Below are 57,671 nucleotides of genomic sequence, written 5' to 3'. Positions count from 1 at the left end.
GACGACATCCTCGAAGAGGCGCGCCGGCTCATTCCCCAGTACTGCCCGGAATGGACCGACCACAACGCCAGCGACCCCGGCATCGCCATCATCGAGATCTTCGCCTGGATGACCGACCTGCTGCTGTACCGGGTCAACCAGGTGCCGGACAAACTGCTGATCGCCTTCCTGGAGATGATCGGCGTGCAGCTCGCCCCGCCCCGCGCCGCCGTGGCGCCCGTCACGCTGTACCTGAGCGCCCCGCAGGACACGCCGCTGGTCATCGCGGCCGGCACCGAGGTCGCCACGCTGCGCACCGAGGTGAACGAGGCGACCGTGTTCTCCACCGAACGCGCCGGCGTGATCCGGCCCCCCACCCTGACGGGCCTGTTCACCGCGAACACCCTGGCGCAGGTCCGCCTGGAATCCGAGGGAACCGCCAGCGCCGAGACGGCCGGAGCGGTCCGTCACGACCTGGCGCAACTGGGCCTGCCGGGCCACCGCTTCCCGATCTTCCAGCCGGAACCGCGCCCCGGTGACGCCCTGTTCCTGCAACTCGCCGACGACCACAGCGAGCACGTGCTGGCCCTGAGCCTCGGCGTGGAACTCGCCGGGGGGGCGGGCGTGAACCCCAACCACCCGCCGTACGTCTGGGAGGCGTGGCAGGGCGGGGTCGGCCGCTGGGTGCCGTGCGAGGTCGAGTACGACGGCACGCACGCCTTCAACGTGTCCGGCGAACTGATCCTGCGCCTGCCCGCCATGCGCGAGGGCGCGTTCTTCGACCGGCGCGGCTACTGGCTGCGCTGCCGCCTGACGAACGAACAGATGCACGCCGGGTACAAGGTCAGCCCCGACCTGGAAACCCTGCAGGTGGACGCGCGCGGCATCACGGTCCCCGCCCGGCACGCCACGGTCGTCATGAACGAACTGCTCGGGCAGAGTACCGGCGTGCCCGGCCAGCGGTTCCGGCTGCTGCACGGCCCGGTCCTGAACCTCGACCCGGACCGGGACGTGGTGGAGGCCACGACCGCCGAGGGCGACACGCTGGTGTTCACGCCCGTGATCGACTTCTCGGAATCCGGCCCGGAAGACCGGCACTTCACGCTCGACACGACGAGCGGCGAGGTGGCGTTCGGCCCCAGCATCCTGCAACCCGACGGCAGCGTCTACCGCTTCGGCGCGGCCCCCCCGCCCGACGCGGCCGTCCGCCTGCGCCGCTACCAGTACGGGGGCGGCGCGTCCGGGAACGTCCCGGCCCGCACCCTGACCGTCCTGAAAAGCAGCGTGCCGTACGTGGCGCGCGTCACGAACCACGCCCCGGCCGCCGGGGGCCGCAACGGCCAGCAGCTCGAGGACGCCCTGCACCGCGTGCCGTCGCTGCTGCGCACCCGCACGCGCGCCGTGACCGCCGACGACTACGAGTTCCTGGCGGCGCAGGTGCCGGGCGTGGCCCGCGCGCGCTGCGTGACGCCGAACATGGCCGTGCCGGGGCAGACGTACCCCGGCTCGCTGCGCGCCCTGAACGTCCCGGCCGGGCAGGTCACGCTGGCGCTGCTGCCGGGCGTGTCGCTCGACGACCTGATCGGCCCGGACAGCGACGTGACCGACCCGCTCTCGCCGCTGACCGGCCGGATCGCGCCGGAACGCCTGACGCTCAGCGCCGAACTGCGCGCCGCCGCGCAGGAGGAACTCGACCTGCGCCGCCCGGTCGGCACGACCCTGGACCTGCGCGCCCCGCAGTACGTGTGGGTCAGCGTGACCGCCACCATCCGCTCGTACCCCGGCGCGAGCCGCCCGGCCCGCGAGGACGTGCGCCGCCGCGCCATGCAGGCCCTGTACGGCTACCTGAATCCCTTCACGGGCGGCCCCGACGGGCGCGGCTGGCCGTTCGGCCGGACCCTCAGCATCAGCGAACTGTACGGCCTGCTGCGCGGCGTGAGCGGCGTGGAGGTCGCCGAGGACGTGCAGGTCGTCCTGACCGAACCCGGCCAGCCGCAGCAGCGCGAGACCGTCACCGGCAGCCTCCCGCTGCCCCCGCAGGCGCTGATCGTGTCGGACGTTCACCACGTGCGGGTGGATCACTGATGCCGCAACTGCAGGTCCGGCAGCGCGGCGAGGTGCTGCGCTCCCTGACCCTGGGCCGCCAGCTGTCCATCGGCCGCACGCCCGACAACGGCCTGCCGCTGCGCGACCCGAGCGTCGCCGTGCGCCACGCCGAGATCAGCGTGGAGGGCGGCGCGCTGCTGCTGACCGACCTGGCCGGCAGCGAGACCGGCACCTTCGTGAACGGCCACCGCCTCACGCCGCACCAGCCGCGCCGCCTGGAACACGGCGACGAGATCCAGATCGGGCCGTTCACCGTCGCGTTCCTGAACGACACCACGCCCGCGCCCGCCCCGCCCGCCGCGGGCCGCCGGGACGTGCATGGCGAACTCGCGGCCCGCCCGGCCCGGCCCCCGCTGCCCACCTCCCCCGCCCCGCTGCCGCCGGCGGCCGGGCCGGCCATGTACACGTCGTTCCTGCCGCCCTTCTACCAGGAATCCGAGTTCCTGGCCCGCTTCCTGAAGGTCCTGGAGGGCATCTGGGAGCCGCTGCAACGCCGGCAGGACAGCGTGGACCTGCACTTCGACCCGCGGGTCGCGCCGCCGCCCGTGCTGGGCTGGACGGCGCAGTGGCTGGGCATTCCCCTGGACCCGCACTGGCCCGAGGCGCGGCAGCGGGCGTGGCTGCGCGAGGCGGTCACGCTGTACCGCTGGCGCGGCACCCGCTACGGCCTGACCCGCGCGCTGGAAACCGTGTACGGCCTGACGCCGGTGCTGCGCGAGGATTCGGCCGAGCCGCACACGCTGCGCGTCACGCTGCTCGACTCCCTGGACGGCGAGGACACCGCCGGGCGCGGGGCCGTCACGGCCTTCGTGTACGCGCACGCGCCGGCGCACGCCCGCGTGATCGTGGAGTGGGCCGACCCGCCCCCCACCGCGCCGCCCGGCCCTGCCCGGCCTGATCCCACGCCCGATCCCGCCCGGCCTGATCCTGCCCCCGACCCCGCCCGGCCTGACCTTCCCCCCGACCCCGCCGCGCCGCCCCCTCCACGGACCTCACGCCCCACCCAGGACGTCTCTGAATGACCGACAGCACTGCCTTCCACCACTACCAGCTGGGCCGGCCGCTCGGCAGCGGCTGGCTCGGCCCGGTCCACGTGGCCGCCGACCTCGACGAGAACCGCGAGGTCGCCCTGCGCGTCCTGGACGACACCAGCAGCGGCCAGTCGTTCCTGATCATGCAGCTCGAGCGGCTGCTGCTGAAGGTCAACTCGCTGCGGCACGCGAACGTCCTGCCGACCGAACCGCTGCAGCACCGCGACCGCCGGGCCTTCTACGCCATGGAGCTGGGCCGGCAGGGCAGCGCCCGCCAGCTGCTGCAGGGGCAGGCGCGCAGCGCCCAGCCGCTCCCGATCGTGACGGCCACCGACCTGATCCGGCAGGCGGCCGCCGGACTGGCCCACGCGCACGACCAGGGCCTGATGCACGGCAACCTGAAACCCGAGAACCTGATCCTGCAACCCGGCCGCGCCCTGCTGGGGCAGACCGGGTACGTCACGCAACTCTCGGATTTCGGGCTGGCTGAGCTGCGCGCCGGCAGTTACGGCACCCACGACCGCGCCGTCGTGAACGCCCTGGCGTACATGAGCCCCGAACAGTGCCGGGGCGTGCGTAACGAACTGCGCACCGACCTGTACGCGCTGGGCCTGATTCTGTACGAACTCGTGACCGGCCTGGTGCCCTTCGAGATCCGCGACGCCGCCGAGGCGCTCGAGAAGCACCAGCACGTCGCTCCGCGCGTGCCCAGCCTGCTGCGCCCGGACCTGCCCCCCGCGCTGGAGGAGGTCATCCTGACCTGCCTCGCCAAGGACCCGCAGGACCGGTACGCCAGCGCCCGCGCGCTCGAGGCGGCCCTGCAGGAGGTCCTGAACGCCCTGATGCCCGGCGGGCCGGAACCCACCCTGCGCCTGAGCGCCCTGCCGGTCCTGCCGCCCGCCCCCAGCCTCGACGGGCAGGAGAGCGGGCCGGACACGCGGCTGCTGGTGTTCAGCGAACGTCACGAACTGCTGCGTACCCAGGTCGTCACGTCGCCCAGCCTGACGGTGGGGCGCGCGCCGGACAACGCGGTCGTGCTGGAACACATCGGCGTGAGCCGCCACCACCTGAACGTGGAATTCACGGGCGGGCAGGCGCACGTCACGGAACTGACCGCCACGAACGGCACCGTCATGGACGGCCTGCCCCTGACGCCCATGACCCGCCTGCGCTGGCCGGCCCGCACGCCGCTGTACCTGCGGCCCTACTGGCTGGTGCTGCTCGACCCGGTGCAGGCCCCCGCGCCGCCCCGCATCGTGGTGAAACCCGAACAGGACCGCGTGACCCTGGTGCCGGGCACGCCTTTCACGCTGCACCTGTTGCTCGCGAACACCGGCCCGACCGTGGACCACTTCCGCGTCAGCCTCGACGGCCTGCCGCCCGAGTGGGTGCAGGACGCGCACGGCGAGGTGCAGCTGAACCCCGGCATGCAGGGCCACACCACCCTGACGCTGCTCGCCCCGCGCGACAGCGCCAGCCGCGCCGGCGAGTACCCGGTCACGGTCCTGGCCCGCTCCCGCGAGGACCCCACCCAGAGCGGCCGCGCGCCGCTGGCCGTGACGGTCGCGCCCTTCGAGGAGACGGTCGCCACGCTGCTGCCCGCCGTGCGGCGCACCTGGCGGCACGCCCGCTACGTGCTGCGCGTCGAGAACCGCGGCAACACCGACGGCGTCCTGCTGCCGCGCCTGCGTGACAACGAGGGCGCGCTGCGGATCCTGCCGCGCCTGCAGGACCTCGTGACCGTTCCGCAGACGACCACGACGGGCATGCCGGTCGACCCGACCCAGCTGGCCCGCGAGACGGCGCGGCAGGCGACCGCCGAGGCCCGCCACGCCGCCATGATGGCCGCCCGTCAGGCCGTGCAGGGCCAGGGCCGCATCCGCGTGAACGACCTGCCGGCCCGCCTGCCGCTGGGCGCCGGGCAGTCGCGCGAGGAGGAACTGCGCGTGCGGGTGCCGCTGCGCTGGCTCGGCGCGCCCAGCCAGCACGACCTGCAGGTGGACGTGTTCCCGGAACGCCCGGACGGCGAGCCCGGCGAACACCCGGCCGCGCAGGCCCGCGCGGAACTGCACCACCTGCCGCTCGTGCCGCTGTGGATGCTGCCGCTGATCCTGATCCTGCTGGGCGTGCTGATCTGGCTGCTGACCCGCCCGCCCACCATCAACACCTTCAACCTGGCGGGCAGCGACACGGTCGTCCGGCCGGGGCAGCCGTTCACGCTGCGCTGGGACACGCAGAACGCCACGCGCGTCAGCATCCCGGAACTGGGCGCGGCGGGCCGGAACCTGCCGCGGGACGGCAGCCTGACGGTGCCCGGCATCAGCCGCGACCAGAAGTACACCCTGAACGCCCGCTCGCTGATCGGCCGCGCGGCGGCGAACACCCAGACCGTGCAGGCCCGTTTCGACCGGCCCGTCATCGAGGTGTTCGACGTGACGCCCGTCCGGGTGGCCGGGAACCGGCCGGTCACGGTCACGTGGCGGGTCCGGAACGCCGAGCAGGTCACGATCAGCGAGCTGGGCAAGGTGCCGGCCAGCGGCACGCGCCGCTTCCAGCCCAGCCGGGACACGACCTTCACGCTGACCGCGCAGAACGGCACGGAACGCGAGACCGACGCCCGCGCCGTCAGTGTGCTGGGACCGCAGGTGAAGACCTTCAGGATCGAACCCGCCGAGATCAGCCGGGGCGAATCCGCCGTCCTGACCTGGGAGGTCCTGAACGCCGACTCGGTCATGATCGAGGGTCTGGGCACCGTCGCGGCGCGCGGCAAGAAGACCGTCACGCCGAAGGTCGCCACGAGCTACACCATCACCGCCAGCGGCGGCAACGGCCTGACCAACTCCGCGAACGCCCGCCTGGACATCGCGACGCCCGCCCCGGAATTCACGCAGTTCGAGGTGACGCCCGGCACCGTCAAGTCCGACGGACAGTTCAAGATCACCTGGAAGACCAAGAACGCCGTCGGCGTGAACGTCCAGTACGGGGCCGGCACCGAGGACAGCGGCCCGCAGGGCGAGACCATCAAGCCCGCGCCGCCCACCGACACGGTCATCACCCTCACGGCCCGTAACGAGGCCGGCGAGCAGGTCTCCGTGAACAAGCCCCTGAAGGTCCAGCCGGTCGACCAGCAGGCCGAGGCGGAGAAACTCGCCGCCGACGCCGAGAAGGCCAACCTGGAGAAGGTCACCTTCACCGCCGAACCCGCCCGGCTGGTCGGGGAGGGCGACGTGACCCTCACCTGGAACGCGCCGGGCTTCCAGCAGGTGGACGTGCTGCCCCTCAAGGGACCGGTGAACGGCAAGTTCGACGCCAGCGGCAGCGAGATCGTCGAGAAGCTCGACCGGACCCGCACCTTCACGCTGGTGCTGTACCTGCGCGACGGCCGGAAGAAGACCATCGAGCAGCGCGTGACCGTCACGCCCCGACCCGTGGAGATCGTGGACTTCCGCGCCAGCAGCGCCGCCCTGAGCGCGCCCGGCCCCGTCACGCTCAGCTGGGACGTGCGCAACGCGCCGGCCGTGCGGATCGCCGGGCTGAGCGGCCCGCTGACCGGCGGCAAGTGGCCGGCGCGCGGTAGCACCACCCTGACTGTCCCCCGGACCCGCACCTTCGTCCTGAGCGTCGGGGAGGTGCAGCGCAGCCTGACCGTGAAGGTCACGCCGCCCACGCCGGTCGTCACGTCCTTCACGGCGCTGCCCGCCCAGCTGACCGGGCGCGGCACGGCCGTGCTGTCCTGGAACGTCACGAACGCCAGCAGCGTCCGCATCGACGGCGTGCCCGGCCCGAACGCCGACGGGTCCTGGCCCGCGTCGGGCCGCGCGACCGTGCCGGTGCAGGCCACCCGCACCTTCACGCTGCGCGCCGGCACCGTGACCCGCTCGCAGGTCGTGACGGTCCGCAGCGCCCCCACGCCGCGCATCAACGCGTTCACGGTCACGCCCGCCGCCCTGACCGGCAGCGGCCCGGTCACGCTGAGCTGGGACGTGAGCAACGCCAGCGCCGTGCGCATCAGCGGCGTGCCCGGCCCGCAGAACGGCAACTGGCCCCCGCGCGGCCGGACCACGCTGACGCTGTCGCGCACGACCAGCTTCGTCCTGACGAGCGGGCAGCAGCAGAGCAGCCGGACCGTGACCGTCACGCCCCGCCCGGCCGCCCAGACCGGCACGGCCACGCCGCCGGTCACGCCGCCCGCGCAGCCCGCCGCCACGCCGTCGGTCGTGGCGTTCAGCGCCTCGCCCCGCACGGTCCGCAGCGGCGCGTCCAGCACCCTCAGCTGGAACGTCAAGAACGCCGAACGCATCCAGATCGAGGGTCTGGACGGCAGCTTCCCGGCGCGCGGCAGCGTGAAGGTCAGCCCTGCCCAGACCACGACCTACACCCTGCTGGCCGGCGCGGTCCGCAGCGCCGCGCAGACGGTGACGGTCACGCCGGCCGCCGCGCCGGACTCGCCGTACAGCGACCTGCTCGGCTCCTGGACGCACCCGTTCGGGTACCTGACGATCCTGAACATCGACGGCCGGCGCGCCTCGGGCAGCTTCGCCAGCAACCGCGACGACATCCCGGACCTGCCCATCGACATCGTGTTCAGCGGCGGCACTCTCACCATCAGTTCCCGTTCGCTGGAATCGTTCAAGATCGTGGCGTCCATCGACCCTGGCCGCAAGATCCTGCGCGGACCGTACAGCCTGCGCGGCCAGAGCGAACGCTGGTGCGCGTACCGCCCGACCATTCCCCGGCCCGACGGCTGCGAATAACGCCCCCGCGTGACGCCCCCGCACCCACCGGGGGCACAGGAGGAACCACATGGCAGGAGGTCAGTTCACCAAGGCCCAGATCGTGCCCATCGACGGCAACGGCCGCAAGACTCCCATCGAGTGCATGTTCAACCCGCGCGAGTACACCATCTCGCGGTCCGTCGACTGGAAATCCCAGAACAGCGACACCAGCGACACCGGCAACAAGGTGTTCGTGGGTGGCTCGGCCGCCACCCTGACCCTCGAACTGTTCTTCGACACGTACGCCCGCCGCCAGTCGGCCGGGGCGGTCGAGGACGTCCGCAAGTACACCGCGCCGCTGTGGGCGCTGACCCAGATCGGCGACAAGGAAACCGACCGGGCGTCGGCCCTCCAGAAGAACCGGCCGGGCAAGGTGCTGTTCCAGTGGGGGTCCACCTGGCATTTCGAGGCGGTCATCACCAGCATGGAGCAGCAGTTCACGCTGTTCATGCCCGACGGCACGCCCGTCCGCTCGGTCATCAAGGTGTCGCTGGAACAGGCGGACCGGTCCACCGCCTTCCACGGCGCCAGCGGCGGCACGTCCACGTACCACGTCAGCCAGGGCATCCGCGAACGGGCGGCGCAGCGCGGCTTCGTGGGCGACCTGCGCGCCACGTCCTTCGGGAAGGGTTCGTGACCCGCGCCGCCCCCCGCAACCCGGTCGAGGGCGCCGTCAGCAGCCTGTTCCTGAACATCGACGGGCAGGACATGCCCCGCGCGCTGTTCGAGCAGATCGACGAGGTCACGGTCGACAGCAGCCTGCAGCTGCCGGACGTGGCTACCGTCACGCTGCGCGACCCGCAGGGCCTGCTCGTCGACGACGAGAAGTTCCGGCTGGGCGCCCGCATCAAGGTGATCGCGCAGGTCAAGAGCCACCGCGAGACGGTCTTCGACGGGGAACTCGTGGAGGTCGAGCCGCGCTTCACCCGCTCCACGCAGTTCCTGCGGCTGCGCGCCTTCGACCGCCTGCACCGCCTGGCGCGCGGCACGCACACCCGCTCGTTCCTGAACGTCAGCGACATGGATCTCGTGAAGAAACTCGCGGGTGAGGCCGGCATGACCGCCCGCACCGAGGCCAGCAGCGTCGTCCACCCGTACGTGCTGCAACACAACCAGACCAACCTCGCGTTCCTGCGCGAACGCGCCTCGCGCCTGGGGTACATCCTGTACGCCGACGGCACCGAACTGCGCTGCGAGAGCGTGCGCGGCCAGGACCCCATCGAACTCGTGTGGGGCGACACCCTGACCGAGTTCCTGCCGCGCCTGACCAGCCTGGGACAGACCAGCCAGAGCACCGTGCGCTCCTGGGACCCCAGGCAGAAACGCAGCGTGGTCGGGCAGGCCGCCGCCGGGCAGGGCAAGGCGCAGGTGCCGGAATCGTCCCGCAGCGAGGGCGTCGCGCAGCAGGCCTTCGACATGGACGCCCCCACCACCAGCAGCACCCTGATCGTGCGGGAGCAGGCGTACGCGACCGCCATCGCGCAGGCGCAGCGCAACCGCGTCAGCGAACACCTGATCGAGGCGCGCGGCACCGCCGCCGGCTACCCGCGCCTGACCGCCGGCACCACCCTGGACGTGAAGAACGTCGGGCGGCGCTTCAGCGGGCAGTACGTGGCCAGCAGCGTCCGGCACCTGTACCGCAACGGCGAGGGCTACAGCACCGAGTTCAGCGTGACCGGCAGCCGCCCGGACTCGCTGGCCGCCCTGATCCGCCAGAGCGCCGCCGGCACGCACGACGCGCCGTACACGCCGGTGCCGGGCCTGATGATCGGCATCGTCACGAACAACGAGGACCCGCAGGACCAGGGCCGCGTGAAACTGAAACTCCCGGCCCTGACCGAGGACGACGAGAGCGACTGGGCGCGCGTGGTCGGCGTGGGCAACGGCGGCGGGCGCGGCTCGCAGTTCACGCCGGAAGTGAACGACGAGGTCCTCGTGGGCTTCGAACACGGCGACATCCACCACCCGTACGTGATCGGGGGCCTGTGGAACGGCAGCGACGCCCCGCCCCGCCCGACCGGCAAGACCATCAAGAACGGCAAGGTCATCCAGCGCGTCTACCGCACCCGCCTGGGCCACGAACTGATCTACGACGACCCCATCGACCCCGACCCGCCGAAAGTGACCGTCCAGAGCAGCAGGAAACATGCCCTGGAACTGAACGACGACAAGAAGAAACCCTTCACGGAACTGCGCACCGCCGCCGGACACCGCCTGACCCTGATGGACGACCCGAAAGCCCCGTTCGTGGTCCTGCGCGACCGCAACGGCAACGAGGTCCACCTGGACAGCAAGAGCAACACCCTGACCATCACCAGCACCGGCCGCCTGGAACTCAAGGCCCGCAGCGGCGTCCGCATCGACGGGGGCGGCGGGAACGTGGACGTCCGGGGCGTCATGATCAACCTCAATTGACCCCGGACCGCCCGACGGGTCGCGTCCGCCCGGACCCGGCGGCCCTGCCAGCCGTTCAACCGGAGTCCGTATCACAGGAGACCGTATGCCCCACTCCCCATCCCAGCCGACCCCGTCCCGCGCCGCGCCGGACCCGCTGAGCCCGGCCGGGCTGCTCCCCGCGCAGGCCCTCCAGACGCTGTGCGACGGACTGAGCGCGCAGGTGCTGGACGTGGCGCTGAACGAGCAGGCCGAACCGGACGTGCGGTACGTGGTGACGCTGCCGGACCTGCGCGGTACGCGGCTGGCGCACGCGCAGGCGCGGCTGGACCTGACGGACTTCGAGACGGGCGTGCTGGCCCTGGCCCTGGCGACCGAACTGTACCCGGAACGGATGCTGGCCGCCTGCGCCGCCGCGCTCCAGATGGAGAGCCTGTACGCGGCGTTCCTGACGCCCGCCCTGACCCGCCGCTGGCTGCTGAGCGACGAGTGGACCGAGGGGGACGCCTTCAGCTCCACGCGCCCGCTGCTGGCGTGCGGCCTGATCGAGTTCGGCAGCAGCGCGAACGCCAGCGTGCTGGAGGCCCTGACGCCCCTGCGGCTCAGCGCGGGCCTGCTCGCCGACCTGCGCGGCGGGGCGGACGTTCCGCCGGACCTGCGCGGCGTGCTGCGCCCCCTGCCGGGCGGCGGCCTGCTGAGCGACTCGCAGCAGGCGCAGCTGGACGGCCTGAACGGACACCTGCACGCTGGCCCGGACCGCGCCGCGCTGCTGTTCGGCACGAACACCGGCGGCATGCTGTCCCTCGCCGCGCACCTGCTGGGCCGCGAGGCGCACCTGCTGGACCTGCCGAACCTGGCCGCCCGGCCCGCCGACGAGCAGGAGACGCTGCTGCGCGCCCTGCGGCGCGACACCCGCCTGCGCGGCGCGCGGCTGGTGCTGGACGCCGCCACGCCCCTGCCCGACGCGCAGCCGCCGGAGGGGCTGGTGGACCGGGTGCTCGACGCGGCCGCCGGGCCGGTCGTGATCGTCGCGGCCGACCCCCTGCCGCTCGACTCGCCGCGCGCCCTCGTGAGCGCCGGGGTCGGTGCCCCCACGCCCGCCGAGCAGCGGGAGCGCTGGGCGCAGGCGCTGGGCGTCAGCGCGGAGCAGCCGCTGCTGCGGCAGCTGGGCGACCAGTTTCACCTGAACCTGGACCGCATCGACGCCCTGGCACGCGAGGCCCGCGCCGCCCTGTCCGGCAGCGCCGACCCGTCGGCGCGGATCGAACGGGCCTGGGAGGCCGCGCGCGGCGCGAACCGCCGCCTGATGGGCAGCCTCGCGCAGCGCATCGAGACCCGCGCCCGCTGGGCGGACCTGATCCTGCCGGACGCCGAACGGCTGGCGCTCGAGCAGATCGCCGCGCACGTCCGGCACCGCTCGGTGGTGTACGAGGACCTCGGCATGGCCCGGCCCGGCCGGGGCCGCTCGATCACGGCGCTGTTCAGCGGTCCCAGCGGCACCGGCAAGACCCTCAGCGCCGAGGTGCTGGCGCACGACCTGAACCTCGACCTGTACCGCGTGGACCTGAGCAGCACGGTCAGCAAGTACATCGGCGAGACCGAGAAGAACCTCAGGAAAATCTTCGATGCGGCTGACCAGGGCGGCTGCGTCCTGCTGTTCGACGAGGCCGACAGCGTCTTCGGGAAGCGCGGCGAGGTCCGCGACAGCAACGACCGTTACGCGAACACCCAGGTGAACTACCTGCTGCAACGCCTGGAGACGTTCAACGGTCTGGCCCTGCTGACCACCAACCTGGAAAGCAGCATGGACGTGGCCTTCATGCGCCGGCTGGCGTTCGTGGTGAACTTCCGCGCGCCGCAGGCCCCGGAACGCGAGCGGCTGTGGCGGGGCGCGTTCCCGGCGGCGCTGGACACCAGCGGCGTGGAGTTCGCGCGGCTGGCGGCGGCCGACGTGTCCGGCGGCAACATCCGCAGCGTCGCCATGAACGCCGTGTTCATGTCCGTGGCGCGCCGCGTTCCGCTGGACCACGCGCTGGTCGAGGAAGCCCTGCACCTGGAGTTCCGCAAGCTGGGCCGGCTGGTGCTGTGACGGCCCGGTGGTGGACGGCGGCGGCCCCGGCCTGAGCACAGTCGGCATGGACTTCGGCTGCCCGCCCCGGCCAATCGCTCGAATCTGCATTCTGTCGCCAGATTGGATGACGGAATGCAGATTTCATACCGGGTTGTGGCAGAAATCAGCCTTCTGTGTGCATATCGTTACGGCGTGAACGAGAAATATGCAGAACGTGAATGGTCGGCCGGGAGGGTGGCGAACGTCGTGATTGTCGGACGCGATCAGCGTACTCCTGTCGGGACCCGCAGCTCAATAGATGAATAAATATGCAATCTGTGGCGATTGGAGTCCGAGGGTGGCATGCCCGGATTTAGCTGGACACTCTGTCAAAAATGCGTCTGAATGCGGCTCAATTTGTCGGCGGGACGCATGGGTAAGTTGAAGACCCTGAGAATAATCATCCAGACAACGATTGACGTTATGCACTCGCGGGGCCTACAATCATGATCATTCGGTTAAATCTGCTCCCGTGAGGGCCGAACCGACCCCGCCCATCCCCCCCGAGTTGCGAGGTCAGTCATGGAACCCACCCGTCCCGCCCCGCCCGCCGCCCCCTCCCCACAGCCCTTTCAGGAACTCCTGCCGCCCATGACCGCGCACGAGGCGAGCGTCGAGGCCAACCGCTGCCTGTACTGCTACGACGCGCCGTGCCTGCAGGCCTGCCCCACCCACATCGACATCCCGACCTTCATCCGCAAGATCGCCACCGGGAACCTGCGCGGCTCGGCCCGGACCATCCTGGAGAGCAACTTCCTGGGCGGCACCTGCGCCCGCGTCTGCCCCGTGCAGGAACTCTGCGAGGGTGCCTGCGTGCTCGGCCCGGACCACACGCCCATCCAGATCGGCCGCCTGCAACGCCACGCCGTCGACCACGTGCAGGAACGCGGCATCCAGCTGTTCACGCCCGCCCCCGCCACCGGGCACCGCGTCGCCGTGGTGGGCAGCGGTCCCGCCGGGATCAGCGCCAGCGCCGAACTCGCAAAAGCCGGGCATGAGGTCACCCTGTACGAGAAACGCGAGCTGGGCGGCGGCCTGAGCACCTACGGCATCATCGTGCTGCGCGAACCGGTCGAGGTCGCGCTGCGCGAGGTGCAGGCTGTCCGCGACCTCGGCGTGAACGTCGTCACCGGACACGAACTGACCACCCGCGCGGGCCTGGACGACCTGCTGAGCGCCCACGACGCCGTGATCCTCGCGCTGGGCCTGGGCGCCGTGCCTGCCCTCGGCATTCCCGGCGAGCAACACATCCTCGACGGATTGCAGGTCATCGAGGCCAGCAAGATGGAGCGGCCCACCGGGGTCGGCACGCGCGCCGTGATCATCGGTGCGGGGAACACCGCCGTGGACGCCGCCACCATCGCCCGGCGCTCCGGCGCGGACACCCTGATGGTGTACCGCCGCACCGAACGCGAGATGACCGCCTACCACCACGAGTACCTCTTCGCCCTGAGCGAGGGCATCACCTTCAGCTTCCTGACCCAGCCCGTGGAAGTCCTGCACGAAGGCGGGCAGGTCACGGGCCTGCGCTGCGTCCGCATGGGCCTTGGCGCACCCGACGCTTCGGGCCGCGCCCGCCCGGAACCCATCCCCGGCAGCGATTTCGTGATCCCCTGCGACACCGTCATCAGCGCCATCGGGCAGGAGAAACCCGCGCTGGCCGCCACGCTGGGCCTGGAACTGGACGGCGGGTACATCCGCGTGGACGATGCCCTGCAGACCAGCCTCCCGCGCGTGTACGCCGCCGGGGACTGCGTGCGTGCACGCGGGAACGCCAGCACCGTCATGGCCGTGCAGGACGGCAAGATCGCCGCCGCCAGCATCGAACGCGCCCTGGGCCGCACGCCGAACGTCACCCTGAAGCCCACGCCGCCCGCCGAGGTCCGCGAGCACCCGCTGTACCTCGCCGCGCACGGCCCCGTTCCCACCGGCCCGAACCAGACCGCCGCCCCGGCCTACACGCCCGTCACGGAGGCCCACCATGGCTGACCTCAGCATCGACTTCGCGGGCATCCGCTCGCCCAACCCCTTCTGGCTGGCCTCCGCGCCCCCCACCAACAGCGGCGCGCAGATCCACCGCGCCTTCGAGTACGGCTGGGGCGGCGCCGTCTGGAAGACCATCGGCGCGCCCGTCCTGAACATCAGCAACCGCTACGGCAGCCTCAGCCTGGGTGGGCGGCGCATGCTCGCCATCAACAACGTCGAACTCATCAGCGACCGCCCCCTGGACGTGAACCTGCGCGAGATCGCCGAGATCAAACGCCTCTGGCCCGACCGGGCCGTCATCGTGTCCGCCATGGTCGACGCCGACCCGCAGGCCTGGAAGGACATCGTCATGATGATCGAGGACACCGGCGCCGACGGCATCGAACTCAACTACGGCTGCCCGCAGGGCATGAGCGAACGCGGCATGGGCGCCGCCGTCGGCCAGGTGCCCGAGATGTGCCAGCTGAACACCCACTGGGTCACCAGCGTTACCCGCCTGCCCGTCATCGTGAAACTCACGCCGAACATCACCCACATCGTGGACCCCGCCCACGCCGCTCTCGCCGGAGGTGCCCACGCCCTCTCGCTCATCAACACCATCAACTCCGTCACCCGCGTCGACCTCGACACCCTGCTCGTCACGCCCAGCATCGGCGGCCGCGGCACGCACGGCGGGTACGCCGGCCCGGCCGTCAAACCCATCGCGCTGAACATGCTGACCGAACTCATGACCGATGAAGGCGTGCTGCGCAGCGGCGTGCCCATCAGCGGCATGGGCGGCATCGCCACCTGGCGCGACGCCGCCGAATTCCTCCTCCTCGGCGCCACCTCCCTGCAGGTCTGCACGGCCGCCATGCAGCACGGCTACCGCATCATCGAGGACCTCACCGACGGCCTGAGCAACTGGATGGACGACCACGGCTTCAAGACCATCGCCGACGTGACCGGCAAATCGCTGCCGCAGATGAGCACCTTCGGCGGCCTGGACCTCTCCCACCAGTCCGTCGCGCGCATCGACCAGAACAAATGCATCGGCTGCGACCTCTGCTACGCCGCCTGCAACGACACCGCCCACCAGTGCATCGACCTCGTCAGCCCCGGCGGCGTCACCGTCGACCCCGGCTACGACATGAGAACCAACGGCCGGCAGGTCGCCGACACCCGCCCCCGCCCCGTCGTGCGCGAAAGCGACTGCGTCGGCTGCGCCCTGTGCGCCAACGTCTGCCCCGTCGACGGCTGCATCACCATGGTCACCGTCCCCAGCGGCAGAGAAAGCATCACCTGGGACGAACTGACCGCCCAGCGCCCCGACATCGCCCAGAGCTGGGCCGCCATGCAGGCCTACCGCGAAGAAGTCGGCATCGAGATCCACTGAGTATGGAAGTGCCGTCATTTGAATTTCTGATTCAGGACGTCGAGAACGGCTGGTTTGAATGGAGTCCAGCCCGCTACCCGGAGCTGTTGAGGTTGCCGCAGACCCCCTCCACCGATGGTCCCGGACCGGGACACAGCCTTCAGGTAGATGACGCCTCTCTGCAGTTTTACGACGAGATGGTCGGGATTCAGGTCATCGTGTCCGGGAACGTCACCTATGAGCGGGCACATGCCCTGGTCACCGAAGTGGCCGACCATCTGGCCCGGCTCACTCAGCAGAGCGTCACCGTGTTTGAAGTCGAGGTTGAGTCGAAGGGACGGCCTGTCCGGTTCGTCATCGAAGAGGAGTGAACTGCATGACCCTACTGATTCAGAACGGCGAGATTGTCACGGACGGCAAACGGTTCAGGGCGGACGTGCTGGTGGACGGGGAGACCATCGCCCAGATCGGCGAGCACCTCGCGGTGCCCGAGGGGGCCACCGTGATCGACGCGAGCGGGAAGTTCGTGTTCCCCGGTTTCATCGACCCGCACGTGCATATCCACCTGCCGTTCATGGGGACGTTCGCGAAAGACACGCACGCGACCGGCTCGCAGGCGGCGCTGATCGGCGGGACCACGACGTTCATCGAGATGCTCGCCCCGGCGGGCAGTGAGGACCTGATGGACGGCTGGCGCACCTGGACAGGCATGGCGGCAGGGAACAGCGCCTGCGACTACACCTTCCATATCGGCGTGACCCGCTGGGATGACCGGACCGAGGCGACGCTGCGCGATCTGGTGGGACAGGGGATGCGGTCCTTCAAGGTGTTCCTGGCGTACAAGGGTGCGTTCGGGATCGATGACGCGGCGCTGTACCGGGTGTGCCGTCTGGCAGCGGAAATGGGCGTGGTGGTCACCGCGCACTGCGAGAACGCGGATCTGGTCGCAGAGTTGCAGCAGGAACTGCTTGCGGAGGGGAAGACCGGCCCCGAGTGGCACGAACCCAGTCGCCCGGAGAGCGTGGAGGCGGAGGGCACGGCGCACTTCGCGACGTTCGTGGAGATGACGGGCGCACACGGGTACGTGGTGCACCTGAGCAACGCCCGCGCGCTGGAGGCGGCGCTGGACGCCCGGTCGCGCGGCGTGAAGCTGGACGTGGAGGTCGTGATTCCGCACCTGACGCTTGACAAGACCTATGCGGAGCGGCCCGGCGTGGAGGGCGCGAAGTACGTCATGTCGCCCCCCCTGCGTGAGAAGGGGAACCAGCCCCGATTGTGGGCGGCGCTGGAACGCGGCGAGATCGCCACGGTCGCCACCGACCACTGCCCCTTCGACGTGGCGCAGAAGCACATGGGCGACGGGAACTTCACCCTCATCCCGAACGGCATTCCCGCCATCGAGGACCGCGTGAACGTCCTGTACACGCAGGGCGTCAGCCGCGGCAACCTGAGCGTCGAACGCTTCGTGGACGCCGCCAGCACCCGCGCCGCGCAGATCTTCGGGCTGTACCCCCGCAAGGGCACCGTCAGCGTGGGCAGTGACGCCGATCTGGTGATCTACGACCCCGCGTACCGGGGCACCATCAGCGCCGGGACCAGCCACATGAACAACGATTACAGCGGTTTCGAGGGCTGGGAGATCGACGGCCGGCCCGAGGTGGTCACCGTGCGAGGTCAGGTGGCCGTGCAGGGTGGCGCGTTCGTGGGCGACCCGGCGCGCGGGCAGCTGCTGCGGCGGTAGGAGCGGGCAGAGGGTTCCAGGCACGCTGAACCGGACAGGGTCCGGAGGTCCAAGGAGGAGACGTGACGTACACCAACCCCAGCCCGCAGGTCAGCCCGACCCTGGGTGAGCCGCCCATCGTGTCCATCCGCGACCTGCAGAAGGTCTTTCCGGTGCCCGGCGGGGAGACGGTCGCGCTGAAAGACGCCAACCTCAGCATCCAGCGGGGCGAGTTCATCAGCCTGATCGGCCCGAGCGGCTGCGGGAAGACCACCCTGCTGCGCCTGATGGCCGACCTGGAACAACCCACCGGCGGGGAACTGCTCATCGCGGGCCGCCCCGCCGACGAGGCCCGGCGCGAACGGCAGTACGGGTACGTGTTCCAGGCGCCCGCCCTGATGGAGTGGCGCACGGTGCTGAAAAACGTGCTGCTGCCGCTGGAGGTCATGAACGTGCCCGGCGACCGGGTAGCGCGGGCGCGCGAGATGCTGAAGCTGGTGGGTCTGGAGAAGTTCGAGCGGAACTACCCCTGGCAGCTGTCCGGTGGGATGCAGCAGCGCGTGAGCATCGCCCGCGCGCTGGCGTTCGACCCGCCGCTGCTGTTCATGGACGAACCCTTCGGCGCGCTCGACGAGATCACCCGCGAGCATCTGAACCTGGAACTGCTGCGCCTGTGGCGCGAGACGGGCAAGACCGTGATCTTCGTGACGCACTCCATCCCGGAAGCGGTGTTCCTGAGTACCCGCGTGGTCGTCATGACCGCCCGCCCCGGCCGCATCGAGGGCGTCGTGGACATCGACCTGCCCCACCCGCGCAGCGACGACACCCGCGAGGACCCACGTTTCTTCACGCTCGCCACCGAGATCCGCGAACTGCTCAAGAAGGGACACGCGTGAGCGGGGGGAGGCCGTGACCGCCCTGCGGCCCTCACGCGTGGCGGGTCTGGGCCCGATGCTGATCGTGGCGTTGATCGCGGCGGCGCTGTACTGGCCGCTGATGCTCGCCGCGAACGTCGGCCCGGCGGGGCGGACCCTGGCGAGCGGCGCGGAACTGGACTGCCGGACGGCGCTGGCCTGCGCCTCGCAGTTGCGCAACCCGGTGGTGCCCGCCCCGGCGCAGCTCGCGCAGGGCTTCGTGCGCCTGAGTACGCCGGTCACGTCGCCACTGGCGCTGCCGTACAACGTGGGCGTCACCGCCGGGGAGACGCTGCTGGGCCTGCTGCTGGCGACCGTGACCGGGATCGGGCTGGCGCTGCTGCTCGTCGCCAGCCAGGCCTTCGAGCGGGCCACGCTGCCGTGGCTGGTCGCGTCGCAGACGGTGCCCGTCGTGGCGATCGCGCCCATGCTGGCGGTGCTGCTCGGGCAGTACGGCGTGCAGGGCTTCCTGCCGAAGGCGATCATCGCGGCGTACATCGCGTTCTTCCCAGTCGCGGTCGGCATGAGCCGCGGCCTGCGCAGCGCCGATCCGTTGCACCTGGACCTGATGCGCACCTACCATGCTTCTTCCGCGCAGACGTACCGGCTGCTGCGCTTCCCGGCCAGCCTCCCGCACCTGTTCACGGCGCTGAAGGTGGCGGTGACGTCCGCGCTGGTGGGCAGCATCGTCGCGGAGATCAGCACCATCTCGTTCTCCGGGCTGGGCAAGATGCTCGCCGAGAACTCGCGGGCCAGTGACACGGTGGCCCTGTGGGTGATCATGGGCTACGGCGCGGTGCTGGGCGTGACGCTGGTCGCCCTGGTGAACGCGCTGGAGAGGTGGGTGACGCCATGGAGCAGACGATGACGCCCGCGCGCACCCTCGCCGCCCGGCCCGGCGGGACGCTGCTGACCGCTGCCGCGCTGCTGATCGGCGTGGGGGGCCTGCTGCTCGCCGCGCTGACCCTCCCCACGCCCGGCGAGGGCACGCCCCCGGACGCGCGGGCGTGGCTGGCGGGCATCCTCGCCCTGCTGGCCGTGGGCGCCTTCGGTGTGCGCGGCGCGGCGCAGGGCGAGTCCCGCGCGGCCCGCACGCTGCCCGCCGCGTTCACGCTGCTCCTGGCGGTGCTGGGCACCGAGGCGCTGCTGCGCGCCTACGCCGTCCCCGCCGGACTGATTCCTACGCCGGGCCGCGTGCTGAGCGCCCTGTGGACCGCCCGCAGCGTGCTGCTACAGGACACGTACACCACCTTCGTGCTGGAGGCGCTGCTGGGCTTCCTGGCGGGCACGGTGCTGGGGCTGGCGCTGGCGCTGCTCGTCGTGCGCTTCCGCTTTCTGGAACGCGGGCTGCTGCCGTACGCCGCGCTGTTCTCCTCGATTCCCATCGTGGCGCTCGCACCCGTCATCGTGAAAGCCGTCGGGCTGGACTGGCCCAGCAAGACGGTCGTCGTGGCCGTTACCGTCCTGTTTCCCGTCGTGGTGGGCGCCGTGCGCGGCCTGCAGAGCGCCTCGCGGCTGCACCTGGACCTGATGCACACCTACGCCGCCACGCCCACGCAGACCTTCCGGGACGTCCGCGTGCCCGGCGCGCTGCCGTTCGTGTTCGGCGCCCTGAAAGTCGCCAGCACCCTGGCCCTGATCTCCGCCATCGTCGCCGAGTTCTTCGGCACGAACGGGCACGGCCTGGGCTTCCGCATCCAGATCGAGGTGGGCCGCTTCGGACTGGACGTCGTCTGGGCCGCCATCGTGCTCGCCAGCATTGCCGGGATTGCCTTCTTCGCGCTTGTCAGCGCCGCCGAGGCGCGGCTGCTGCCCCGCCGCTCCTGACCGACCCCGTTTCACCCGAACGCGCTCCCCACTCCCCGGAGGTTCCCATGAAACGCAGCACCCTGATCCTGGCCGCCCTGCTCCTGACCGCCGCCTCCAGCGCCTCCGCGCAGAAACTCGTGCCCGTCAAGGTGCAGCTCAAGTGGTTCCCGCAGGCGCAGTTCGCCGGGTTCTTCGTCGCGCAGGCCAAGGGCTACTACAAAGCCGAAGGGCTGGACGTGCAGTTCCTCCCGACCGGCGACCAGAGCCCCATTCAGACCGTCGCCACCGGCACCGCCGACTTCGGTACCACCTGGATCACCGACCTGCTGACCGCCCGGCAGCAGGGCATCCCGGTCGTGCACATCGCGCAGCTGTTCCAGAAGAGCGGCTACACCCTCGTGTCCCTGAAAAGCAGCGGCATCAAGACCCCCGCCGACTTCAAGGGCAAGCGCGTGGGCGTGTGGCCCAGCGGGAACGAGTACCCCGCCGTGGCCCTCCTGAAGAAGTACGGCCTGACCACCAGCCTCGACTCCTCGGTCAGCAACCCCAGCGTGCAGGCCGTCACGTACCCCTTCGATCCCAGCATCGTCTTCCCCGACAAGGTCGATCTGGTGTCCGCCATGACCTACAACGAGGTCAACCAGATCGTCGGGCTGGGCTACCCGCTCGACAAACTCCAGATCTTCAACGCCAGCGACTACGGCATCAACCTCCTTGAGGACCTGATCTTCACCACCGAACGCACCCTGGCGAACAAGAACTTCAAGGGCAGCGGCCAGAGCGGCGAGGACATCGCGGCCAAACTCGTGCGCGCCACCCTGAAAGGCTGGAACTACGCCGTGAAGAACCAGAAGGAAGCCGTGCAGACCGTTCTCGTGAACTGCGGCAACACCTGCAAGGGGTCAGGCACGCGCTCCAGCGCCGCGAGCCACCAGACCTGGCAGATGGCCGAAGTCGCCAAGCTGTACAACGCCGGCCCCACCCTGAAAGGCCGCGCCGGGTACCTCGACCCCGCCACGTACAAGGCCAACGTCACGCTGCTCAAGAGCCTCGGCATCCTGAAAGCCGACCCGGCCCCCGCCGCCGTCACGTACAAGGTGTGGGAAAAAGCCACCGGGAAGAAGTAGATGGTTGATGGTTGAAAGTTGATGGACTGGGATTTTCCTTTCACCATCGACTTTCAACCATCGACTGTCTCCGAAGGAGACTCATGCTTGATCCTCAACGAACCATCGACGAACTGAAAGCCCTGCGTGAATTGACCGGGGACGAGCACGGCGCGCAGCGGGTGGCGTTCACGGACACCTGGGTCGCCGCCCGCGCGTTCCTGAAGGAGCGGCTGGACGCGCTGCCCGTCACGCAGCACATGGACGCCGCCGGGAACTGGTGGGCGACCCTGCCCGGCGAGAGCGACCGCGCCCTGCTGATCGGCGGGCACCTCGACTCTGTCCCGAACGGCGGGTGGCTGGACGGCTGCCTGAACGTCCTGGCGGGCCTGGAGGTCCTGCGGCGCGTGAACGAGCAGTACGCCGGGCGGCCGCCCGTCACGCTGAAACTGGTGGACTGGGCCGACGAGGAAGGTGCCCGCTTCGGCCGCAGCCTGTACGGGTCCAGCGCCGCCGGGGGTAACCTCGACGTGACCGAGATGCGCAAACTGAAAGACCGCGACGGCGTGAGCCTCGAAGACGCCCTGAGCCGCGTCGGCATCACCCTCGCGGACGCCCCGGACGCCCGCGCGGAACTGAGGGACGCCGCCGCGTACCTCGAACTGCACATCGAACAGGGCCCCGTCCTCGAAGGACTCGACCTACCCCTCGGGGCGGTGCTCGGCACGGTCGGCGTCGAACGGCACACCATCACGTTCCACGGGCAGGCCGCGCACAGCGGCAGCACGCCCATGAACGTCCGCCGCGACGCCTTCCTCGCTGCCGGACGCTTCGGGCAGGCCATCTACGACATCGCCGCGCGGCACGGGGGCGTGTGCACGGTTGGCAGCGTCAAGACCCTGCCCGGCATCGTCACCAGCGTCGTCGAGACCTGCGAACTCACCCTCGACCAGCGCCACCTCGACGCCGACAAGCTCGCCGCCATGTGGCAGGACGCGCAGGACGCCGCCACGCAGTTCGCGCAGGACTCGGGCTGCACCGTCACCTTCGGGTATCTCTGGAACATCGAACCCATCCCCTTCCACCCGATGCTGATCGACGCCGCCGAGGCCAGCATCCTGACCGTCACGCCTGCCGCGCACCGCCTCCCCAGCGGGCCCCTGCACGACGCCGCCGAGGTCGCCCGCGCGGGCATCCCCACCGTCATGCTGTTCGTGCAGAGCCTGCGCGGCATCAGCCACAACAGGATCGAGGACACCCGCGAGGACCACCTCGCCCTGAGCGTGCAGGCCCTGGACGAACTGACGAGCCGCACGATGGACTGGATCGCGAAAGGGATCTGATATGAGACTCGGGCGAGGCCAGATCAGACAGAGTCGAGCGGGCGCCCCCTCACCCTTCCGGCGCTCCGCGCCTCCCTCCCTCTCCCACAAGGGGAGAGGGCAAGATGGCGCACACTGAAGTCACCATGACCCCTGTTCGACTGGAGGATCCGATGTTGCCGACGCTGGCGGAACTGTTGACGCTTCCGGCGTTCGCGGGCGCGGAGGTCGTGAGCGGGCACGCGCACCTGACGCAGCCCGTCACGTGGGTGCATGTGTCGGAGGTGGCGGACGCCGCACGGTTCCTCACGGGTGGGGAACTGCTCCTCTCGACCGGGTCGCTGCTGGCCCGCATGAACGACGGCGAACTGGAGGGCTTCGTGGCGTCGCTGGCGCAGCGGGGCGCGCACGGGCTGGCGCTGGAACTCGTGCAGGTGTTCCGCGACGTGCCGCCCGCGCTGCTGGGCGCGTCGCGCCTGCACGGGCTGCCGCTGATCGTGTTCCGCTCCGAGGTGAGTTTCGCGGCGCTGACCCGCGCGGCGCATGCCCGCATCCTGAATCACGGCGGCCCGGCGCTCGATCCGAGCCTCGCGCCGCTGCTGGACGCGCTGGCCGAGACGGGGCGCAGCGTGGCGTTCCTGCGCGCGCAACTGGGCCCGCTGCTGAACCTGCCTGCCCGGCCCCGCTCGACGCTGCTGGGCACGCTGGACGCCCTGCTGACCACGAACTTCAACATGGCCGAGACGGCCCGGCGGCTGGGCGTGCGCCGCCAGACGGTGTACTACCGCCTGGAGCAGCTGCGCGCCATGCTGCCCGACCTGGACGAACCCCGCCGGCAGCTGGGCCTGCATCTGGCGCTGGAGCTGACGCGCAGCGAGGCGGGCGAGGCGCTCAACGCCGCCGAACGGACGTAGGCGGTGCGACTGGACAGACTGTCTCTTGCCGCGCTGGCACGCAAAAAACTACACTTCGGGTAACGTTCGGTTTCCGCTTTTCTTTCTGAAGTCTGCGCCCTGCACACTGCCGGGTTCACCCTGTCATTTTTGGAGGTTTCGCCCATGCCCGACCCGCATCCCGACACGCACGACATCATCCAGGCGAACCGTGACCACACCCTGTTCTCGTGGAGCGTGCAGACGCAGACGAACCCCATCCACATGACCGGTGGGAAGGGCAGCCACTTCTTCGACGGCGACGGCAACGCGTGGCTGGACTTCTCCAGTCAGCTGATCAACATCAACGTCGGGCATCAGCATCCGGCGGTGCTGGACGCCATCAAGGCGCAGGTGGACACCATGTGTTTCGCCGGGCCGAGCTTCGCCACGGACGTCCGCGCGCAGCTGGGGCAGAAACTGCGTGAGGTGACGGGCCTGGGCAAGAGCTTCTTCACGCTGGGCGGCAGCGAGGCGAACGAGAACGCCATGAAGATCGCCCGCCTGTACACCGGGCGCGACAAGATCATCACCCGCTACCGCTCCTACCACGGGGCGACGATGGGCAGCATGACCGCCAGCGGCGACCCCCGGCGCTGGCCGGTCGAGCCCGGCGTGCCCGGCATCGTGCGCGCCTTCGACCCGTACTGCTACCGCTGCCCGTTCGGGAAGACGCCGGACAGTTGCGGGCGCGAGTGCGTGTCGCACATCGAGGAGATCATCCAGATGGAAGGGCCGCACACCATCGCCGCGATCATGGTCGAGGGCATCACCGGCAGCAACGGTCTGCTCGTCCCGCCCGACGACTACTACCCGAAACTGCGCGCCCTGTGCGATAAGTACGGCATCCTCCTGATCGACGACGAGGTCATGAGCGGCTTCGGCCGGACCGGCACCTGGCTCGCCACGCAGCATTACGGCATCAAGCCCGACATCGTCACCTGCGCCAAGGGCCTGACCAGCGGGTACATGCCGCTGGGCGCGGTTGTCGTCAGCGACGCCATCGCGGAGTACTTCGAGACGCACTTCCTGGCGGGCGGCCTGACGTACAGCGGGCACCCGGTCTCGCTGGCCGCCGCCGTCGCCAACCTGAAGGTCTACGAGGACGAGGGGCTGTTCGAGCACACCCGCGAACTCGGCGACTACCTCGGGCAGCGCCTGGAGGCCATGAAGGCGCGGTACGCCTGCGTGGGCGACGTGCGCTACAAGGGCCTGTTCAGCGTCCTGGAACTCGTGCGGGACAAGGCCACGAAGGAGCCGCTGGCCCCGTTCAACGGCACCTCGCCGGAGATGGGCCGCCTCGCCGCGCACCTCAAGAGCCGCCACGTATACGCGTACAGCCGCTTCAACTTCCTGTGGGTCTGCCCGCCCCTGGTGGTCACCCGCGAGGAACTCGACGAGGGCCTCGCCGCCTACGAGGAAGCCCTCGCCCTGGTCGATCAGATGATCGGCTCGCCCGTCGCCGCCGACTGACGCTCTCCCTCCCCGCCTTCCCCTCCACAGGAGTTCCCAATGACTGACACGATGACCAAGCCCGCGCCCATCAACCACTGGCTGGGGGGCAAGTTGACGCCCGGCACGTCGGGCCGCAGCGCGAAGGTGTTCAACCCGGCGACCGGGGAGGTGCAGGGCCTCGTGGACCTCGCCAGCCGCGCCGAGGTGGACACGGCGGTGGCGGCGGCCGTGCAGACGGCGCGGTCGTGGCGCACGGTGCCGCTGAGCCGCCGGGCGGAGATCATGTTCCGCTTCCGGGCGCTGCTGGACGCCCGCCGCGATGATCTGGCGCGCATCCTGACCAGCGAGCACGGGAAGGTGCACGCGGACGCGCTGGGGGAGATCGCGCGCGGCATCGAGAACGTGGATTTCGCGTGCGGGATTCCCAACCTGCTCAAGGGCGGGTATTCCGAGGGCGCGAGTACCGGCGTGGACGTGTACTCCATCCAGCAGCCGCTGGGCGTGGTGGCGGGCATCACGCCGTTCAACTTCCCGGCGATGGTGCCGCTGTGGATGATCGCGAACGCGCTGGCGTGCGGGAACGTGTTCATCCTGAAACCCAGCGAGAAGGACCCGTCGGCCAGTCTGTTCATCGCGGACCTGCTGCAACAGGCGGGCCTGCCGGACGGCGTGTTCACGGTCATTCACGGGGACAAGGAGGCGGTGGACGCGCTGCTGGAGCACCCGGACATCGCGGCGGTCAGTTTCGTGGGCAGCACGCCGATCGCGCGCTCCATCTACCAGAAGGGCACCGAGCACGGCAAACGCGTGCAGGCGCTGGGCGGCGCGAAGAACCACATGCTGGTCCTGCCCGACGCGGACGTGAACATGGCCGCCGACGCCGCCGTCAGCGCCGCGTACGGGTCCGCCGGGGAGCGCTGCATGGCGATCAGCGTGGTCCTGGCCGTCGGGGACGTGGCGGACGGACTGGTGGACGCCATCGCCTCGCGCCTGCCCTCGCTGAAGGTCGGCCCCGGCAGTGACGCCGCGAACGAGATGGGGCCGCTGATCTCCCGCGAGCACCGCGACCGGGTCGCCGGGTACATCGGCAGCGCCGCCGACCAGGGCGCGACCGTCGTGGTCGACGGCCGGGCGCAGACCTTCGACGGGAACGGCTTCTTCCTGGGCGTGTCGCTGCTCGATCACGTCACGCCCGACATGGACGCCTACCGCGACGAGATCTTCGGTCCGGTCCTGTGCGTCGTGCGCGTCCCCAGCTACGAGGCGGGTCTGAAGCTCATCAACGACAACGAGTTCGGGAACGGCACCGCGATCTTCACGCGTGACGGCGGCGCTGCCCGGCAGTTCCAGTTCGACTGTCAGGTGGGCATGGTGGGCATCAACGTGCCGATTCCCGTGCCGGTCGCGTACTACTCGTTCGGCGGGTGGAAGGCCAGCCTGTTCGGCGACACGCACATGTACGGCCCGGACGGCGTGAAGTTCTACACCCGCACGAAGGTCGTCACGTCCCGCTGGCCCGACCCGGCCGGCAGCCGCGTGGACCTCGGCTTCCCGCAGAACCGCTGACGCAGAACCGCTGACGCAGAACCGCTGAAGCCAGGCACCCGGCCGGGCGGGCAGGGAGGAGGGCAGGGCCGCGTGGTAAGAATGGGCGGTGATGGACGCCTCTCCCCCTGCCGGCCGTCCGGCCCCGGCCCCGGTGGACCTGCCGCTCTCGCTGGACCGCGCGTCCGGCGTGGGGCTGGCCCGGCAGCTGGCCGCGCAACTGCGGGCGGCGGCGTCCGGCGGGACGCTGGAACCGGGGCAGCGGCTGCCGTCCACGCGGGCGCTGGCGCTGGCGCTGGGCGTCGGCCGGAACGTGGTGTTCGAGGCGTACGAGGATCTGCTGGCCGAGGGGTTCCTGATCGGCCGGGACCGGTCCGGCACGTTCGTCGCGCCGGACCTCGCCGTGGACCGCGCGCCCGCCCCGGCCCGCCCGGCGCCCAGCCGCAGCGCCCGCTGGTTGCGTCGGGACGTGCCGGAACCGCAGGTGGAGCATCCGGGACCGCCGGACCTGCTGGCGTTCCGGGTGGGGCAGACCGACACGGACGCCCTGACGCGCGGCGAGTGGCGGCGCGTGTGGCGCGCGGTGGCGGACGCGCCGCTGCCCGGCGATTACGCGGACCCGGCGGGCGACCCGGACCTGCGCGGCGCGGTCGCCGCGTACCTGAAACGCGCGCGGGGGTTCATGTGCGACCCGGACGACGTGATCATCACGTCCGGGGCGCTGCAGGGCGTAGACCTGATCGCGCAGGCGGTCCTGGCGCCCGGCGATCACGTGGCGTTCGAGGACCCGGGGTACCGGCTGGCGCGGCAGATCTTTCAGGAGCGGGGCGCGCGGATCACGCCGCTCCCGGTGGACAACGACGGCCTGCGCCTGGACGCCCTGCCGGGCGGACCGGACGCGCCGCTGCTGGTGTACACCACGCCCAGCCACCAGTTCCCGCTGGGCGTGCGGCTGTCCATTCCGAGGCGGCTCGCGCTGCTGGAATGGGCGCAGACGCACGACGCCCTGATCATCGAGGACGATTACGACAGCGAGTTCCGGTACGGGGCGGCGCCGCTGCCGTCCCTGGCGTCGCTGGACACCGGCGGGCACGTCGTGTACCTGGGAACCTTCTCGAAGGTGCTGTCCCCGGCGGTGCGGGTGGGGTATCTGGTCGCGCCCCGCCCGCTGCGCGAGCGGCTGCTACGGGTCCGCAGCCGGCTGGACGCGCACACCAGCTGGCCGGTGCAGCGCGCCCTGGCCCTGATGATCACCGGGGGGCACCTGGAGAGGCACATCCGCCGGATGCGCAAGACCTACGCGGCCCGCCGCGCGGCCCTGAGCGGCGCGCTGGGCGGCAGCCGCGCCCACGCCCGCCTGATGGGCCTGGAAGCCGGGCTGCACGCCCACCTGGAACTCGACCCGGCGCTGGACGCCGCCGACGTGAGTGCGCGCGCGCGGGCGCTGGGTGTGCTCGTGCCGACCCTGACCCCGTACTACCTGGGCGGCGCGGACCGCAACGGCCTGCTGCTCGGGTACGGCGGGCTGGACCTGCCGCAGCTGCGCCGCGCGGCCGGGCTGCTGGCGCGGGCGCTGGCCGACGCGGCGGGGCACCGGTGACGGCCGCCGCGCATGGTCTGGACCGCGCGGCCCTGCCGGCAGCCGGGACCGCTATGATCCCGTGCGTGCCCGGCGACGGGACGCGCTTCGCCGGTCCGTCCGGCCCACTGGCCTCCCCGGAATCCGCACATCTGGCCTTGCGTCCCGGCCAGACCACCGCTATAACCTCCGCCAACCACATTCCTGCCGGGACGCGCCGCGTTCCCACCCGCGGTTCCCGCCCGGTTTCACCTGCGCCGGCCCGCCTTCACCCGCCGGTTTTCACCCGGAACCCAGCTTCCGCCGCCACACTGGAGACTTCATGACCCACACCACGACCCGACAGCCCCTGACCCGCCTGCACCTGACCCGCCTGACCCTGAGCCTGGGGGCGCTGCTCGGCGCGGCCACCCTGACCTCCGCGCAGGCGCGCACGCTGGCCGAGATCAAGGCGTCCGGCACCCTCAAGATCGGCACGAACGCCGAATTCAAACCGTTCACGTACTTCGAGGGCAACACCATGAAAGGCTTCGAGTACGACCTCGGCAACGCCATCGCAAAGCAGATGGGCGTGAAGGCCGAATGGATCAACCAGCCCTTCGACAACCTGCTGATCGGTTTGAACCAGAACCGCTTCGACCTCGTGATCTCCTCGCACGGCATCACGCCGGAACGCGCGCGGGCCGTGGACTTCAGCCTGCCGCACTACTGCAGCGGCGGCGTGATCCTCAGCCGGCCCGGCGGCCCGAAAACCGCCGCCGATCTGAAAGGCAAGACCGTCTCCACGCAGGTCGGCACCACCTACGTCGACCAGATCAAGAAGGTCACGGGCGACCGCAACCTGCGCCTGTTCCCCAACAACTCCGGCGCCCTGCAGGCCCTGATGAGCGGCCGCGTGGACGCCATGGTGAACGAGAAGTTCTACAGCCTCGAGGCGCTGAAACTGAACGGCAAGAAACTCCAGCAGGGTGAGATGCTGTTCCAGGAGAAACTCGGCATGGCGGTCGCCAAGGGCAACAAGACCCTGCTGGGCGCCGTGAACGCCAGCCTGAAGACCGTGCAGGCCAACGGCACGTACGCGAAGATCTCCAGGAGCCACTTCGGGCAGGACGTCCGGTGTCGCTGAAATCCGCCGCGCCCCGGCACCCGCTGCTGACCACCGCCGCGTGGGTCGTGGGGGCCGTCGCCGCCTTCTACGCGCTGTTCTGGCTGATCAGTTTCGTGCTGGGACAGATGCCCGACCCGATTGGACCGCGCGCCGACCTGTTCGTGGAGGGCGCCCGGACCACGCTGCTGCTCACGCTGATCTCCGGCGCGTTCGGGCTGGGCGTCGGCGCGCTCGTCGGACTGGCCCGCACCTCGCACCTGTGGCTGCTGCGCGTTCCCGCCTCGCTGTTCATCTGGGTGATCCGCGGCACGCCGCTGCTGGTGCAGCTGCTGTTCGTGTACAACGCCCTGCCCGCCATCCTGGAATCCGTGGGCCTGAACGTCCAGCTGAACGAGTTCTCGTCGGCGGTGCTGGCGCTGGCCCTGAACGTCGGCGCGTACAACGCCGAGGTGATCCGCGCCGGACTGCAGGCCGTGCCGCGCGGGCAGAACGAGGCGGCGCGCTCGCTGGGCCTGAGCGGCACGCAGACCATGGTCACGGTCGTCATGCCGCAGGCGCTGCGGATCGTCACGCCGCCCCTGGTGAACAACATGGTCGCGCTGCTCAAGGACTCCTCGCTGGCGAGTTCCATCTCGCTGCTGGAACTCACGCTGGCCGGTTCGCGCGTCAGCAGTGAGACGTTCCTGCCCATCCCGGTTCTCACGACCGTCGCCGCCGTGTACCTGACCCTGACGACCGTGATGACCCTGTTCACCGACCAGCTCGAGCGCCGCCTCAAGGTGGTGTCGCGCTGATGACCAAAGGAGCCCCCATGACGGCGATTATCGAGGCCCACGACGTTCACAAGCACTTCGGTTCCTTCCACGCCCTGCGCGGCGTGAACCTGACCGTGCAGCCCGGCGAGGTCGTCGTGATCATCGGCCCGAGCGGCAGCGGCAAGAGCACCTTCATCCGTACCCTGAACGCCCTGGACCCCCACGACGCCGGGTCCATCACCGTGGACGGCATTCCGCTGAACGGCAAGGGGAACCTGGACGCCATCCGCCGCGAGGTGGGAATGGTCTTCCAGTCCTTCAACCTGTTCCCGCACCTGACCGTCCTGGAGAACATCACCCTGGCGCCCATCCGGGTGCGCAAGGCCAGCCGCGCCGACGCCGAGAAACGCGGCCTGGAACTGCTGCGCCGCGTCGGCATCGAGGAGCAGGCCAGCAAGTACCCGGCGCAGCTGTCCGGCGGGCAGCAGCAGCGCGTGGCGATCGCGCGGGCCCTGGCGATGGAACCCAAGGTCATGCTGTTCGACGAACCCACCAGCGCCCTGGACCCCGAGATGATCAAGGAAGTGCTGGACGTCATGAAGGAACTCGCGCGCAGCGGCATGACCATGCTGGTCGTCACGCACGAGATGGGCTTCGCCCGCGAGGTCGCCGACCGCATCCTGTTCTTCGACGGCGGGAACATCGTGGAGGACACCACGCCCGAGAACTTCTACCAGAACCCGCAGCACGAACGGGCGCGGACCTTCCTGAGCAAGATCCTGGACCACTGAACGCAGCGGCGACCCAGCGCACACGAAGCGGCCGGTTTCCCAGTGGAGCCGGCCGCCTCAAGTGCGCGGGCGGTCGGGACCATCTGGCTGGTCGGTTCGGGCTAATTCTGGCACTTCCGGGCAACCAGCCGGGCGGGTAGTCTGGGAACACTCTGTTCTGCCCCCCCCCGCACTGCTTTCAAGGAGCGCCGCGCCTGCCGCCCGCGCCCCGACCCAGGAGAACCCCATGACCAGCACCCTCGAACCCACCCGCCTGACCCCCGGCGCCGCCGACCTGCTCCGCCGCGAGGACGCCCTCGGCGCCCACAACTACAAGCCGCTCGACGTGGTCATCCACCGCGCGCAGGGCGCCTGGGTGTGGGACACCGACGGCCGCCGCTACCTCGACTGCCTCTCGGCGTACAGCGCCGTGAACCAGGGCCACTGCCACCCGCGCATCATCGGCGCGCTGACCGAGCAGGCGCAGCAGGTCACGCTGACCTCCCGCGCGTTCCGCAACGACCGCCTCGCCGCGTTCTACGAGACCGTCACCCGGCTCCTGAACTTCGAGGCCGTGATTCCCATGAACACCGGCGCCGAGGCGGTCGAGACGGCCATCAAACTCGCGCGCAAGTGGGCGTACGAGGTCCGGGGCGTCCCGCACGACCAGGCCGAGATCATCGTCATGGACGGCAACTTCCACGGCCGCACCACCACCCTGGTCAGCTTCAGCAGCGAGGGCCAGTACAAGAACGCCTTCGGCCCCCTGACGCCTGGCTTCGTGCGCGTCCCGTACGGCGACGCCGCCGCCATCGAGGCCGCCATCACGCCGAACACGGCGGGCGTGCTGTTCGAACCCATTCAGGGCGAGGCGGGCGTGATCGTGCCGCCCGACGGTTTCCTGACCGCCCTGCGTGACGTGTGCGACCGCCACGGCGTCCTGATGATCGCCGACGAGATTCAGACCGGCCTGGGCCGCACCGGCCGCTGGCTGGCCGTGGACCACGAGAACGCCCGCCCGGACATGGTCATCCTGGGCAAGGCGCTCGGCGGCGGCGTGTACCCGGTCAGCGCCGTGCTGTCCAGCCGCGCCCTGATGGACCTGTTCCGGCCCGGCGACCACGGCAGCACCTTCGGCGGCAACCCGCTGGCCGCCGCCGTCGCGCAGGCCAGCCTGGAAGTCCTGGAAGACGAGGGCCTGCCCGCCCGCGCCGAGGAACTCGGCGAGTACCTGCGCGGCCGCCTGCGCGCCATGAACAGCCCCCTGGTGCGGGAAGTGCGCGGCCGGGGCCTGCTGATCGGCGTGGAACTGCACGTCCCGGCCCGCCCGTACTGCGAGGCGCTGCGCGACCTGGGCGTGCTGTGCAAGGAAACCCACGAGACCACCATGCGCCTCGCCCCGCCCCTGGTCACCACCCGCGAGGACCTCGACTGGGCACTGGAGCGCATCGAACAGGTCCTGACCGCCTGACCTCCGAATCACCGATGGGCGGCCCCACTCGCGTGGGGCCGCCCATCAGCCATCAGCCATCAGCTGTCCGTGCGGAACGGCAGGTACGTGGGTTGCCAGAATTTGCGTTTCACGAGGGTGAGCAGTTCGGTGTCGTTCAGGTCGCGGAGGTTGAATTCGGTGGCGACGCCGTCGGTGATGGCCTGCCGGATGACGGCCACGGCGACGTGGATGCTGGCGTGGCTCAGTTCGGCGACGGGCGGGTAGGTGCGGTGGGGCCAGTGCGTCTGGGTGTAGTCGGCGAGGGCGTACGCGGCGGCGGTGACCATGGGGTCGGTGATCTCGCGGACGCGGGCGAGGACGGCGCCGAAGCCCAGGCCGGGGAAGATGAAGGCGTTGTTGCCCTGCCCGATCTCGTGCGTGACGCCCGCGTGCGTGACCGGGTCGAAGGGGCTGCCGGTGGCGACGATGGCCTGGCCGTCCGTCCAGGCGAGAATGTCGGCCGGCAACGCCTCGGCGAAGGCGGTGGGATTGCTGAGCGGGAACACCAGCGGGCGGGGCGTGTTGGTGTGCGCGGCGCGCACGACGGCCTCGCTGAAGATGCCGGCCTGTCCGCTGAGGCCCAGCAGCACGGTGGCTTTCCCCTCACGGATGACGTTTTCGAGGTCCAGTCCGGCCCAGCCGTCTGTGAGGGCGCGTGGCGTGGCGAGGGACTTCTTGTAGTCCTCCATGGGGCGGTCGTCGGTGAGCAGTCCGCGTGAGTCGAGCACGAACACCCGCGCGGCGATCTGTTCATCGCTCAGGCCCTCGCGGCGCATGCCCTCGCGGATGGCGGCGGCCACGCCCGCGCCGCCCGCGCCGGCGCCGTGGACGACCACGACCTGATCCTTCAGCGCCTCGCCCTTGAGTCGGCAGGCGTTCAGGACGCCCGCCAGGACGACCGCGCCGGTGCCCTGGATGTCGTCGTTGAAGCTCGGCACGACCCGCCGGTAGCGGTGCAGGACCGTGAAGGCGGCGTCCTTGCTGAAGTCCTCCCACTGGATGATCGCCTTCGGGTAGCGTTCCAGCGTGGCTTCCACGAAGCGGTCGATGAATCCCAGGTACTCGTGGCCGCTCAGGCGGTCGTGTTTCACGCCCAGGTACGCGGGGTCCTCTCGCAGGTCGGCCCGGCCGGTGCCGACGTCCAGTTCGACCGGCAGGGTCTTGTCCGGCCCGACGCCGCCCGCGACGGTGTACAGCGAGAGTTTCCCGATGCTGATCGCCATGCCCCCGAACCCCTGATCTCCGATGCCCAGAATCGCGCTGGAGTCGGTCGCCACGATGATCCGCACGTCGTTCAGCGGCACGTTCGCCAGCGCCTGCGCGGCCCGGTCGATGTTGCGGGTGCTGAGCGTCAGGCCGCGCGGGTAGCGGTAGATCTGACTGAACTTCTGCACGGCCAGCCCCACGGTGGGCGTGTACACGACGGGCAGCATCTCCTCGACGTGCGCGGACAGCAGCGCGTAGAACAGCACCTCGTTGCGGTCCTGCAGGTTCCGCAGGAATACGTGCCGGTCCAGCGGGTCCGCGATCAGGCGGTACTCGGCGTACTGCCGCTCCACCAGCGCCTCCAGGGTGTCCACCTGCGGCGCGAGCAGCCCGTCCAGGCCCAGCGCCACGCGCTCCTCCTCGGTGAAGGCCGTGCCCTTGTTCAGCAGCGGGTAACGCAGCAGCGGAAAGCCGCGCACCAGCGGGTGCAGGCGGCGGTGGCCGTCCTCGCCGCGTTTCACGTCGTAATGGTCGGTCAGGGGCAGGGTGCGTCGGCTCATCGGGTTCCTCCGGGCAGGACGGTCAGCGGGTGGCGGTTCATGTCCTTGAACAGCAGGTACTTGCTCCACACTTTCCCCAGCGCGCCGTACCACTGCGGGCAGTGGGCGCCCATCCAGATCACGTCGCCGCTCTGGACGGGGTAGTACGCCTCCTGGAGTTTGTACAGGCCCTCGCCTTCCAGCATCAACAGGCCGTGCTCCATGTAATGAATCTCCGGGTACGGCAGGGTCGCGCCTGGCGCGAAACTCATGGTGCTCATCATGAAATCGAAGCGCGGGTCGTCCGGCAGCAACTTGCGGGCGATCAGCCCTTCATCGCCCTCGAACGGCGCGCCTGGATTCTCCCGCTCGTTCCCCCAGCAGACCGGGGGGGCGTCCACGCCCGGCGCCGCCTCGTACGGCTTCTCGAACACCGCCAGTCGCGCGGCCTCCCGCGCCGTCAGGGTGTGCACTGCGCCCGCCGGGAAGAACACGTGATCCGATTCGCGCAGCGTGCGGGCCTCGCCGCCCTCTACCTGCACGTCCACCTCGCCGCTCAGCACGAACACGAAACGCTGATACCCGTGCGCCGACTCGCGCGCCTGCGCCCCGGCGGGCATCTCGGCCGTGAACTGCACGAACCGCGCGCCCAGACCCATCACGGGCGCGATGTGCAGAACGACCGCGCTGCCCGGCCACTCGGCCAGTCCCGTGCGGACGAAGGTTTCGGGCGTGATGACCGCGTGCGCCTCACGCAACACGGAACGGGTGGAACCAAGGTGTTTCATGCCTCTCCTGTGGGATGAATGCCGGGCGTCAGCAGCTGCCCGCGCACGGTGTCGCTGAACTGCGCGCCGGTGGGCGTCTGCGCGAACACGCGCTGGCCGCGCAGGTACGTGGCCTGCACGCGGCCCTGGAAGGTCTGGCCGCGGTAGGGGTTGCCCTGGTGGCGGTCGAACAGTTCGGTGAGCTGGAAGGTCTCGTTCAGGTCGACCAGTGCGAAGTCGGCGTCCAGGCCGACCTCCAGCTGCCCCTTGCCGCCCAGGCGGAAGCGCCGCGCGGGATTCAGGGCACTGACGGCCGCGATCAGTTCCAGCGGCAGGCCCCGCGCCCGGTACCCGCCGTCCAGCAGGACGTTCAGGGTGGACTGCGCGCCGCTGATGCCGCCCCAGATGGCGAAGAAGTCGTCCCCGGTCTTCAGCTCGTGCGGGGCGGGCGAGTGGTCACTGCCGACTGTGTCGATCCGCCCGGCTTTCAGCGCCGCCCAGAGGGCCTCGCGGGTGCCGGCGTCCCGGATGGGCGGCGCGCACTTGAGGAGTGCCCCGACCCGTTCGACGTCCTCCGCGGTCCAGTGGAGGTAGTGGGGGCAGGTCTCGGCGGTGACGTCCACGCCGCGCGCGCGGGCCTCGGCAGCCAGGGCGACGCTGCGCGCGGTGCTGAGGTGCACGAGGTGCAGGGCCGCGCCGGTTTCCTCGGCGAACAGGATCGCGCGGCCCACCGCCTCGGCCTCCGTGACGGGCGGGCGGGAGTCCAGGTAGTCGCGCACGCCCAGCCGCCCGTGCGCGCGGGCTACCTGCGACAGCGTGCGCGTGAAGCCGTCGCTCTCGGCGTGCGTGGCGACGACCAGTCCCAGGCGCCGCGCGGCGCGCAGACCGTCGAACAGCGTGGCGTCGTCGGCGGCCGGAAATTCATCCAGGCCGCTGTGGCTCATGAAGGCCTTGAACCCGATCACGCCGCAGGCGGCGAGGTCGTCCAGTTCGCTCAGGTTCAAAGGCGTCAGGCCGCCCCACAGCCCGAAGTCCAGCCGGGAGTGGGTCTCGCCCGCCGCGCGTTTCGCGTCGAAGGCCGCGCGGTTCAGCAGCGGCGGGCTGGAGTTCAGCGGCATGTCCAGCAGGCTGGTCGCGCCGCCCGCCGCGAGAGCCTGCGTGCCGGTGTCGAAGCCTTCCCAGTGGGTGCGGCCCGGTTCGTTCAGGTGCACGTGGGCGTCCACCACGCCGGGAAAGACGTGCAGGCCCGTCGCGTCGATCTCGGTGCGTGCGGGCGCGAACACGTCCAGCGCGAGGCTGACGATCTGCCCGTCCTCCACGCCCAGGTCCGCCTGGAGGGGGCCGTGCGGCGTGACCAGCGTGCCGCCCCGGATCAGCAGGTCCAGCGCCATCAGCGCGTTCCCTGCGCGGCGAGGTCCTGCACGAACGCCACGCCCAAGCGCAGGGCCGCCTCCACGTCAGCGGGTTCGGCCATCTCGTCCGGGTGGTGGCTCAGGGCGTTCGGGGAGCGCAGGAACAGCATCGCGGCGGGCATCACGTCCGCCAGGATCATGGCGTCGTGCCCGGCCCCGCTCACGAGGTCGGGGGCGAGCTGGCCGACCCGCGCGGCGGCGCGGCGCAGGCCGCCCCGGAAGGCCGGGTCCATCGGGACGGCGGGCTGCGCCATCTTGTGCGTGACGGTCAGGGTCACGCCGCGTTCCCCGGCAAAGCGCCGGGCATCCGCCAGCAGCGTGTCCAGAGCCCCGGCGCGCACCAGGTCATGCTCGTGGCGGATATCCAGCGTGCAGTGCGCCTCGCCGGGAATCACGTTGATCGCGCCGGGCCGGGCGGTCATCACGCCGACCGTGGCGACCAGACCCGGCGTGGCGCGCGCGAGGTCCTCGGCGGCCACCGCGAAGCGCGCCGCGGCGGCCAGCGCGTCCCGGCGGTGGGCCATGGGTGTGGTCCCGGCGTGCGACGCCTGCCCCGCGAAGTCCAGCAGTAGCCGGTCCTGCCCGGCGATGGCGCTCACGACGCCCACGCTGGCCCCCGCCGCCTGCAGCACCGGTCCCTGCTCGATGTGGAATTCCAGGAAGCCCACGCTCTGACCGTTCACCCGCGCGCCGGGCAGCTCGGCCGGGTCCAGCCCGTACGCTTCCAGGGCGCCGCGCACGCTCACGCCGCGCGCGTCCTCCAGGGTCAGCAGCGGGTCCAGCGTGCCGGTCAGGGCGCGGCTCCCGATGAACGGCACGCCGAAGCGCACGCCTTCCTCCTCGCTGAACGCCAGCAGTTCCAGCGCGAACGGCAGCGGCGTGTCCCGCAGCGCCGCCGCGACCGCGAAGGCCAGCGTGACGCCCAGCACACCGTCGAACGCCCCGGCGTTCGGGACGGTGTCCACGTGCGAGCCCAGGTACAGGGTCGGCGCGTCCGGTGAGGGTCCCTCGCGGCGCGCGCGGAGGTTCCCGGCGGCGTCCACGCGCACGCTCAGGCCCAGTTCGTGGGCCCAGGCGCTCAGGTACGCGGTCACGTCCCGCGTGGGGGGGCTCAGGAACGTGCGGGTGATCTCGCCCGGCACCTCGGTCAGGCGCGCGAGGTCCAGGCAGGCGGCGCGGGCGTGGGCGGCCAGCCCGGCGATGGGGTCGATTTCAGTCATGCGGCATCCTTTCAGGTGGGTCGGTGAGGTTCAACCGCGCCGCCTCGGCCGGTAAGTACGCGGGCGGCGCGGCGCTCAGGACGAGGTGGTCGAGCAACTGCGCCTCGGGCGCGTCATCCGGAGCGAGGCGGCGGCGCAGCGCCCGGTAGGTGTCGGGCGTGAGGGTACCGCCCCCGCCGAGGGGCGCGCGGACCGTCACCCACTGCCACAGCAGCGCGCGCGCGAGTTCCGCCGTGGCGGTGTCCTCGATGCGCCCCCCGCGCGTCACGACGCCCTGTCCGGCCAGCCACGCGCGGAACACGTCCAGCGCGAGACCTGCCGTGTCCAGCACCTCGGCCCCGTCGAGCGGGCCAGGGTGGGGGAGGTCCAGCAGGCGCGCGCTCGTGACGGGAGCCACATCTGAAGCGGCCGCCGGGGCGCGCAGACCCTCCCGCACGGCGTCCAGCAGTTCCGGCAGGCCCGCCCAGGCACCCTGGAAGCCCTGCGCGGCCTCACGGGCCTTGTCGGCCCGCACGGCAGCCAGCGCGGGCTGCGGGTCGCTGGAGTCCGGGGCGACGGCCGCCGTGCCGCCCACCGCCTGCGCCCCGCGCGCCCGGCACACGTCCACCAGCGCCTGCGCGTAGGCTTGCATGGCGTCCAGATCCATGCCCAGGCCTGCGCGTGGCGGAACCGGGCGGCCCAGATCCGCGCCCACCGTCTTCACGAGGCTGAACACGTAGTCCCAGCGCCCGGCGTTCAGCCCGAACGCCCAGTCACGCAGCGTGAACAGCAGCGCGTCGGCGGCCAGCAGGCCAGGGAACGTCTCGATCTGCAGGCAGACGCGCAGCGTGCCGCGCCCCAGGCCCAGGTGCCCTTCGGCCAGCGCCAGCGCGTCGGCCCAGACCTGCGCCTGCGCCACGGACTCCAGTTTCGGCAGGTACAGGTGAGGTGCGCGGCCCGCCCCGGCCGTCAGCCCTGCTCCTGCGGTGAGAAGCGCGGCGAGGTCGCACAGCGCCGCCCGGCCCGGCTGCCCACCGAAAGGTTCGTGCGCCTCCAGCGCGTACAGCGCCCGTGGCCGGGCCAGCAGTGGCACTGGGGCCGCCAGCCACTCCGGCAGCGCCCCGTACGCCGCCGCCACGTTCGCGCGGGTGGGCGAGAAAGTGTCGTCGAAGTCGATCACGACCGCGTTCGCCCCGCTGGTCAGGGCGGCGCGCAGGGCGTGCAGGTCGCTGGCCTCCACGATCAGTTCCGCCCGGCCCGGCCGCAGGTCGGCGGGCACGGGCGCGGCGCGGTACTCCGGCAGGAATTCGGGGACAGCCGGCGCGGTGTGGGCCAGGCCGGGGCCGTCCAGCTGGGCGCAGCGGTCGGCCAGGGCCACGTGCAGCCGTTCGGCCAGGGCGCGGGCGGCGGGAGAGAGGAGAGGCGCGGCGCTCATGCGCGCCCGCCGGTGGAAGGAATCGCCATGCGCCGCAGCATAGGCCGCGCGCCGTGGATCGGGCGCCACCCGTCCAGCCCACTCAACCTGTCCAGCCCAGCCGCGCCCCGATCCGCGCGGCCGCCCCCTGCGCCGCCGCCAGGAAGCGCGGCACGTCGGCGGGCGTCAGGCGGGACGTGGGCGCCGAGACGCTCAGGGCCGCCGCGACCCCGCCGTCCGCGCCGCGGACCGGGACGGCCACGCAGCGCACGCCGAGTTCGCGTTCCTGATCGTCCAGCGCGTAGCCCTGCTCGCGCACGCGGGCCAGGGCGTCCAGCACGGCGGCCGGTGTGGTCAGGGTATGCGGCGTGAACGGTACCAGGGGCGCGGTCTCCAGCGCGGCGCGCACCTCGGCCGGGTCGCGCGGGGCCAGCAGCACCTTGCCCACGCCCGAGGCGTGCAGCGGCGCGCCCGCCCCGACCCGCGTGAACATCCGCACCAGTTGCGGACCCTCCACCTGATACACGTACGCGGCTTCCAGGCCCGTCTCGCCGTGCGGGCGCAGCACCGCGAGGTTCACGCTCTCGCCCAGTTGGGCGACCAGGGCGCGCATCTCGGCCGCCGCCGCGCCGGTCAGCGCCTGCGCGGCGTCGAAGGCCATGCCCACCTGATAGGCGCGCAGGCCCACCCGGTACAGTCCGGACACCTCGTCCCAGTCCGCGAAGCCCTGCTGCCGCAGCGTCTCCAGCAGCCGCGAGGCGGTGCTGGGGGACAGGCCGGCGGCGCGCGCCACCTGCGACAGTGTCGCCTCGCGCAGCCCGGCGAGCGCCCACAGCACGCCCAGCCCGCGTTCCAGGGTGCGGACGCTGCCGGGCGCTTCCGCGCCGCGCGCCCGGCCCGCGCGGGCGCGCGGTTCCTCGCTGCTCATACGGACTCCGGTTGAAGGGACTGCAACGCCCGCCGGGTCCGGGCGGATGCGACTCGTAGGGCTGCTCCGCAGAGTGGAATCCGTCTCAGGCCAGCGCCTCGTAGCCGGGCAGGGTCAGGAAGTCCATCAGCGGGGACTGCGTGGCGGTCTGGCGGAACAGGCGCGCGGCGTCTGCGAAGTCCGCTCCCAGCTTGCTGCTTTCCTCGTCGTACAGCGCGTCGAACAGGTCCGGGGTCAGGGTGCGTCCGTCGTCCAGGGTGACGCCCTGCGCGCGCCACTGCCACAGCTGCGCGCGGCTGATCTCGGCGGTCGCGGCGTCCTCCATCAGGTTGTGGATGGGCACGGCGCCCGACCCGCGCAGCCACGCCGCGAGGTACTGGATGCCCACGTTCATGTTCACGCGCACGCCGGCCTCGGTCACCGTGCCGTCCGGGGGGGTCAGCAGGTCGTCGGCGGTGACGGTCAGGTCCATCTGCTTGTCGCTGCCGATCTGGTTGGGTTCGGGCATCAGGCGGTCGAACACCTCGGTCGCCAGGGCCACCATGCCCGGGTGCGCGACCCAGGTGCCGTCGTGCCCGTTCGTCGCCTCGCGTTCCTTGTCGAGGCGGACCTGCTCGAAGGCGGCGGCGTTCTTTGCCTCGTCGCCCTTGACCGGGATGAAGGCGCTCATGCCGCCGATGGCGGGCGCGCCGCGCCGGTGGCAGGTCCGGATGGCGAGGCGGCTGTACGCCTGCATCATGGGTACGGCCATCGTGACCTTCGCGCGGTCCGGCAGCACGTGCCCCGGCTGGTTACGCAGCTTCTTGATGTAACTGAAGATGTAGTCCCAGCGGCCGCAGTTCAGTCCGGCCGAGTGGTCACGCAACTCGTACAGGATCTCGTCCATCTCGAAGGCCGCGAGGATCGTCTCGATCAGCACCGTGCCCTTCATGACACCGTGATCCAGGCCGAGTGTGGCCTCGGCGTGCGTGAACACGTCGTTCCACAGCCGCGCCTCGAGGTGCGATTCCATCTTGGGCAGGTAGAAGTACGGCCCGGAGCCGCGCGCGAGCAGTTCCGCCGCGTTGTGGAAGGCGTACAGCCCGAAGTCGAACAACGCCCCGAACACGGTCTGACCGTCCACCTGGACGTGCTTTTCCGGCAGGTGCCAGCCGCGCGGGCGGACGAGCAGCACCGCCGTCTTCTCGTTCAGCTGGTACGTCTTGCCGTTCGTTTCGAGGCGGATGGTGCGGCGCACGGCGTCGCGCAGGTTGATCTGGCCGTCCACGCAGTTCTCCCAGGTGGGCGAGGAGGCGTCCTCGAAGTCGGCCATGAACACCCGCGCGCCGCTGTTCAGCGCGTTGATGATCATCTTGCGGTCCACCGGGCCGGTGATCTCCACCCGGCGGTCGCGCAGGTCGGCGGGCAGCGGCGCGATCCGCCAGTCGCCTTCACGGACGTGCGCGGTCTCCGGCAGGAAGTCCGGGCGTTCCCCGGCGTCCAGGCGTTCCTGGCGGGCCTCGCGCGCGGCCATCAGTTCCTGGCGGCGGCCCTCGAAGCGGCGGTGCAGGTCGGCCACGAACGCCAGCGCCTCGGGGGTCAGGATCTCGCGCTGCGCGCCAGTGACGGGCGCGGTGATGGTCATGCCGGCGGGCAGGTCGGTCAGGGGGGTCGGCTGTGTCGTGGACTGGGTCATGGGAGTCTCCTCGGGCGCGGCAGGTTTTTCAGTTGATGAACTTGAATTTCACTGTACGGGAATTGCCTCTGGTCTGTGAAGGCCTGCAGGGTGTGTCCGGCGCAGGAACAGGCCCGCGCCGGCCGGTCTTAAGCAAGGCGGTTGTCAGAACCCCGAGACATACTGTGTTTATGCGCCCCGCCCGCCTCGCCCTGCTGACCGCTGCCCTCTGCGGAGTGTTGCTGCCGTCCCTGGCCGCCGCGCAGAGCGCCGCCTGCGCCCTGCCGGGCCGCGACGGACCCACCTACGTGCGCAACACCTACTACCCCGGCAGCGGCACCGCCAGCGCGGCGGGCCGCACCCTGAACCTGGGCACGCTGCGCAGCGGCGCCGACGCCGCGACCGCGCCCCTCACGCCGGGTGACCTGGTCTTCGTCATCCAGATGCAGGACGGCGTGCTGAACAACTCCAACTCGGTCGCGTACGGCAACGGCAGCACGGGCCGGGGCGTGACTGACCTGCGCGGCGCTGGCCGCTACGAGTTCGGGGTCGTGACGGCCGTCAGCGGCGCGGTCGTGACGCTGCGCGACCCGCTGCGTTACACCTACGAGTCCGGTCCCGCCACCGCCAGCGCCGCGCGCCGCTCCTTTCAGGTGTTGCGGGTGCCGCAGCACTCCGCGCTGACCCTGAGCGGCACGGTCCGCCCGCCCGTCTGGAACGGCGAGACGGGCGGCGTCGTCGTGTTCGACGTGGCCGGCACCCTCAACATGGGCGGGGCGACCGTGGACGCCAGCGCCGCCGGATTCCGGGGCGGCGGCTCGTTCGTGGGGGGCGTCATCAGTGGTGCCAACGCTCAGGATTATGCGGGTGCCTACACCACGATCACCTCGCGCGGCGCCATGAAGGGCGAAGGGCACGCCGGGACGCCCACCCTGGTGCGCGGCGCGACCGTGACCGGCGGGTACACCGGCACGCCGTCCGGACTGGCGGCCGGTGACCTGGGCTATCCCGGCGGCCTGACCGTCGCGCGCGGCGCGCCCGGCAACGCGGGCGGCGGCGGCACCCAGCACAACGCGGGCGGCGGTGGCGGCGGGAACGTCGGGACGGGCGGCACCGGCGGCTGGAGTTACGGCGTGTACCGCACGCAGGCGCAGTACGACGCGCTGGCCGCGAACGTGAAGGCTGCCTGCCGCACCCTGACGTCCGGCGCGACCACCTATTACGCCTGCCAGGGTGACGGGTCGCGCGAGGTGGGCGGACTGGGCGGGCAGGGCCTCGCGCCGGACGCCACGCGTCTGTTCGCGGGCGGTGGAGGCGGCGCGGGCGACAGCAACAACGCCGCCGACGCACCGAGTACCGCGCAAAGCAGCGGCGGGACAGGGGGCGGCGTGATCTTCATCCGCGCGGGGCGAGTGACGGGCAACGGCGTGCTGCGCTCCAACGGTCAGAACGGCGAACCGGCCGGTCGGGACGCGGCCGGCGGGGGCGGGGCCGGCGGCACGGTCGCGGTGGTCACGACCGCCGGTGTGCTGGCGGGCGTCACGGCGGAGGTCAGGGGCGGCGCAGGTGGCAAGTCGGGATTGCCGCTGCGCGGCAGTGAAACGCAGGGTTCTGGCGCTGGGGGCGGTGGCGGCGCGGTCCTGCTGGCCCAGGGGGTCAGGGTGGGCAGTGCCGACGTGGCAGGGGGCAATCCGGGGTTGAACGAACCCGTAGCGGGCATCACCAATCCGTATGGCGCGCAGGCAGGTGCCGGCGGCACAGGGGAGATCGTCTACGACAACGCTGCGGCCCCGCTGCCGGGCCTGTGTACGCCCGCGCTGACCGTCACCAAGACCACCGCGACCCCCACCCGGTTCACGACCAGCACGGCCGCCACGTACACCATCACGGTCAGCAACGCCGCCGGGCGCAGCGAGGCGACCGACGTGACCGTGCAGGACCCGGCCCTCCCGGCCCGCTTCACGTTCGCGCGGACGCAGGCGATCACGCTGGGCGGCGGCGCGACCCGCACGGCCGTCACGGACCCGGCGCCCGGCAGCGCCGCCCCGGCCTGGGGGACGTTCACCCTGCCGGCCGGGGCGGCCGTCAGCGTCACCTTCGACGTGACGCTCGCCGCGCCGGATCCCGCCACGTACCAGAACGCCGCGCAGGCCAGTTACCTCGACCCGGCGCGCACGTCGGCGGCCGGGACGGCCACGGCGACCTTCGACCCGCAGGGCAGCGCGGCTGAGGACGTGACGGTGTTCACGCCGCCGCGCGTGCCGCTCCAGAAATGGGTGCGGAACGTCACGCGCGGCACGCCGTTCGGCACGCAGGGCGGCGGGCAGCCGGGCGATACGCTGGAGTACTGCATCGCCTTCCGGAACGAGGGCGGGTTCGTCGCCGCGAATTTCGCGCTGCGCGACACGATTCCCGCGAACTCGCTGGCGTTGCCGGGCGCGTACGGCACCTCGCCGGCCCCGGCGGGCGCGCCGCTGGGCGTGCGTCTCTCCGCGCAGCAGGTGCAGGCGGGCGAGTTCACGCCCGCTGGCACGGACCTGACGGCCGCCGCCGACGCCGACGCGGCCAGCCTGAGCGCCGGGGGCCTGACATACACCACGGACCTCGCGGCGGGTGCGGGCGGCAGCGTGTGCTTCCGCACGCAGGTCCGCTAGCGGCTGGCCTCATCAGGGACCGTCCGCATGAGGCCAGGGCGGTCTACCGGAGCTGGGGCTGGTGGACCTGCACGCCGTGCGCCTCGAAGGCCGCGCGGGCGTCGGCGGGCGCGTGGTCGGTCACCCAGTCGCGTAGCTGGTCGAAGCGGGCGAAGGTGGCGAAACCGGGCGGTCCCCACTTGCTGCTGTCGGCGATCAGGGCGGTGCGGGTGGACTGCGCGATGATGGCGGCCTTCTGCTGCGCCTCGATCAGGTTGCTGTTGGTGGGGCCGCGCGTGGGGTCGATGCTGGTGCAGCCGACCAGGAACAGGTCGTAGCGGTAGCGGCGGACGGTGTCCAGCGCGTCGGGTCCGGTCAGGCTGAAGGTGCTGCCGTATACCTCGCCGCCCACGACGTACAGCGGGCATTCGCCGTTCAGTTCGTAGGCCACGTCGATGCCGTGCGTGACGACGCGCAGTGTGCGGGTCAGTTCGGGCGTGCGGCGCAGGGCCTGCGCGACGCTGCGGGCGGTGGTGCCGGCGTCGAGGTACACGGTCTGGCCGGGGCGGATCAGGCCCAGTGCGGTCTGGGCGAGGTCGGTCTTGCGGCCCTGGTGGAGGGCGGCGCGGTCCTGGTAGCCCTGGTCCTGGCTGGCGAGGGCGGCGCCGCCGTGCATCTTGCGGATCAGGCCGCGCCGCTCGAGGGTGTCGAGGTCGCGGCGGGTGGTGGCGCCGCTGACCCCGAGGGCCTCGGTCAGGGCGGTGGTGCGCAGGCTGCCGTGCCGGGCGAGCAGGTTCAGGATGCGCTGGAGGCGGTCCTCCGCGAGTGGTGCGTTCATCTGGGACCACTGTAGCGCAGCTCTGAGCAGTTCTGTTCAGGGCTGCGTGAGCGGGCGTCTGGCGGGTGGGGGCAGCGGGATGCGTGGTGGTCGGGGTCTGCGGGCTGTCTGGGCAATGGTGGTGCAGGCCACTTGTCCGCCGGGTCGGCCGGGTCGTATGCTCTGAATTGCTCAAAATTAATCATGATTCGTCAGGAATCACCAGAACTTGAGTGTGGCCGCGCTGCAGGCGGCCCGACCCGAAGGAGGACACATGACCGAACTTCCCGACAGGCTGATCCAGCTGGGCGCGCAGGCCACCAGCAAGGACGACGCCATCACCCAGGTCGCCGCCCTCCTCAGCGGCGCCGGCTACACCGACCCCGCCTACCTGCAGGGCATGCTGACCCGCGAGACCCAGGCGAACACCTACCTCGGCAGCGGAATCGCCATCCCGCACGGCACGCCCGACACCCGCCACCTGATCCACCGCACCGGACTGGCCGTCCTGCAACTCCCGCAGGGCGTCACCTGGGGCGAGGGCGGCGAGCAGGTCCGGCTGGTCATCGGCATCGCCGCCGCCAGCGACGAACACCTCGATATCCTGCGCCGCCTGACCCGCGTCCTGTCCGACGACGACCTCGTCGAGCGGCTGTCCGTCACCCGTGACCCGGCCCAGCTGCGCGCCGCCCTGACCGGCCAGTCCGCCCCGGCCGCCACCGCGACCCAGCCCGCCGCGTCCGTCCTGCCGTTCAGCGCGCAGGTCACGCTGCCCAACCCGCTGGGCATGCACGCCCGCCCCGGCACCGCCCTGGCCAGCCTGGTCCGCCGGCTGGGCGCCCGCGTGCACCTCACGCACGGCGACCGCAGCGCTGACGCCCTGCGCCTGATGGAACTGCTCAGCCTGGGCCTGACGCGCGGCGCGACCTTCACCGTCAGCGCCGACAGCGAACAGGCCCTGCGCGCCGTCACCGACGCCATCCGCGCCGGACTGGGCGACGACCTGAGCGCCCCGGTCGCCGCGCCCGCCGCGCGCCGCGAACCCGACTGGCAGCCCACGCAGGTCGGCGCGACCATCGAGGGTGTCCCCGCCGCCGACGGCCTGGTGATCGGCGAGACCCGCCAGTACGCCGCGCGGCAACTGACCGTCACGGACACGCCCGGCGAGCCCCTGGCCGCCGCCACGCAACTCGATCAGGCGCTCACGGCGGCCGGACGGGAACTCGACCAGACCATCACCGCCACCCGCGAACGCTACGGCGCGGACAAGGCCGCCATCTTCGAGGCGCACCGTGAGCTGCTGTCCGACGAGGGCATCGTGCAGGACACCGTCGCGCTGATCCTCGACGGGCACGGCGCCGCCTGGGCGTACCAGCAGGTCACGCAGGACCGCGTCTCGCAACTGCAACGCCTGGACGACCCCACCCTCGCCGCGCGCGCCGTGGACCTCGGGGACGTGCAGCGCCGTGTGCTGCGCCGCCTGCTGAACCTCGGCGAGGAGAGCGCCTACGAGGGCGGCCCCGCCATCCTGCTCGCCCCGGACCTGACGCCCAGCGACACCGCCCGCCTCGGCCCGGACGCCCTGCTGGGCTTCGTGACCGCGCAGGGCGGCCCGACCAGCCACACCGCCATCATCGCGCGCGGCCTGGGCCTGCCCGCCGTGGTCGCCGCCGGCACCGGCCTGCTGGACGTTCCCGACGGTACGCCCGCCATCCTGGACGGCAGCGCCGGCCGCCTGTACCTGAACCCCAGCGACACGGACCTCCAGTCCGCCCGCGCCCGGCAGGCCGCCCTGAACGCCGAACGCGAGCAGGCCCGCGCGGCCCGACACCAGCCCGGCGCGACCCGCGACGGCGCGCCCGTCGAGATCGCCGCGAACATCAACCGCGCCGCCGACGCGCCCGCCGCGCTGGACGCCGGCGCGCAGGGCGTGGGCCTGATGCGCACCGAGTTCCTGTTCCTGGAACGCGACAGCGTGCCCACCGAGGACGAACAGGAACGCGAGTACCGCGCCATGGCGCAGGCCATGGACGGCCGGCCCCTGATCATCCGCACGCTCGACATCGGCGGCGACAAGGAAGTGCCGTACCTGGGCCTGGAACGCGAGGACAACTCCTTCCTGGGTCTGCGCGGCATCCGCCTGTGCTTCGAGCGCCCGGACCTGTTCATGCCGCAGCTGCGCGCCGTCGCCCGCGTGGCCAAGGACCACCCGAACGTGCACGTCATGTTCCCCATGATCAGCACCCTCGAGGACTTCCGCCGCGCCCGCGCCCTGCTCGACGGCGTGCGCGAGGAACTCGGCGTGGGCCGCATCCCGCTCGGCGTGATGATCGAGGTGCCGTCCGCCGCGCTGCTCGCGCCGCTGCTGGCCGCCGAGGTGGACTTCTTCAGCGTCGGCACGAACGACCTGACCCAGTACACCCTCGCCATGGACCGCCTGCACCCGCAACTGGCCCGCCAGACCGACGCGATGCACCCGGCCGTGCTGCAACTCATCAAGCTGACCGTGGACGCCGCCGAGGCGCACGGCCGGTGGGTCGGCGTGTGCGGCGGCGCCGCCGGGGACGAGGTCGGCGCGCTGATCCTGACCGGACTGGGCGTGCGGGAACTGTCGGTCAGCCCGCCGCAGATTCCAGCCGTGAAGGCCGCGCTGCGCCAGCACGACCTGCCCGCCCTGCGCGCCCTGGCTGCCCAGGCGCTCGCGCAGCCGAACGCCGAGGCCGTGCGCGCCCTCGTGCACGCCGGGACCGGGAAGGGCCGCGCATGACCGCCCGCCCCGGCCGGGTCGTGACCCTGACGCTGAACCCCGCCCTGGACCTGACCGTCCGCGCGGACGGCTGGCAGCGCGGACAGGTGAACGCCGGGCAGGACCTGCACCAGACCGCCGGAGGCAAGGGCGTGAACGTCGCCAGCATCCTCGCGGACTGGAGCCGGGCCGCGCAGGGGGACACGCTGGGCGTCACCGCCACCGGCCTGCTCGGCCGCGACAACGCCGCGCCCTTCGAGGCCCTGCTGCGCGACAAGGGCGTCACGGACGCCTTCGTGCGCGTGAACGGCGCGACCCGCGTGGGCATCAAACTCGTGGACGGCGCGGCGCAGGAGACCACCGACCTCAACCTGCCGGGCCTGAGCGCCACGCCGGCCACCCTGGCCGAACTGGACGCGGTCCTCACCCGCCTGGGCGCCGACGCCGACGTGGTCGTCCTCGCCGGCAGCCTCCCGCCCGGCGTGCCCGCCGACCACTACGCCACCCTGACCGCCGGACTGCGCCGCGCCGGTGTGTTCGTCGCGCTCGACACCAGCGGCCCGGCCCTGAACGCCGCGCTCGCCGCGCCGGTCCTGCCGGACCTGATCAAACCCAACATCCACGAACTGGAAACCGCGCTGGGCCGACCCCTGACGGGTGACGCCGAGATCCTCGCCGCCGCCCGCACGCTGCTCGACCGTGGCGCGCGGACCGTGGCCGTCTCGCAGGGCGAACGCGGCGCGCTGATCGTCACGGCCGCCGGGGCGGTGTTCGCCCGGCCGCCGCGCGTCACGGTCGTCAGTACCGTCGGCGCCGGTGACGCCATGGTCGCCGGCCTGATCAGCGCCCACCTGGACGGCCTGGACCCGGCAGCCGCCGCGCGGCGCGCCACGGCCTTCAGCGCCGGCACCATCACCCTCCTCGGCCCGCACCTGCCCGCCCCCGCCGATCTGAACGCCCTGAGCGCGCAGGTCGAGGTCACGACCGCCTGATGCCCCCTTCCCGCCCGTTCCGCCCACAGGAGTTCCCCCATGGCTAACATCGTCGCAGTCACGGCCTGCCCCACCGGCATCGCCCACACCTTCATGGCCGCCGAAGCGCTGCGCCGCGCCGCCCAGGCCGCCGGCCACACCCTGCGGGTCGAAACGCAGGGCAGCGTCGGCACGCAGGACGCCCTGAGCGCCGCCGAGATCGCCGCCGCCGACGCCGTGATCCTCGCCGCCGACGTGAACGTCGACGAGGCGCGCTTCGCCGGGAAGATCATCATCCGCGCCAGCACCCGCGAGGTCATCGCGGACGCCGCCGCCCAGATTGCCCGCGCCACCACCGGCACGCCCGCCGCCACACCCGCCCCCACGCCCACCGCTGCCGCCCCCTCTGCCGGCGGCCCGCTGCACGTGGTCGGCATCACCGCCTGCCCCACCGGCATCGCGCACACCTTCATGGCCGCCGAAGGTCTGGAAGGCGGCGCCAAAAAACTCGGACACACCGTCAAGATCGAGACGCAAGGTAGCGTCGGCGCCGGCAACGCCCTGACACCCGACGACATCGCCCGCGCCGATCTGGTCGTCATCGCCGCCGACACGAACGTGGACCTCAGCCGCTTTACCGGCAAGCGCGTGTACGTGACCGGCACCAAACCCGCCATCCGTGACGGCGCGGCCGTCGTCACCACCGCCCTCGCCCAGGCGACCGTGCACGGCGCGTCCGCCAGCGGCGCGGACGCCGGCAGCCCCGACTTCGTCGCGCAGGCCGCCGCCGCGAAGGCCAGCAAGAACGCGGGCGTTCCCGCCTTCTACAAGCACCTGATGACCGGCGTATCGCACATGCTGCCCTTCGTGGTCGCGGGCGGTCTGCTGATCGCCCTGGCGTTCGCCATCGGCTCGTTCCAGTTCGGGGATCAGGGCATCTTCATCTACGAGGACAAGTACGCCGGCACGCTCGGCAACACCCTGTTCAAGATCGGCGCGAACGGCGCGTTCGGGCTGTTCGTGCCGGTCCTCGCCGGGTACATCGCCTTCTCGATCGCCGACCGGCCCGGCCTGGCGCCCGGCATGATCGGCGGCTTCCTGGCCGGCCTGACCGGCAGCGGCTTCCTGGGCGGCATCATCGCCGGCTTCCTGGCCGGGTACATCGTGCTGTGGCTGACCCGTTCCATCAAACTGCCCCGCACCCTCGAGGGCCTGAAACCCACGCTGCTGCTGCCGCTGCTGGGCACCCTGGCCGTGGGCCTGCTGATGATGTTCGTGATCGGCCAGCCCGTCGCCGCTGCCCTGACCGGCCTGACCACCTGGCTGCAGGGCCTGGGCAACACCAGCGCCGGCCTGCTGGGCGCGCTGCTGGGCGCCATGATGGCCTTCGACATGGGCGGCCCCATCAACAAGGCCGCGTACACCTTCAGCACCGGCCTGCTGGGCGCCAAGGTGTACGGCCCCATCGCGGCCGTCATGGCCGCCGGCATGACCCCGCCCCTGGCACTGTTCCTGGCGACGCTGATCTTCAAGAACCGCTTCACGAAAGACGAGGTCGAGGCCGGCAAGGCGGCCGGCGTGCTGGGCGTGTCGTTCATCACCGAGGGCGCCATTCCCTTCGCGGCCCGTGACCCGCTGCGCGTCATTCCGGCCCTGATCGCCGGCAGCGCCGCCGCCGGCGCGATCAGCATGGCCGCCGGCTGCCTGCTGCGCGCCCCGCACGGCGGCATCTTCGTACTGTTCATCCCGAACGCCGTGACGAACCTGCCCATGTACGTGGTCGCCATCCTGGCCGGCACGGTGGTCAGCACCGTCATGCTGGGCATCCTGAAAAGGCCCCTCGGCGCCGACGGCCTGCCCCTCGTGAAGGGCGCGCCCCAGGCCGCGAACGCCGCCGACTGAACACGGACGCGAGTAGCCGGGGAGAGGGAGGGTCCACCAGCGCGGGTGCCCTCCCTTTCCCCTCTACCAAAAGGGACGGCAGTGCCCCTGCCTTCAGGTTCGAAGGAATTCCGTGCCATCTCTTTGGAGATGGCGCTTTTACGCAGGGGGCTGTAGGGAACGAAACCGCTGAGGCTGGTGATTCGGTTCAGCTGCGCGGTGATGATGCTGTGCGGTAGGCTGGGCGTGCGAGGCATAGTCATACGGACTCCGATTGAAGGGGCTGCGAAGCCCGCCCGGTCCGAGCGGATGCGAGTAGGAGAGAAACGCCCCTCCGGACGTGGAGCCGGCAGGAGCGGTGAAGTTCCGGATTGCCAGCGAAACAAAAGGCAGTCCGGATCACTTCGCATCAAGGCCCATGAGACCGGGGAATTTCAAGCTCCTGCCTCCTGGGCCTTCGTTCTATTGATACCGGCGTCAGTTGACATTGCTTATCACTCCCCTGTGTTGGAAGGACGCTGGCCAGGACGCCTTGCATGTCAGCAGACGTGATACGGATTTACGCCGTTATCAATAATGAGCGGCGGACTGGTGACGCTGAACGAAGCTGTGGCCATAGAAGAGCTTCTTACCCTGGCAGACATGCGGATGTATCTGGCGAAGGCCCGTGGCCGCGACCAGCTCGTCAGTCGAGCTTCGGAGTAGCCAAACAAATCCGCAAGGCTCCCGGTGTCTGGCGCGGGTGTTTGTTCACCGAGAAGCTCCGGGTAGGCCATTGCCTTTAGGCATGGGGAGGAACCGGAGTGCCGCCCATAGGCGGCCTTGCTGTTCATACCAGAAGGGTCTAGTCTTTTTACGTGAAAGCCACGTTGACCGCCAAGCTGAAGCTGCATCACACCAGGGAGCAACAAGCTGCCCTGGACGCGGTGACGCTGGCCTACCGAGACGCGCTGAACGACACATCACACCAGGCGTTCGAGATGAACAAAACCTCCAACGCCGCCAAGATTCAGAAGGAGGTCTACACCACCCTCCGAGAACGCTTCGGGCTCGGCGCTCAGATGGCCTGCTCGGTCCCCCGGAAGGTCGCAGCCACCTACAAGACCCTCTGGACCCGCGTCAAACAGGCCGCCGCACAGCGGGCCGTGAACCCCAAAGCCCGCCGCTACAAGGGACTGGATACCGCGCCGAAGTTCGTGAGTCGCACGCTGTCCTACCAGTACGGGCGCGACTACTCCTTCAAGACAGGCCAGCAGGTCAGCATTGCCACGCTGGCGGGCCGTCTGATGCTGCCTTACGAGGGCTACCGGAAGCATCTGGACTGGATCGCCGACGGTGCCCGGATCGGCGCCGCACAACTCTGGTATGACACGAGGAAGAAGCAGTACTTCCTGCTCGTCCCGCTGGAGATCGAACTTCCAGACCCTGAACCCGTGACACATCAGCAGGTGGTGGGCGTGGACGTGGGGATGCGGTATTTCGCGGTCGCATCGAATCTCTCAGGGAAAGCGTTCTTCAAGTCGGGGAAGGAAACGCTCCGCCATGCGGAGCGTTTCCAGAAGGCCCGCAAGTCGCTTCAGCAGAAAGGCACCCGTTCCGCAGTCCGCCGTCTGGTGGCGCTGTCGGGAAGGGAAAGACGGTTCATTGCTGACGTCAACTCTTCTCTCGCTTCTGTCATCCTCAAGACCTACCCCCATGCCTTGATCGGCGTCGAGGAACTGACCGGGGTTCGTGACCGTACTGAAAGACGCTCGCGCCCGAACAGCTCCGAACAGACCCGCAAGGCCAATCGTCGCCGTGCGAAGTGGAGTTACGCCGAGTTGCTGGGGTTCCTGTCGTACAAGGCGCCGCTCCTGGGCAGTACGGTGGTGAAGGTGGACGCGCACTACACCTCGCAGACCTGCCCGAAGTATGGGCATTGCAGCCGCGACAACCGCCCACGGAAGGGGTTGATGTTCGTCTGTGAACGGTGCGGGTACCAGTTGCACGCGGATCTGGTGGGGGCGAGGAATGTGGGACTCAGGGCATTGCTTGTCCGGCAGGACTGGATGAGCACGGGGCGGTTGTCATGCGCCCCTGATGTGTCGGACGCTGAAACCAAAGCGGCTCGCCTGTCGAGGTACGCCGAGTTGCGGTGGAGTCCAGACACAAGCCCCCGCCTTTAGGCGTGGGGTCATGACGCTTGAGCGGTCTTTCTTCCGGCACCTTTTCAGTACACTTCTTGGATGCCCGATCGCCCCTTCCACCTCCTTCTGGTCGACGACGAATTCGCGGACGCCGAGCTGTTCACCGAGATCTTCCTCGAAGCCTTCCCTGACGTCCACATCCACCACGTCCTCAACGGACAAGAAGCCCTCGACTACCTCTCCAGCCCTGCCGTGCCCCGCCCTGACCTGATCATCCTCGACCTGAACATGCCCGTCATGAACGGTCACGACTTCCTCCAGCACGCCAAGGCGCACGACACCCACCGCAGCATCCCCGTCCTCGTTCTGTCCACCTCCTCCGGCGTTCAGGACGTCCAGCGCTCCTACCACAATTTCGCCAGCGGCTACGCCGTCAAACCTTCCTCCTACCAGGACCTCAAAGCCCTCATCGACCGCATCAGCGGCTACTGGAACGGCGCCGTGGTTCTTCCCCGCATCGAACAGCTCACCAGCTGATACGGATTCCGTCTGTTTCGCCGACAGATCGGAACACCACCGATCTGCCCGCTCCACGTCCGGAACCCGTGTTACTCCCACTCTGCGGGGCAGCTCTCCGAGTCGCATCCGCTCGGACCCAGCGGGCTTTGCAGCCCATTCAATCGGAGTCCGTATGAGTCGTTCAATCACGCGGAGTTCAGCGTGGACTCAGCGTCGGGCATCCAGGCCGGCAGGGTGAAATGAACACTCGTTCCGCCCCGGTCATTCCCGGTGATCCAGATCCGGCCCCCATGCCGCTCCACCACCTTCCGGCACACTGCCAGCCCGATGCCGTTCCCGGCGGACTCCGTGCGGTTCTGAAGGCGGCGGAACATCTCGAATACGTGCTCCGCGTGTTCCGGCGCGATTCCTACGCCCGCGTCCGCCACTTCGAACGTCACCTGATCACCCTCCTGCGTACCGCAGAGGGTGACATTCAGGTCCCGGCCGACACTGAACTTCAGGGCGTTCCCGAGCAGGTTGGTCAGCAATTGACGCATCTGGCCGGGGTTGGCCTGCACAGGCGGCAGGTCCTCGCAGCGCAGCGGCCGGTCTTCAGGCCACCGCAGTGTTTCCAGGATGTCCGGCAGCAGGGTCTTCAGGTCCAGCTGAACCGTCACGGGCGCGGCAGTGATGTCGGCCATGGTCAGGATGTCCTGCACGAGGCGGCGGGCGCGGGCCGCCTGGTCGACGATGTGACTCAGGGAGCGGTCGGCACGTTCATCCAGCTGACGCCCCCGGTACCGGACCTGCAGCATGTCGGCGTGCAGACTGAGGGTCCGCAGCGGCTCCTGCAGGTCGTGTGAGGCGACGGACGCGAACTGACTGAGCTCGTCGTTGCGCGCGGCGAGCTCCCGGTTCTGCCGGCTCAACTCCCGGCGGCTGGCTTCGAGTTCCTGCGTGCGGCGCTGCACCTTGGCTTCGAGTGTCCGGTTGAGCAGGCGGACTTCCAGCTCGGCGAGTTTGCGGCGGGTGATGTTCTCGTGCGCGACCATGGCGTACGTCTGGCCGTCCTGCTCGAAGCGCGTGACGCGCGCCACGAAGTACCGTTGTTCGGTGGGGGAGTGGCAGGGGTACTCCATCTCGAACACGTCGGCGTCTGCCCGGAGGACGTCCTGGATGCCCATCATGATCTTGAGGGCGTCGTCCTGATCCGGGCCGTTGGCGTTGGCGCAGATGTCGAGGTAATTGCTTCCCAGGCCGCTGGTTCCGCCGTTCTCCCGGGCGAAGTTCGCCCAGGCGCGGTTGACGGCGGCGACCACGCCGGTACTGTCGAGGATGGCCACGTGAGCGGACAGCGCATCGAAAGCAGCGATCGCGTAGCGGCTGGGGAGGGTGCCGTGTCCAGGCATCAGTTCTACCCTAGCAGCAACGAGAGCCCCATGATTCCGGTGAACAGTCATAAGGATTCCGTATCAGATCAATCCGCACGCAGTGAATTCTCTTGCAAGCCCAGTCAACACCTTGCGGAAATTCACGTGACGACTGCCGCGTGCCTCTTGCGCAGATGCCGATTCACGGGCTGCACAACCCGAACTGGCTGTCGTCACTGCAGGTTCAGAGGGAGCCAGTACCCGCACTGATGGTCGGACCCGAAGGTGAGGGACTGCTGCACGCCGGTGGGCGTGAATTCGTGGATGTTCCCACGGGCTGCCGCGAAGGGAACCCAGGCAGAGCCGGTCGCGTTGGGATTCCCGGTCTTGATGAACTGCATCCACGCGCCGCTGAAGGCGTCCGAGAGCGCCTGCTGGGCGGGTGTGAACAGGGCCGGGTCAGACAGGCCAGCCACCGGCGCCTGGAAGGCGTAGACGAGTGAACTGGAGTGATGTGAACCCAGGCCTGGCAGGTCACTGGGCGCTTTCAGGAGCGTGGCGGCCTGCGGATCGTTGAACTCGAAGGCGTAGACGGGCACGTGTCCGGACAGCGCCTGATTCACGCGCAGGGAGGTGCAGCTGAACACGGCGTCCGTGAAGAGGGTCGCGAAGGCCAGTGCGGGCGTGCCGTACTGCCGGTAGGGGTACCGGGCGAGCGTACGGCTGGTATTGGCCAGCCCGACGGTCAGACCCGCGCCAGCCCAGTACACGACGGGCGTGATGGGGCGGCCGTCCGGGGAGGCGACCTGCACGAACAGGCGGCCCTCGTCGCGGGTGGTGCCGTTCATGACTGGAACGCGGTTGAACTGTCCGCTTTCGAACGCCTCCCGCAGTTGCCGGGGAAGGGAGCGGTTCTCGTAGACGGGCGACCAGACCAGCGCGCTCGCCGGGCGCAAGCCAGGGACGCTGGTGGTCAACAGCTTCATCGGATCGACCGCCCGCAGGCAGGCGAGGTCAGTGACTCGGCAGCCGAGATTGGTCACGTACCGCGCGTTGCGGGTTTCGGCCTGTGCCTGCGTGACGGCGTTGCCGGGACTGGTGCACAGCCCGCTCTGAATGATGGCTGCCCGGAACAGGCCCGCCGACTGCGGTGAGGCGAGGTGCGCGCAGACGCTCATGCCGCCGGCCGATTCGCCGGCGATGGTGACCTTCGCGGGGTCCCCTCCGAAGGCGCGGATGTTCGCGCTGATCCAGCGCAGCGCGGCCTGTTGGTCCTGCAGCCCGTAGTTCCCGGACTGCCCGGCGTTCTCACCGCTCAGGGCGGGAAGGGACAGCCAGCCGAGGGCGCCCAGCCGGTAGTTCAGGGTGACCACGACCACGCCGCGCTGCTGCGCCAGGACCGAGCCGTCGTACGCGGCGCTGGACCCGGCGGTGAAGGCTCCGCCGTGAATCCAGGCCATGACCGGCAGATTGCTCTCTGGCGCGGCGCCCGCAGGGGCGTAGACGTTCAGCGTCAGGCAGTCTTCCTCTCCCTTGACCGAGCCGGGTGTCTCGCCCGGCTGGGCGAACAGGGCCACCACGGCCTGCGGGCAGACAGGGCCGAACTGTGAGGCGTCTCGTGGCGCCGTCCAGGGCGCCGCCGGCTGGGGCGGCTGCCAGCGCCGGGCGCCGGTGGGAGGCGCCGCGTAGGGAATCCCCAGGAACTGGCGGGTGTCGGTCAGGCGGCCGACGAGAGGTCCGTCCTGCGTCTGGACGGTGACGGGCGTCTGGGCGTGCGCGGGTGAGCTCAACAGGGCGGCGGCGAGGAAGGCGTGGACGGCTGACCGTGTGCGCATGGTAGGACCTCCGTCCGTTCAGTGTGACGCACGGTGCTGGCGCAATGCGTGGGAGGCTCATCAAGGGTTTTCAGGTGGCACGAGATGCGCGCCAGGACGCTGTCGACCAAGGCCCTATACAGGTTGTCATCGGTCAGCCCAGCATTCTGCGCGTTTCTGTTCCCTGCGCCCTGCACCGCACGACATCCAGCTGCTCCCGCCTTCTCGTTTTTCGATCCCCAGGCGCTCGTTTCCGAGCTGTTCAGGCGGAGAAGAGCCTGTCGCGGCCAGAAATTCCCTCCGGGGGGCAACGGGGAATATGACGTGCTGACCGACGTTTCCCCTTCTCTGTGCCGTCATGACGTCGTGTGGCACACGACTCCAGCAGGCGTGGAAACTCTTGCCGTTTGTTTCGCCAACAATCCGGAACTTCACCGCCCCTGCCGGCTCCACGTCCGGAGGGGCGTTTTTCTCCTGCTCTGCGGGGCAGCTCTCCGAGTCGCATCCGCTCGGATCGGGCGGGCTTTGCAGCCCCTTCAATCGGAGTCCGTATGAGTCACGACCTGGGACGCTTTCTCATGTTTTGTGTCAGGCCGTCAACAGGACACCCTCTAGCTGACCCCTTCCTGGGCCTCCCCGTCGCCGCGGCTGGCCTGCAGGGTCGCCCGCGCGCGTTCCTCTATCTCTCGCAAATCACCGGAGTTCTTCGTGTCGCGCCGCGCGTCCTCGGCGGTCAGTTCCGCGTGACGGCGCAGCTCCCGGCGGCGCAGCGGGTCCGTCTCGTTTTCGGCCACGGTCCGCAGCACGTCCAGCAGCCGCAGCGTCACGGCCGGACTGCCGCTGCCGTACTGCCGGATCATGTGGAACATGCTGTCCAGCAGGCCCGCGTAGGTGGTGACGGGGTACACCAGCCGCAACTGGTGATCCCGGAACTCCACGCCGGGCGGCCAGGTGCGGCCCTGCAGGCGGCACAGCGCGTCACCGAAGCGGTCGATCACGTCGATGGCCGTCACAGGGTCGTTCGTGCCTGGACTCAGGGCGCGCGCGGCCACCTCGGCCAGCTGCCGGACCGTGAATTCCAGGTCCTGCCCCGCCACCCGCCTCGGGCCCAGCGTCAACGCTGGTAACACCCGGTCCGGCAGGCGCGGGACGCCCACCGCGACCGGTGTGTTCGGGAAGACATAGTCGCCGGGCCGGACGAACACCCGCAGCGCCACGCCGTCCCGCTGCGCCGCTGCGATCAGGGCGTCCGTGTCGAGGAGTTGCAGGTACCCGCTGTCCGGCGAGCGCAGCACTTCCCCGCCTGCCCAGAACGCCTCGGGCGGGGCGGGGGGAGCCGCCTCGGCCCGCTGTTCGGTTGTGGCCCGTTCCAGCGCCCACCGCAGGTCGTCGCGCAGCAGGTTCACCACGGCCGTCATGTTGATGCCGCTCGTCACGTGTGCCAGGAAGTA

The 57,671-nt window shown here is 70.6% G+C and carries 40 protein-coding genes (2 of these 40 only partly in view); 29 read left to right on the top strand and 11 right to left on the bottom strand.

Annotated features, from left to right (window positions below):
* The 23 genes from CBQ26_RS10185 to rocD all read left to right on the top strand — a co-directional run.
* On the top strand, positions 1-2,064 hold the 3' portion of the coding sequence (locus tag CBQ26_RS10185; RefSeq protein ID WP_088248528.1) for a putative baseplate assembly protein. 39 nt of this gene lie to the left of the window's left edge; 2,064 of the gene's 2,103 nt are visible here — the last part of the coding sequence; its start codon lies off the left edge, out of view; it ends in the stop codon at positions 2,062-2,064.
* The gene (locus CBQ26_RS10180) at positions 2,064-3,107 is read left to right on the top strand and encodes an FHA domain-containing protein (protein ID WP_088248527.1); all 1,044 of its coding nucleotides are present in this window, start codon (positions 2,064-2,066) and stop codon (positions 3,105-3,107) included. The genes CBQ26_RS10185 and CBQ26_RS10180 overlap by 1 nt, the downstream gene beginning before the upstream one ends.
* Positions 3,104-7,870, top strand: a complete 4,767-nt coding sequence (locus CBQ26_RS10175; protein WP_088248526.1) for a protein kinase domain-containing protein — start codon at positions 3,104-3,106, stop codon at positions 7,868-7,870. Before CBQ26_RS10180 ends, CBQ26_RS10175 begins: the two co-directional genes overlap by 4 nt.
* Before the next feature lie 49 nt (positions 7,871-7,919).
* A complete protein-coding gene (locus CBQ26_RS10170; protein WP_055364388.1) occupies positions 7,920-8,528 on the top strand; it encodes a CIS tube protein in 609 nt (202 codons plus the stop codon).
* Positions 8,525-10,306, top strand: coding sequence for a VgrG-related protein (locus CBQ26_RS10165; protein WP_088248525.1), 1,782 nt, complete (start codon positions 8,525-8,527; stop codon positions 10,304-10,306). Before CBQ26_RS10170 ends, CBQ26_RS10165 begins: the two co-directional genes overlap by 4 nt.
* An 85-nt stretch (positions 10,307-10,391) precedes the next feature.
* Complete coding sequence (locus CBQ26_RS10160; RefSeq protein WP_244898021.1) at positions 10,392-12,374, top strand: ATP-binding protein; 1,983 nt, start codon at positions 10,392-10,394, stop codon at positions 12,372-12,374.
* Between the two features lie 543 nt (positions 12,375-12,917).
* Complete coding sequence (locus tag CBQ26_RS10155) at positions 12,918-14,384, top strand: NAD(P)-dependent oxidoreductase (RefSeq protein WP_088248524.1); 1,467 nt, start codon at positions 12,918-12,920, stop codon at positions 14,382-14,384.
* The gene (gene preA / locus CBQ26_RS10150) at positions 14,377-15,756 is read left to right on the top strand and encodes an NAD-dependent dihydropyrimidine dehydrogenase subunit PreA (RefSeq protein WP_088248523.1); all 1,380 of its coding nucleotides are present in this window, start codon (positions 14,377-14,379) and stop codon (positions 15,754-15,756) included. The genes CBQ26_RS10155 and preA overlap by 8 nt, the downstream gene beginning before the upstream one ends.
* A 2-nt stretch (positions 15,757-15,758) precedes the next feature.
* Entirely contained in the window at positions 15,759-16,106 is a 348-nt protein-coding gene (locus CBQ26_RS10145; protein WP_088248522.1) for a hypothetical protein, read from the top strand.
* Positions 16,107-16,111: 5 nt separating this feature from the next.
* On the top strand, positions 16,112-17,476 hold the full coding sequence (gene hydA / locus CBQ26_RS10140; protein ID WP_088248567.1) for a dihydropyrimidinase: 1,365 nt from the start codon (positions 16,112-16,114) through the stop codon (positions 17,474-17,476).
* Between the two features lie 62 nt (positions 17,477-17,538).
* Positions 17,539-18,351 (top strand): ABC transporter ATP-binding protein, encoded by an 813-nt coding sequence (locus tag CBQ26_RS10135; protein WP_088248521.1) that lies wholly within the window; start codon positions 17,539-17,541, stop codon positions 18,349-18,351.
* Between the two features lie 13 nt (positions 18,352-18,364).
* Positions 18,365-19,237, top strand: a complete 873-nt coding sequence (locus tag CBQ26_RS10130) for an ABC transporter permease (RefSeq protein WP_244898020.1) — start codon at positions 18,365-18,367, stop codon at positions 19,235-19,237.
* On the top strand, positions 19,222-20,196 hold the full coding sequence (locus tag CBQ26_RS10125) for an ABC transporter permease (RefSeq protein ID WP_244898019.1): 975 nt from the start codon (positions 19,222-19,224) through the stop codon (positions 20,194-20,196). Before CBQ26_RS10130 ends, CBQ26_RS10125 begins: the two co-directional genes overlap by 16 nt.
* A gap of 47 nt (positions 20,197-20,243) precedes the next feature.
* Positions 20,244-21,305, top strand: a complete 1,062-nt coding sequence (locus tag CBQ26_RS10120) for an ABC transporter substrate-binding protein (RefSeq protein WP_088248519.1) — start codon at positions 20,244-20,246, stop codon at positions 21,303-21,305.
* 83 nt (positions 21,306-21,388) lie between these two features.
* A complete protein-coding gene (locus CBQ26_RS10115) occupies positions 21,389-22,627 on the top strand; it encodes a hydantoinase/carbamoylase family amidase (protein ID WP_088248518.1) in 1,239 nt (412 codons plus the stop codon).
* 125 nt (positions 22,628-22,752) lie between these two features.
* Complete coding sequence (locus CBQ26_RS10110; protein ID WP_244898018.1) at positions 22,753-23,520, top strand: PucR family transcriptional regulator; 768 nt, start codon at positions 22,753-22,755, stop codon at positions 23,518-23,520.
* 144 nt (positions 23,521-23,664) lie between these two features.
* Positions 23,665-25,011 carry an aminotransferase class III-fold pyridoxal phosphate-dependent enzyme gene (locus CBQ26_RS10105; RefSeq protein WP_088248516.1) on the top strand — a complete coding sequence of 449 codons (1,347 nt, stop codon included), beginning with the start codon at positions 23,665-23,667 and terminating at the stop codon, positions 25,009-25,011.
* A gap of 39 nt (positions 25,012-25,050) precedes the next feature.
* Positions 25,051-26,559, top strand: coding sequence for a CoA-acylating methylmalonate-semialdehyde dehydrogenase (locus CBQ26_RS10100; protein ID WP_244898017.1), 1,509 nt, complete (start codon positions 25,051-25,053; stop codon positions 26,557-26,559).
* Positions 26,560-26,650: 91 nt separating this feature from the next.
* Entirely contained in the window at positions 26,651-28,138 is a 1,488-nt protein-coding gene (pdxR, locus tag CBQ26_RS10095; RefSeq protein WP_088248514.1) for a MocR-like pyridoxine biosynthesis transcription factor PdxR, read from the top strand.
* Positions 28,139-28,439: 301 nt separating this feature from the next.
* Positions 28,440-29,243, top strand: a complete 804-nt coding sequence (locus tag CBQ26_RS10090) for an ABC transporter substrate-binding protein (protein WP_088248513.1) — start codon at positions 28,440-28,442, stop codon at positions 29,241-29,243.
* The gene (locus tag CBQ26_RS10085) at positions 29,234-30,019 is read left to right on the top strand and encodes an amino acid ABC transporter permease (RefSeq protein ID WP_229844188.1); all 786 of its coding nucleotides are present in this window, start codon (positions 29,234-29,236) and stop codon (positions 30,017-30,019) included. Before CBQ26_RS10090 ends, CBQ26_RS10085 begins: the two co-directional genes overlap by 10 nt.
* Positions 30,019-30,771: an amino acid ABC transporter ATP-binding protein gene (locus CBQ26_RS10080; RefSeq protein WP_088248512.1), complete on the top strand. Its 753-nt coding sequence runs from the start codon at positions 30,019-30,021 to the stop codon at positions 30,769-30,771. Before CBQ26_RS10085 ends, CBQ26_RS10080 begins: the two co-directional genes overlap by 1 nt.
* A 226-nt stretch (positions 30,772-30,997) precedes the next feature.
* Complete coding sequence (gene rocD, locus CBQ26_RS10075; protein WP_088248511.1) at positions 30,998-32,221, top strand: ornithine--oxo-acid transaminase; 1,224 nt, start codon at positions 30,998-31,000, stop codon at positions 32,219-32,221.
* A 59-nt stretch (positions 32,222-32,280) separates the two neighbouring features.
* Here the strand turns inward: rocD and CBQ26_RS10070 are convergent, their stop codons facing one another.
* The 7 genes from CBQ26_RS10070 to aceB form a co-directional block, all read right to left on the bottom strand.
* Positions 32,281-34,008 (bottom strand): NAD-dependent malic enzyme, encoded by a 1,728-nt coding sequence (locus CBQ26_RS10070; protein ID WP_088248510.1) that lies wholly within the window; start codon positions 34,006-34,008, stop codon positions 32,281-32,283.
* On the bottom strand, positions 34,005-34,775 hold the full coding sequence (gene allE / locus CBQ26_RS10065) for a (S)-ureidoglycine aminohydrolase (RefSeq protein WP_088248509.1): 771 nt from the start codon (positions 34,773-34,775) through the stop codon (positions 34,005-34,007). The genes CBQ26_RS10070 and allE overlap by 4 nt, the downstream gene beginning before the upstream one ends.
* Positions 34,772-36,145: an allantoinase gene (locus CBQ26_RS10060; protein ID WP_088248508.1), complete on the bottom strand. Its 1,374-nt coding sequence runs from the start codon at positions 36,143-36,145 to the stop codon at positions 34,772-34,774. The genes allE and CBQ26_RS10060 overlap by 4 nt, the downstream gene beginning before the upstream one ends.
* Positions 36,145-37,386 (bottom strand): allantoate amidohydrolase, encoded by a 1,242-nt coding sequence (locus CBQ26_RS10055; protein ID WP_088248507.1) that lies wholly within the window; start codon positions 37,384-37,386, stop codon positions 36,145-36,147. Before CBQ26_RS10055 ends, CBQ26_RS10060 begins: the two co-directional genes overlap by 1 nt.
* Complete coding sequence (locus CBQ26_RS10050) at positions 37,379-38,800, bottom strand: aldolase/citrate lyase/malate synthase family protein (RefSeq protein WP_088248506.1); 1,422 nt, start codon at positions 38,798-38,800, stop codon at positions 37,379-37,381. The genes CBQ26_RS10055 and CBQ26_RS10050 overlap by 8 nt, the downstream gene beginning before the upstream one ends.
* Positions 38,801-38,882: 82 nt before the next feature.
* A complete protein-coding gene (locus tag CBQ26_RS10045) occupies positions 38,883-39,707 on the bottom strand; it encodes an IclR family transcriptional regulator (RefSeq protein ID WP_088248505.1) in 825 nt (274 codons plus the stop codon).
* Positions 39,708-39,792: 85 nt separating this feature from the next.
* On the bottom strand, positions 39,793-41,382 hold the full coding sequence (gene aceB / locus CBQ26_RS10040) for a malate synthase A (RefSeq protein ID WP_088248504.1): 1,590 nt from the start codon (positions 41,380-41,382) through the stop codon (positions 39,793-39,795).
* Positions 41,383-41,552: 170 nt separating this feature from the next.
* Between aceB and CBQ26_RS10035 the strand changes: the two genes are divergently transcribed.
* Positions 41,553-44,015 carry a DUF11 domain-containing protein gene (locus CBQ26_RS10035; RefSeq protein ID WP_088248503.1) on the top strand — a complete coding sequence of 821 codons (2,463 nt, stop codon included), beginning with the start codon at positions 41,553-41,555 and terminating at the stop codon, positions 44,013-44,015.
* Positions 44,016-44,058: 43 nt separating this feature from the next.
* Here CBQ26_RS10035 and CBQ26_RS10030 read toward each other — a convergent pair whose 3' ends face one another.
* On the bottom strand, positions 44,059-44,832 hold the full coding sequence (locus CBQ26_RS10030) for a DeoR/GlpR family DNA-binding transcription regulator (RefSeq protein WP_088248502.1): 774 nt from the start codon (positions 44,830-44,832) through the stop codon (positions 44,059-44,061).
* Positions 44,833-45,085: 253 nt separating this feature from the next.
* On the opposite strand from CBQ26_RS10030, the gene ptsP reads away from it, so the two are divergent.
* The 5 genes from ptsP (at position 45,086) to CBQ26_RS10005 (ending at position 53,072) form a co-directional block, all read left to right on the top strand.
* Entirely contained in the window at positions 45,086-47,578 is a 2,493-nt protein-coding gene (gene ptsP / locus CBQ26_RS10025; RefSeq protein ID WP_088248564.1) for a phosphoenolpyruvate--protein phosphotransferase, read from the top strand.
* Positions 47,575-48,549: a 1-phosphofructokinase gene (gene pfkB / locus CBQ26_RS10020; protein WP_088248501.1), complete on the top strand. Its 975-nt coding sequence runs from the start codon at positions 47,575-47,577 to the stop codon at positions 48,547-48,549. Before ptsP ends, pfkB begins: the two co-directional genes overlap by 4 nt.
* 39 nt (positions 48,550-48,588) lie before the next feature.
* Entirely contained in the window at positions 48,589-50,430 is a 1,842-nt protein-coding gene (locus CBQ26_RS10015) for a PTS fructose-like transporter subunit IIB (RefSeq protein WP_088248500.1), read from the top strand.
* 836 nt (positions 50,431-51,266) lie between these two features.
* Positions 51,267-52,574, top strand: a complete 1,308-nt coding sequence (locus tag CBQ26_RS10010; protein ID WP_088248499.1) for an RNA-guided endonuclease InsQ/TnpB family protein — start codon at positions 51,267-51,269, stop codon at positions 52,572-52,574.
* 60 nt (positions 52,575-52,634) lie between these two features.
* On the top strand, positions 52,635-53,072 hold the full coding sequence (locus CBQ26_RS10005; RefSeq protein WP_088248498.1) for a response regulator: 438 nt from the start codon (positions 52,635-52,637) through the stop codon (positions 53,070-53,072).
* A 167-nt stretch (positions 53,073-53,239) separates the two neighbouring features.
* Here CBQ26_RS10005 and CBQ26_RS10000 read toward each other — a convergent pair whose 3' ends face one another.
* The 3 genes from CBQ26_RS10000 to CBQ26_RS09990 all read right to left on the bottom strand — a co-directional run.
* Complete coding sequence (locus CBQ26_RS10000; protein ID WP_088248497.1) at positions 53,240-54,445, bottom strand: sensor histidine kinase; 1,206 nt, start codon at positions 54,443-54,445, stop codon at positions 53,240-53,242.
* 194 nt (positions 54,446-54,639) lie between these two features.
* Positions 54,640-56,241 carry a carboxylesterase/lipase family protein gene (locus tag CBQ26_RS09995; RefSeq protein ID WP_088248496.1) on the bottom strand — a complete coding sequence of 534 codons (1,602 nt, stop codon included), beginning with the start codon at positions 56,239-56,241 and terminating at the stop codon, positions 54,640-54,642.
* Between the two features lie 590 nt (positions 56,242-56,831).
* Positions 56,832-57,671 carry the 3' portion of a DUF2254 domain-containing protein gene (locus CBQ26_RS09990; RefSeq protein WP_088248495.1) on the bottom strand. It continues 462 nt past the right edge of the window, so only the last 840 of its 1,302 coding nucleotides appear in the window; the start codon falls outside the window, past its right edge; it ends in the stop codon at positions 56,832-56,834.

Origin of the sequence: Deinococcus indicus (assembly GCF_002198095.1) — a bacterium.
GTDB lineage: Bacteria > Deinococcota > Deinococci > Deinococcales > Deinococcaceae > Deinococcus > Deinococcus caeni.
The sequence above is the reverse complement of the archived record's forward strand: the minus strand, read 5'-3'. Positions and strand labels throughout refer to the sequence as shown.

Coding starts and splice junctions, on each gene's coding strand:
- CBQ26_RS10180 (WP_088248527.1), top strand. CDS start 2,064: ATGCCGCAACTGCAGGTCCGGCAGCGCGGCGAGGTGCTGCGCTCCCTG.
- CBQ26_RS10175 (WP_088248526.1), top strand. CDS start 3,104: ATGACCGACAGCACTGCCTTCCACCACTACCAGCTGGGCCGGCCGCTC.
- CBQ26_RS10170 (WP_055364388.1), top strand. CDS start 7,920: ATGGCAGGAGGTCAGTTCACCAAGGCCCAGATCGTGCCCATCGACGGC.
- CBQ26_RS10160 (WP_244898021.1), top strand. CDS start 10,392: ATGCCCCACTCCCCATCCCAGCCGACCCCGTCCCGCGCCGCGCCGGAC.
- CBQ26_RS10155 (WP_088248524.1), top strand. CDS start 12,918: ATGGAACCCACCCGTCCCGCCCCGCCCGCCGCCCCCTCCCCACAGCCC.
- preA (WP_088248523.1), top strand. CDS start 14,377: ATGGCTGACCTCAGCATCGACTTCGCGGGCATCCGCTCGCCCAACCCC.
- CBQ26_RS10145 (WP_088248522.1), top strand. CDS start 15,759: ATGGAAGTGCCGTCATTTGAATTTCTGATTCAGGACGTCGAGAACGGC.
- hydA (WP_088248567.1), top strand. CDS start 16,112: ATGACCCTACTGATTCAGAACGGCGAGATTGTCACGGACGGCAAACGG.
- CBQ26_RS10125 (WP_244898019.1), top strand. CDS start 19,222: ATGGAGCAGACGATGACGCCCGCGCGCACCCTCGCCGCCCGGCCCGGC.
- CBQ26_RS10120 (WP_088248519.1), top strand. CDS start 20,244: ATGAAACGCAGCACCCTGATCCTGGCCGCCCTGCTCCTGACCGCCGCC.
- CBQ26_RS10115 (WP_088248518.1), top strand. CDS start 21,389: ATGCTTGATCCTCAACGAACCATCGACGAACTGAAAGCCCTGCGTGAA.
- CBQ26_RS10110 (WP_244898018.1), top strand. CDS start 22,753: ATGACCCCTGTTCGACTGGAGGATCCGATGTTGCCGACGCTGGCGGAA.
- CBQ26_RS10105 (WP_088248516.1), top strand. CDS start 23,665: ATGCCCGACCCGCATCCCGACACGCACGACATCATCCAGGCGAACCGT.
- CBQ26_RS10100 (WP_244898017.1), top strand. CDS start 25,051: ATGACTGACACGATGACCAAGCCCGCGCCCATCAACCACTGGCTGGGG.
- pdxR (WP_088248514.1), top strand. CDS start 26,651: ATGGACGCCTCTCCCCCTGCCGGCCGTCCGGCCCCGGCCCCGGTGGAC.
- CBQ26_RS10090 (WP_088248513.1), top strand. CDS start 28,440: ATGACCCACACCACGACCCGACAGCCCCTGACCCGCCTGCACCTGACC.
- CBQ26_RS10080 (WP_088248512.1), top strand. CDS start 30,019: ATGACCAAAGGAGCCCCCATGACGGCGATTATCGAGGCCCACGACGTT.
- rocD (WP_088248511.1), top strand. CDS start 30,998: ATGACCAGCACCCTCGAACCCACCCGCCTGACCCCCGGCGCCGCCGAC.
- CBQ26_RS10070 (WP_088248510.1), bottom strand. CDS start 34,008: ATGAGCCGACGCACCCTGCCCCTGACCGACCATTACGACGTGAAACGC.
- allE (WP_088248509.1), bottom strand. CDS start 34,775: ATGAAACACCTTGGTTCCACCCGTTCCGTGTTGCGTGAGGCGCACGCG.
- CBQ26_RS10060 (WP_088248508.1), bottom strand. CDS start 36,145: ATGGCGCTGGACCTGCTGATCCGGGGCGGCACGCTGGTCACGCCGCAC.
- CBQ26_RS10055 (WP_088248507.1), bottom strand. CDS start 37,386: ATGACTGAAATCGACCCCATCGCCGGGCTGGCCGCCCACGCCCGCGCC.
- CBQ26_RS10050 (WP_088248506.1), bottom strand. CDS start 38,800: ATGAGCGCCGCGCCTCTCCTCTCTCCCGCCGCCCGCGCCCTGGCCGAA.
- CBQ26_RS10045 (WP_088248505.1), bottom strand. CDS start 39,707: ATGAGCAGCGAGGAACCGCGCGCCCGCGCGGGCCGGGCGCGCGGCGCG.
- aceB (WP_088248504.1), bottom strand. CDS start 41,382: ATGACCCAGTCCACGACACAGCCGACCCCCCTGACCGACCTGCCCGCC.
- CBQ26_RS10035 (WP_088248503.1), top strand. CDS start 41,553: ATGCGCCCCGCCCGCCTCGCCCTGCTGACCGCTGCCCTCTGCGGAGTG.
- CBQ26_RS10030 (WP_088248502.1), bottom strand. CDS start 44,832: ATGAACGCACCACTCGCGGAGGACCGCCTCCAGCGCATCCTGAACCTG.
- ptsP (WP_088248564.1), top strand. CDS start 45,086: ATGACCGAACTTCCCGACAGGCTGATCCAGCTGGGCGCGCAGGCCACC.
- pfkB (WP_088248501.1), top strand. CDS start 47,575: ATGACCGCCCGCCCCGGCCGGGTCGTGACCCTGACGCTGAACCCCGCC.
- CBQ26_RS10015 (WP_088248500.1), top strand. CDS start 48,589: ATGGCTAACATCGTCGCAGTCACGGCCTGCCCCACCGGCATCGCCCAC.
- CBQ26_RS10005 (WP_088248498.1), top strand. CDS start 52,635: ATGCCCGATCGCCCCTTCCACCTCCTTCTGGTCGACGACGAATTCGCG.
- CBQ26_RS10000 (WP_088248497.1), bottom strand. CDS start 54,445: ATGCCTGGACACGGCACCCTCCCCAGCCGCTACGCGATCGCTGCTTTC.
- CBQ26_RS09995 (WP_088248496.1), bottom strand. CDS start 56,241: ATGCGCACACGGTCAGCCGTCCACGCCTTCCTCGCCGCCGCCCTGTTG.